We start from the raw sequence: 56335 nt of genomic DNA on the forward strand, positions 1-56335 counted from the left end.
TGCTCGACGGCGGCGCGCTCTTCGCGCAGCTCGTCTTCAGTGGCCTTCATCTTGCCGCGGCTGAACTCGTCGATCTCGAGACCCTGGACGATCTCGTAGTCCCCGTTCTGGCAACGCACCGGGTAGGAGTAGATGATGCCCTCGGCGATGCCGTAGCTGCCGTCGGAGGGAATCGCCATGCTCACTACGCCGTCGGTACCCAGCGCCCAGTCGCGCATGTGATCGATGGCGGAAGAGGCGGCGGAAGCGGCGGAGGAGGCCCCGCGCGCCTTGATGATGGCGGCGCCGCGCTGCTGCACGGTGGGGATGAAGTCGTTCTCGTACCAGTCGCGCTCGACCAGGTCGAAGGCGGGCTTGCCGGCCACCTTGGTGTGAGCCAGGTCGGGGTACTGGGTGGCGCTGTGGTTGCCCCAGATGATCATCTGCTCGACGTCGGTGACGCGCTTGCCGGTCTTCTGCGCCAGCTGGGTCAGGGCGCGGTTGTGATCGAGGCGAGTCATCGCGGTGAACTGGCGCGGGCTGAGGTCCGGCGCGTTGCAGGAGGCGATCAGTGCGTTGGTGTTGGCCGGGTTGCCGACCACTAGCACGCGTACGTTACGGCTGGCGTTGTCGTTAAGCGCCTTGCCCTGTACGGAGAAGATCGCCGCGTTGGCTTCCAGCAGGTCCTTGCGTTCCATGCCCGGGCCGCGCGGGCGGGCACCGACCAGCAGGGCGAAATCTGCGTCCTTGAAGGCAACGTTGGGATCGTCGGTGGCAACGATCTCCTGCACCAGCGGGAAGGCACAGTCGTTCACTTCCATCACCACGCCGTTGAGCGCGTCCATCGCCTGCGGGATCTCGAGCAGCTGCAGGATGACGGGCTGATCCGGGCCCAGCATGTCGCCGGCCGCGATACGGAAGATAAGGGAGTAGCTGATCTGGCCGGCACCGCCGGTGATGGCAATACGTACGGGGTCTTTCATCGTTGCTCCTTCGGTTGAGCCGCCTGAGGGAAACGCTGCACGAAGGTCTGCACGAGCGAATCGCACCGTTGCACGTCATCTCGCTCGCCGATTCGCGCGGCACTTCCTTGGATGAGCCTTGGGGATACATATCCGCCCTGGCCGGAATCCGGACCGCCAAGATGTTATGCCTGCACCGCACAAAACTCAATCCGACCTCTGGTTAGGGGCCTTGCTGGAAAATGGCGCCGCAAGGCAACTGCGACCTTCCGGCACATGCGCTATCATGCCTTGCCGAATAAGCTAATGCCGAATTCAACCAGGGAAGGCTGCATGTTGAAACGCCCCCCCATCTCCGCCCTGCTGGCCGCCCTGGTGCTGGCCGCCCTGTTCCTGTGGCTGCTGTTCGGGGACATCCAGCGCTTCCAGAGCGAGCCGCCCGAGAGCCAGGAAGCTTCGACCGACAGCCTGCCCCGCATCGAGTTTCGGCAGAGCCACGCTTCGTCGCACCAGCCGCAACTGGTGACCCAGGGGCAACTGGAGGCGCTGCGCGAGGTTACCCTGCTTACCCGGCGCGACGGGCGCGTGGCCGAGCTGCCGGTCGAACAGGGCGACAGCGTGGAGGCCGGCGCAACGCTGCTGGTGCTCTCCCGCGACGCCCTCGACGCCCAACTGGAACGCGCCGAGGCGCAGCTCGAGCTGGCACGGGCCGAGCTCTCCGGTGCCGCCGACCTGCGCCGCCGGGACCTGATCTCCCAGCCGGAATACCTGCGCCTGCAGAGCAGCGTCAGCGTGGCGGCGGCGGAGCTCGCCGAGCTGCGCCAGAGCCTCGATGAGACGCATCCCACCGCCCCCTTCGATGGCGTGCTCGATCGTCTCGAGGTGGAACTCGGCGAGGTCCTGCAGGTGGGCGAGAGCTACGGCCGCCTGATCGACGATAGCCGGCTCAAGGCCAGCGCCTGGGTCGCCCAGCGCCGCGCCCTTGAACTGCGGCCGGGCCTGCCGGTGGAGGTACGCCTGCTCGACGGCAGTCGTCTGTCCGGCGAGCTGAGCCATGTCGCCCGGCGAGCCGACGAGGCCACCCGCTCCTTCTACATCGAAGCCGAGCTCGACAACCCCGAACGGCGGCGGCTCGCCGGCGCCAGTGCCACGCTGTCCATCACCCTGCCCGAGCGCAGCGTTCATCGTCTCTCCTCCGCCCTGCTGGAACTCGATGAGCGTGGGCAACTGCAGGTCAAGCACCTCGACGAGGAGGCGCGTGTGGTCGCCACGCCCGTCGAGCTGGTGGAGGCCGACGCCCGAGAGGCGTACGTCGCCGGTCTGCCGGAGGAGATCCGGCTGATAACACTGGGTGGCGGCTATGTCGAACCCGGCGATCGCGTCGTTGCGGTGCCCGAGCCATCGGCAGACAGCGCCCCGGACGAGGAGTCGCTCTGACATGCGCACCCTGATCGAGGCTGCGCTGGACCGCACGCGCACCACCCTGCTGCTGCTGTTCGCGCTGCTGGCGGCGGGCATTGCCGCCTGGCAGGCGGTTCCCAAGGAGGCCAACCCCGACGTCCCGATCCCGATGATCTATGTCTCGATGACGCTGGAAGGGGTGAGTCCCGAGGACGGCGAGCGGCTGCTGATACGCCCCATGGAGCAGGAGCTGCGCACCATCGAGGGGGTGCGCAAGATGACCGCTCAGGCGAGCCAGGGTTACGCCGCGATCACCCTGGAGTTCGACGCCGGCTTCGACGCGCGCCAGGCGCTCGCCGACGTGCGCGAGCGGGTCGACATCGCCAGCGCCGAGCTACCGGACGAGGCCGAGGAGCCACGCGTCATGGAGGTCAACGTCGGCCTCTTCCCGGTATTCACCCTGGGCCTCTCGGGGCCGATCGAGGAGAGCCGACGCCTGGCCATCGCCCGCCGCCTGCAGGATGCGGTCGAGGGCCTGCCGGAAGTGCTCGAGGTGGAGATCGGCGGCGAGCGCGAGGAGCTGATGGAGATCGTCGTCGACCCGCTGGTGCTCGACAGCTACGGCGTCGACTTCGACACCCTGTTCAACCTGGTGACCCGTAACAACCGGCTGGTCGCTGCCGGCAGCCTGGACACCGGTGCCGGGCGCAGCCCGGTGAAGGTACCCGGCATCATCGAGTCCCTCGAAGACGTCATGAACATGCCGGTGAAGGTCGACGGGGACCGAGTGGTGACTTTCGCCGACGTGGGCTGGATCCATCCCACCTTCAAGGATCCCGAGGGATTCGCCCGCATCGACGGCGAGCCGGCCATGGTGCTGGAGATCTCCAAGCGTGCCGGGGCCAACCTGATCGCCACCGTCGAGGGCGTCCGGGGCATCCTGGCTGAGGCCGCTCCGATGCTGCCCGAGGAGCTCTCGATCACCACCATCATGGATCAGTCGGAGACCGTAGAACAGATGCTCTCCGAGCTGCTCAACAACGTGCTCACCGCCGTGGCCCTGGTGCTGATCGTGATCCTGGCCGCCATGGGAGTGCGTTCGGCATTGATGGTGGGGCTCACCATCCCCGGCGCCTTCCTCACCGGCATCCTGCTGATCTGGGGGATCGGCTATACGCTCAATATCGTGGTGCTGTTCGCGCTGATCCTGGTCTCCGGAATGCTGGTGGACGGTGCCATCGTGGTCAGCGAGCTGGCCGACCGCCACCTGCGCGAGGGGCAGCCGCCGCGCCAGGCCTGGATCAATGCCGCGACCCGCATGAGCTGGCCGGTCATCGCCTCCACCGCCACCACCCTGGCGGTGTTCGTGCCGCTGCTGTTCTGGCCCGGGGTGGTGGGCGAATTCATGAAATATCTGCCGGCCACGGTGATCCTGTGCCTGCTCGCCTCGCTGGCCATGGCGCTGGTCTTCCTGCCCACGCTGGGAGGGCTGTTCAGTGCGCGTACCGACACGCCTCAGCGCAGCGAGGAGATGGTCAGCGCCGGCGGCCGGCTCTACCGTGGCGTACTCGCCAAGTTGCTGACCTGGCCCGGCACGACGCTTGCGATCGCGCTATTGCTGATGGCGCTGATCTTCGTCGGTTATGGCCGCTTCAATCATGGGGTGGAATTCTTCCCCGCGGTCGAGCCTGAGAATGCTCAGGTGGTGATCCGTACGCGCGGCAGCCTCTCCACGGAGGAGAAGGATGCCATCGTGCGCCGCGTCGAGTCCCGCCTGGCCGGCATGGGCGAGGTGCAGGCGCTCTACGCCCGCACCTACGGCGTGGCCAACGAGCAGATGGGCAACGACGTGATCGGCACGGTGCAGTTCCAGTTGATCGACTGGCAGGAGCGCCGTCCGGCACGGGAGATCATGGATGAGATGGCCGAGCGTACCGCCGACCTGCCCGGCGTAGTGCTGGAATTTCGCGAACAGGACATGGGGCCCGGCGCCGGCAAGCCCATCGTGCTCGAGATCAGCGCCCAGGATGAAGCCGCCGGCGAGGCCGCGGTCGAGGCCATTCGTCGCCAGATGGTAGAACTCGGCGGGTTCCGGGACATCGAGGACAACCGCAGCCTGCCCGGCATCGAGTGGCGGCTGAACGTCGACCGTGCCGCCGCCGCGCGCATGGGTGCCGACGTCGCCGCTGTGGGCAGTGCCGTGCAATTGGTCACCAACGGCCTTCAGGTAGCTACCTACCGGCCCTCCTTCGCCCGCGACGAGGTCGACATCCGCGTGCGCCTGCCCGAGTCCTGGCGCAGCCTGGACCAGCTCGGTCGGCTGAGCCTCAACACGACGCGCGGCCAGGTGCCCGTCTCTCACTTCGCCAGCCTCGAGCCGGCGCCGAAGGTGGACACCCTGCACCGCATCGACGGCCGGCGTGCCATCACCCTGGAAGCCGACGTCACCGCGGGCTACCAGCCCGACGAGCGCCTGCGGGCACTGCAGGAATCGCTGGGGCCACCGCCGGAGGGGGTTCACATCGAGGTCGCGGGCGAGCAGGAGGACCAGGAGCAGGCCAGCCGCTTCCTGATGTCGGCCTTCCTGGTGGCGATCGGGATGATGCTGCTGATCCTCGTCACCCAGTTCAACAGCCTTTACCAGGCGCTGCTGGTGCTCTCCGCCATCGTGTTCTCTACCGCCGGGGTATTGATGGGGCTGCTGATCAACGGCCAGCCGTTCGGCATCGTCATGGTCGGCATGGGGATCATCGCGCTCGCCGGCATCGTGGTGAACAACAACATCGTGCTGATCGATACCTACAACGAGCTGCGCCGGTCGGGACTCACCCCTTACGACGCGGCGCTGGGTGCGGGCGGCCTGCGTCTGCGACCGGTACTGCTCACTGCCATCACCACCGTGCTGGGCCTGATGCCCATGGTGCTCGAGGTCAACGTCAACCTGTTCGCCCCGAGCCTCGGCCTCGGCGCCCCATCGACCCAATGGTGGACCCAGCTCTCCAGCGCCATTGCCGGCGGGCTGGTCTTCGCCACCGGGCTGACGCTGCTGCTTACGCCCTGCATGCTGGTACTGTGGCAGCGCCGCCCGCAGCGTGAAGCGGCTGAGCCTGCCGCGGCGTGAGCATTGCCGGGCTCGGCGTGAATACACTAATGCAACGACGCCGCAGCGAACCTTGGCTCGCAGCGGCGCCTGAGAAATCGGCAGTTCGCCAGGTGGTTAGTCGGCCTGGGCTTCCCTTTGCGGCGTATGTGCTGCATGCAGGCGAGCGATGAGCTGGTCTTCCAGGGCGAAGCGCTCGGTCAACCCCTTGGCCAGACGGTCGAGCCAGGCGGGCAGGCGCGGCAGGAAGTGCTGGCAGCGCACCGGCGTCGAGTAGTCGGCATCGAACGCCAGCACCAGCTCGGTGGAGAGTTCGAGTCGTTCCAGCAACTTGCTGGCGATCTCCAGGGCCTGGTGATCCTCGAAGGCGTTGGCCTCCTCACGCAGCTGCGGGTAGATCTCGAAGTGGCCGGCGCTGATGTAGTCCATCAGCAGTTCGCTGAAGCGATCGATCTGGGGCTTGCTCACGGCCTCCAGCTCGGTATCGCAGGCCTCCTTGAGCTCCAGAAAACTGACCAGCAGTTCACGGCGCTCATCGAGCCACCGATCGATGAGCTGATGCACGCCGCCCCAGCGCTCCCTGGCCGTCTTGCACTGTTCCAGCATCGCGAGCCTCCCTCCCCTGTGAAGCCTGTTGCATCTCGGCCCACCGAGCGTCGAATGGAAAGCCCCAGACTCGCCGTTGCCACCCTGGCTGTCAATCCTTCGATCAACGAAAAAATCACTTCATGCCATTAATGTTCAAGCTTGAAATTTTAAGCTTGAAGCAATTCTTCACAGCGTCTAGCCTGAAGAAATACAACAACGACACGGTTCCACGCCATGAGAATCGCCTGCCTCGGCGGCGGCCCCGCCGGCCTCTATTTCGCCATCAGCATGAAGCGCCGCGACCCTTCCCACGAGATCGTGGTCATCGAGCGCAACCGCCCCGACGACACCTTCGGCTGGGGCGTGGTGCTCTCAGACGAGACGCTCGACAACCTCGCCGCCAACGATGCCGTCAGCGCCGCGCGCATCCGTGAGCACTTCGCCTACTGGGACGATATTGCCGTGATCCACGACGGCGTGCGCACCGTCTCCACCGGCCACGGTTTCTGCGGAATCGGCCGCCATCGGCTGTTGCTCCTGCTGCAGGAGCGCGCCCGCGAACTGGGCGTCGAGCTGCGCTTCGAGAGCGACGTGCCCGAAGAGCGCATCGACGAGCTGCGCCGTGAATTCGACCTGGTACTGGCTGCCGACGGGCTCAACTCGCGCACCCGTCAGCGCTATGCCGAACACTTCCGTCCCGATATCGAGGTGCGTGCCTGCAAGTTCGTCTGGCTGGGCACCCACCAGACCTTCGACGACGCCTTCACCTTCATTTTCGAGAAGACCGAGCACGGCTGGGTATGGGCCCACGCCTACCAGTTCGACGAGAACACCGCGACCTTCATCGTCGAATGCAGCGAGCCCACCTGGCAGGCCTTCGGCTTCGGCGAGATGAGCAAGGAGGAGTCGATCGCCACCTGCGAGCGCATCTTCGCCAGGCACCTCGGCGGCCACTCGCTGATGAGCAATGCCCACCACATTCGCGGCTCGGCGTGGATCAACTTTCCGCGGGTGCTGTGCGAGCGCTGGAGCTTCGACAATGTGGTGCTGATGGGCGACGCCGCCGCCACTGCACACTTCTCCATCGGCTCGGGCACCAAGCTGGCGCTGGAAAGCGCCATCGCACTGGCCGACTACCTGCACAGCGCACCCGACATGGCCAGCGCCTTCGCCCGCTACGAGGAGGAGCGTCGGTTGGAGGTGCTGCGACTACAGTCGGCAGCGCGCAACTCCACCGAGTGGTTCGAGCAGGTGGAGCGCTATCTTGACCTCGACCCGGTGCAATTCAACTATTCACTGCTGACCCGCTCCCAGCGCATCAGCCACGAGAACCTGCGCCTGCGCGACCCGGCATGGCTCGAGAGCGCCGAGCGCTGGTTCCAGGCCCAGGCCGGCAACGAGGGCAGCGCACGGGCACCAATGTTCGCGCCCTTCCAACTGCGCGAGATGCGACTTGCCAACCGCGTGGTGGTCTCGCCCATGGCCCAGTACAAGGCGGTGGATGGATGCCCCACCGACTGGCACTTCGTGCACTACGCCGAGCGCGCCAAGGGCGGCGCCGGGCTGGTCTATACCGAAATGACCTGCGTCTCGCCCCAGGGGCGTATCACGCCGGGCTGCCCGGGGTTCTATGCACCCGAGCACGAGGCGGCGTGGCAGCGCCTGTGCGACTTCGTCCACGCCGAAACTCCGGCCAAGCTGTGCGCCCAGATCGGCCACTCCGGGCCCAAGGGCTCGACCCAGCTCGGCTGGCAGGAGATGGACGCGCCCCTGGCCGAGGGCAACTGGCCGATCATGGCGGCTTCCGCCGTGCCCTGGTCGGATCGCAATCAGGTGCCGAAGGCCATGGACCGCACCGACATGGATCGCGTACGCGACGAGTTCGTCGCCGCCGCCCGGATGGCCGAGCGTGCCGGCTTCGACATGCTCGAGGTACACGCCGCCCACGGCTACCTGCTGTCGTCGTTCATCACCCCACTGACCAACCGCCGCGACGACGAGTACGGCGGCTCGCTGGCCAACCGTATGCGCTACCCATTGGAGGTGATTCGCGCGGTGCGTCAGGCGTGGCCGGCGCACAAGCCGCTCTCGGTACGCATCTCGGCCAACGACTGGGTCGGCGACGAAGGGGTGACCCCCGATGAGGCGGTGGAGATCGCGCGTCTGCTCCAGGCCGCCGAGGTCGACATCGTCGATGTCTCGGCCGGGCAGACCTCGACCCGCGCACGGCCGGTCTACGGGCGCATGTTCCAGACGCCCTTCTCGGATCGCATCCGCAACGAGACCGGCATGGCCACCATGGCGGTGGGCAACATCTACCAGGCCGACCACGTCAACTCGATCCTGATGGCCGGCCGCGCCGACCTTGTGTGCCTGGCCCGCCCGCACCTGGCCGACCCCTACTGGACGCTGCACGCCGCTGCCGGCATCCAGGACCGCGAGTGCGACTGGCCGGCGCCCTATCGTGCCGGCCGCGACCAGCTGCAGCGCCTGGCCGAGCGCGGCGAAGGGTGGGTATGACCATGAACCAGTTGCATGGGAAGCGCGTGGTGATCACCGGCGGCGGTAGCGGCATCGGCGCCGACATGGCGCTGGCGTTCGCCGAGGTCGGCGCCGAGGTGATCATCACCGGACGGCGCCGCGAGCCGCTGGAAGCCACCGCCGGCCACCACTCGGCCATCGCCTTCGAGATCGCCGACGTGACCCGCGAGGCCGACATGGTGGCCCTGTTCGAAGGCCTGGGCGAAGTCGATATCGTGATCGCCAACGCCGGGGCGGCAGAGAGCGCGCCGCTGGCCAGGACCGGGCTCGACCAGTGGCAGCGCATGCTCGACGTCAACCTGACCGGCACCTTCCTGACCTTGCGCGAGGGGCTCAGGCACCTGCGCGACGGTGGCCGGCTGATCGCCGTGGCCTCCACCGCCGGGCTCAAGGGCTATGCCTACGTGGCACCCTACTGTGCCGCCAAGCATGGCGTGGTGGGGCTGGTGCGCGCCCTGGCCCAGGAAGTGGCGGGGCGCGACATCACCGTCAATGCGCTGTGCCCCGGTTTCACCGAGACCCCGCTGCTGGAAGAAAGCATCGCCACCATCGTCACCAAGACCGGTCAAAGCCCGGAGCAGGCGCGCGCCCACCTGCAATCGACCAACCCCAGCGGCCGGCTCGTTCAGCCTGCCGAGGTCACCACCACCGCGCTGTGGCTGTGCGGCCCGCATAGCGGCGCCATCCACGGCCAGGCGATCTCGATCTCGGGAGGCGAGACATGACGGCCCCGTTGCCAAAACCCGAAACCCTGAGCAAGGAGCGCCTGCGCCTGTGGCTGCGCATGCTGCGGGTCACCCGCCAGGTCGAGGCGGCGCTGCGCGAGAAGCTGCGCCTCGAGTTCGACTCCACCCTGCCGCGCTTCGACGTCATGGCGGCGCTGCTGCGTGAACGCGAGGGTCTGAAGATGAACGAGCTTTCCAGGCGGCTGCGCGTTTCCAACGGCAACGTGACCGGCATCGTCGACCGCCTGGCCGACGACGGCCTGGTCGAGCGCATCGCCATCGAGGGCGATCGCCGTGCCACCCGGGTACGCCTCACCCCTGCCGGGTGCGACGCCTTCACCGTCATGGCCCAGGCCCACGAGAGCTGGGTCAACGAACTGTTGGATGGCGTCGATGCAGAGGATGCCCATCATATCGGCGAGCTGCTGCATCGCTTGCCGGCCGACACGGGAGCACGATAACGATGAAACTGGCCGATCTCGCGCCCAGGCATTTCCTGTGGCGCATGGAGGGCGAGGTAGCGGTGATTCGCCTCGACCGCCCCGAGCGCAAGAATCCGCTCACCTTCGACAGCTACGCCGAGCTTCGCGACACCTTCCGCGACCTGGCCTACGCCGAAGATGTGAAAGCCGTAGTGTTCGCCGCCAACGGCGGCAACTTCTGCTCCGGCGGCGACGTTCACGAGATCATCGCCCCGCTGGTGGGGCGCGACATGAAGGGCCTGCTCGAATTCACCCGCATGACCGGCGACCTGGTCAAGGCGATGATCAACTGCGGCAAGCCGGTGATCAGCGCAGTGGACGGCGTCTGCGTCGGTGCCGGCGCGATCATCGCCATGGCCTCGGACATCCGCTTCGCCACCCCCCGTGCCAGCACCGCCTTCCTCTTCACCCGGGTGGGCCTGGCCGGCTGCGACATGGGCGCCTGCGCCATGCTGCCGCGCATCATCGGCCAGGGCCGTGCCGCCGACCTGCTCTACAGCGGGCGCAGCATGAGCGCGGAAGAGGGTCATCAATGGGGCTTCTATAACCGCCTGGTCGAGGAAGAGGTGCTGGAAGCCGAAGCCATCGCCTACGCCACCCGCCTGGCCCAAGGGCCGACCTTCGCCCACGGCATCACCAAGACCCAGCTCAACCAGGAGTGGTCGATGAGCCTGGAGCAGGCCATCGAGGCCGAGGCCCAGGCCCAGGCGATCTGCATGCAGACACGCGACTTCGAGCGCGCCTACCACGCCTTCGCCGCTAAACAGAAGCCGGTCTTCGAGGGGGATTGATGAGCGACACGAACTTTCTCGACTGGCCCTTTTTCGAGCCGCGTCATCGCGACCTGGCCAAGCGCCTGGAGGCGTGGTGCCGGCGCGAGCTGCCCCGCGATCACAGCGACGTCGATGCCACCTGCGTCCGGCTGGTGCGCGACCTGGGTCAGGCGGGCTTCCTCGAGGGCACCGCGGGCGACGCCATCGACGTGCGCAGCCTGTGCCTGATCCGCGAGACCCTCGCCCGTCACGACGGCCTGGCCGACTTCGCCTTCGCCATGCAGGGCCTGGGTACCGGGGCGATCAGCCTGTTCGGCAACGCCGAGCAGAAGCAGTGGCTGGACAAGACCCGCCGCGGGGAGGCGCTCTCCGCCTTCGCCCTGAGCGAGCCGCGCTCCGGCTCCGACGTGGCCCAGCTCGACACCACCGCCGAGCGGGACGGCGACCATTATCGCATCAACGGCGAGAAGACCTGGATCTCCAACGGCGGCATCGCCGATCTGTATACCGTCTTCGCGCGCACCGGCGAAGGGCCGGGCGCCAAGGGGCTCTCGTGCTTCCTGGTACCGGCCGACACGCCGGGGCTCGCAATCCGCGAACGGCTGGAGACGATCTCGCCGCATCCGCTGGCGCGGCTCGGCTTCGATGACATGCGCCTGCCGGCCAGCGCCATGGTCGGCAGTCCCGGCCAGGGCTTTCGCATTGCCATGTCGGTGCTCGACGTATTCCGCTCCACGGTGGGGGCCGCCGCGCTCGGCTTCGCCCGCCGCGCGCTGGACGAATCCCTCGAGCGCGCCAGCAGCCGCGAGTTGTTCGGCGCCAGCCTGGCCGACCTGCAGATGGTGCAGGGCCACCTGGCGGAGATGGCACTGGACGTGGACGCCGCCGCGCTGCTGGTCTATCGCGCCGCCTGGACCAAGGACATGGGTGCCGAGCGGGTCACCCGCGAGGCGGCCATGGCCAAGCTCTATGCCACCGACCGCGCCCAGCAGGTCATCGACAAGGCGGTGCAGCTCCACGGCGGCGACGGCGTGCGCAAGGGGCACATCGTCGAGAGCCTGTATCGCGAGATCCGCGCGCTGCGCATCTACGAAGGCGCTTCGGACGTGCAGAAGGTAGTGATCGCACGCAGCTGTTTGGCCCAGCAGGAGACCGTCCGGCAAGAATAAAGCGGTTAAGGAAGCGCCAGACCCGTATCCCCCTGTCGACGCCTCGGCGCCGAACAACAACAACGACGTACGGAGAATGGTCATGAACGCAACGTCGGCTCACGCCGATACCTTTGCCCGGGACAACCTGCCTCCCGTGCATGAATGGCCCGAGCTCAGGCTCGACGGCTTCGACTACCCCGAGCGGCTGAACGCCGCGGTGGAACTCTGCGACCGCTGGGTAGAGCGCGGCCACGGCGAACGCGTGGCGCTGATCGGCAACGGGCGACGACGCAGCTATCGCGAACTGGCCGAATGGACCAACCGCCTGGCCCATGCGCTGGTCGATGATCTCGGCGTGCGCCCCGGCCACCGGGTGCTGATCCGCTCGGCCAACAACCCGGCCATGGTGGCCTGCTGGCTGGCCGCGACCAAGGTCGGCGCGGTGGTGGTCAACACCATGCCGATGCTGCGGGCCGGCGAACTGGCCAAGATCGTCGACAAGGCCGAAATCAGTCTCGCCCTGTGCGATACCCGCCTGCTCGACGAACTCGAGGCCTGCGCCGTCGGGAGCGCCTTCCTGAAGCGAGTCGTCGGCTTCGACGGCACGGCCAACCACGACGCAGAACTCGACCGCCTGGCGCTCGACAAGCCCAGCAGCTTCGAGGCCGTGGCCACCGCTGCCGACGATGTCGCCCTGCTCGGCTTCACCTCCGGCACCACCGGCAAGCCCAAGGCGACCATGCATTTCCAACGCGACCTGTTGATCATCGCCGACGGCTACGCCCGCGAGGTGCTGCAGGTGACGCCCGACGACGTCTTCGTCGGCTCGCCGCCGCTGGCCTTCACCTTCGGCCTCGGCGGGCTCGCCATCTTCCCGCTGCGCTTCGGCGCCAGCGCCGTGCTGCTGGAGAAGGCCACACCGCCCAACATGATGGAGATCATCCGCGAGCACGGCGCTACCATCGTGTTCACGGCGCCCACGGCGTATCGCACCATGCTCGCCTCGCTCGAAAGCGGCCAGGAGCTCGACAGCCTGCGCGTGGCGGTGTCCGCCGGCGAGACGCTACCGGCACCGATCTACCAAGACTGGATCGAGAAGACGGGCAAGCCGATCCTCGACGGCATTGGCGCCACCGAGATGCTGCACATCTTCATCACCAACCGCATCGACGACCATCGCCCGGCCTGCACCGGCAAACCGGTGACGGGCTACGAGGCGAAGATCGTCGACGCTGACATGCACGAACTGCCCCGCGGCGAGATCGGCCGGCTGGCGGTACGCGGCCCCACCGGCTGCCGCTACCTGGACGATGCGCGTCAGCAGGGCTACGTGCAGCAGGGCTGGAACATCACCGGCGATGCCTTCTATCAGGACGAGGAGGGCTACTTCCATTTCGCCGCACGCAACGACGACATGATCGTCTCGTCCGGCTACAACATCGCTGGTCCCGAGGTGGAAGCCGCCCTGCTCGCCCACGAGGCGGTAGCGGAGTGCGCCGTGATCGGCGCACCGAATGGAGAACGTGGGCAGATCGTCGAGGCCTTCGTGGTACTGTCTCCCGGTGTCGAACCGGATGCCGAGTGCGTCGCGCGACTGCAGGCCTTCGTCAAGCAGCGCATCGCACCCTACAAGTACCCGCGTTCGATCCGCTTCGTCGAAACGCTGCCGAAGACCGCCACCGGCAAGGTGCAGCGCTTCCGGCTGCGCCAGGAGCACTATCCCGAAAAGTGATGATCAGCCCGAAGAGGCGATGATCAGCCGACAGGACGCTCCATCTGACGGCAGTTTGACGAATCACAAGAGCACAAGCGCTGGACACGGCGCCGAAACCACAACAAACGAGAACGAAGAGGGAAAAGCCATGAAGAAGCTAGCCAGCGTTGGCCTTGGCCTGCTGATGACCGCCGCCACGGCGACGGCCCAGGCCGAAGAGGTCAAGATCGGCATGATCACTACCCTGTCCGGCGGCGGCTCGCACCTGGGCGTGGACGTACGCGATGGCTTCATGCTGGCCATCGAGCGCTCCGGCCGCGACGACATCGAGGTGCTGGTGCAGGACGACGCCAACCGACCCGATCTGGCGCGCAGCCTGTCCAACGAGTTCATGCAGCGCGACGAGGTCGACATCCTCACCGGTATCATTTTCTCCAACCTGGCCATGGCGGTGGTTCCCGCAGCGGTACGCCAGGGCACCTTCTACATTTCACCCAATGCCGGCCCTTCGGATCTCGCCGGACGCATGTGCCACGAGAACTACTTCAATGCCGCCTGGCAGAACAACAACCTGCACGAGGCCATGGGCGCCTACATGAAGACAGAGGGCTTCGAGCGCCCGCTCCTGCTCGCGCCCAACTATCCCGCCGGCACCGATGCCCTGGCTGGCTTCAAGCATCGCTACGAAGGCGAGGTGGTCGACGAGATCTATACCCAGATGGGCCAGACCGACTACGCCGCCGAGATCGCCCAGATCCGCGCCAGCGATGCCGACAGCCTGTTCTTCTTCCTGCCGGGCGGCATGGGCATTTCTTTCATGAAGCAGTGGGAGAACTCGGGGGTCGATATTCCGCTCTTCGGGGCCGCCTTCTCCTTCGACGAGATCATCATCAAGGCCGTGGGCAGCGCCGCCGTCGGCACCATGAACACCTCGCAGTGGGCATACGATCTCGACAACGAGGCCAACCATGCCTTCGTCGAGGCCTTCCGCGAGGCCTACGGCCGCACCCCGACCCTCTATGCCTCCCAGGGCTTTGACACCGCCAACCTGATCCTCAGCGCCTTGGACAAGGCACATCCGGACGACCAGGACGCCTTCCGCGAGGCGCTGCGCGAGGCCGACTTCGATTCGGTGCGCGGCGAGTTCCGCTTCGGCCCCAACCACCATCCGATCCAGGACATCTACGTGCGCGAGGTGGTCGAGGGTGACGACGGCCAGCCTACCAACCGGCTGGTCGGCATCGCCGTCGAGGACATCCAGGACATCTATCACACCCAGTGTGAGATGTAAGTCCCGGCCGCCGGGCCGGTCGGCCCGGCGGCACTCCTGCAACGCTCAACAGTGACCATGCCATGACCCTATTCATCGAACAGCTCTTCAATGGCCTACAGCTCGGTACCATGCTGTTCCTGATGGCCAGCGGCCTGACGCTAGTGTTCGGCGTGATGGGGCTGATCAACCTGGCCCACGGTTCCTTCTACATGGTCGGCGCCTATGCCACGGCGCTGGTCAGTGCCGCCACCGGCTCGTTTTTCGTCGGCCTGGCGGCCGGCATCACCGTGGCCGCCGTGGTGGGTGCCCTGGTCGAGCTGATCGTGGTGCGCCGGCTCTACCACCGACCCCACCTCGACCAGGTGCTGGCCACCTTCGCCTTGATCCTGATCTTCTCGGAGGGCACCCGCTGGCTGTTCGGCTCCTCGCCGCTGTGGCTCAATCCGCCGGAAGTGCTGTCAGGCTCGGTCAACCTGCCGGGCGGCTTGCGCTATCCCATCTATCGCCTGGTGATCATTGCCGTGGGGATCGCGGTGGCCGTGGGCATGTATTTCCTGATTTCGCGCACGCGGCTCGGCATGCGCATTCGCGCCGGCGAGAGCGACCGCGAGATGATCGGCGCCCTGGGCGTGAACATCGCCCGGCTCTATACCCTGGTATTCGCCATGGGTGCGGCCCTGGCCGGCCTTGCCGGCGCCATGGTCGGCGCCCTGCAGTCGGTGCAGGTGGGCATGGGCGAGCCGGTGCTGATACTCGCCTTCGTGGTAATCGTGATCGGCGGCATCGGCTCGATCAAGGGTGCGCTCTACGGCGCCATCCTGGTCGGGGTCGTCGATACCCTGGGGCGCGTTTTCCTGCCGTCTTTCTTCGGCCAGTTCATGAGTCCTTCGGAGGCCGCCGGCGTCGGCTCCGCGATCGCCGCGATGCTGATCTACATCCTGATGGCCGTGATACTTGCCTTCAAACCCAAGGGACTGTTTGCCGCCCATGACTAAGTCCGACACTCGAATCCTCGCTCCGCAGCCGGGGCTGCCAGCACCCACGGCGAGTTGGCACGACCGCAAGGGGCTGGTGCAGATCGGCCTGCTGGCGCTGCTGCTGCTGGCGCCACTCGCAGCCCATTTCCTGGGCCACGTCTATTACGTCAACCTGGCCTCGCGCGTTACCCTGGTCGCCATGGCCGCCGTGGGCCTCAACCTGGCCATCGGCTACGGCGGCATGGTGAGCTTCGGCCACGCCGCCTACTTCGGCCTGGGCGGCTACGTGGCCGGTATCAGCGCCTATCATGCATTCGATCTCACCCCGGTGATCGGCTGGCCGGTGGCCATCCCCGGCAGCGACAGCATGCTGGCGATCTGGCTTGTCGCGATCGTTGTCTGCGGCCTGCTGGCGCTGGCCATCGGCGCCGTCTCGCTGCGCACCACCGGGGTCTACTTCATCATGATCACGCTGGCCTTCGCCCAGATGATTTACTACTTCGCCAACTCCTGGCCCACTTACGGCGGCGAGGACGGCCTGCCGATCTACCTGCGCAACACGCTGCCCATCGTCGATACCAACGACGCCCTGACCTTCTTCCTGATCTGCTTCGGCGGACTTACGCTCTCGCTTGCGCTCACCTCGCGCATCATGAAGTCGCGCTTCGGCGCCGCCCTGACCATGGCCCGGCTCAACGACACCCGTCTGGCCACCGCCGGCATCGCCCCCTACCCTATCCGTCTGGTGGCCTTCGTCATCTCGGCGATGATCACCGGGCTGGCCGGTGCGCTGTATGCCGACCTCAACGGCTTCGTCAGCCCTACCATGCTCAGCTGGCACATGTCGGGCGAACTGATGGTGATCGTGATTCTCGGCGGCGTGGGCCGGCTCTACGGCCCGCTGGCCGGAGCCATTCTGTATGTGATGATGGAGACCCTGCTGGGCGGGCTCACCGAGTACTGGAAGCTGTTTCTCGGCCTGGTGCTGCTGCTGGTGGTGCTGTTCGCCAAGTACGGCGTGATGGGCTGGCTGGCCGGGAGGGAGCGCCATGAGTGATGCCGTGCTGACACTTGCGCACCTCAACAAGCGCTTCGGCGCACTGCAGGCCACCAGCGATGTTTCGCTCGACCTGCGAGAGGGCGAGATCCATGCCTTGATCGGCCCCAACGGCGCCGGCAAGTCGACCCTGATCGGCCAGATTGCCGGCGGTCTCAAGCCTGATTCCGGCAGCATTGCGCTCGCTGGCCGCGAGATCTCCACGCTCAGCGTGGCCCAGCGCGCACGGCTGGGGCTGGGACGCAGCTTCCAGGTCTCGTCGCTTGCCGAGCCGCTGTCGGTGAAGCGCAACGTGATGATCGCGGTACAAGCGCTGCAGGGACACAGCTTCCGCTTCTGGAAGCCGGTGCAGCGCGACGAGAGCCTGCTCGCTCCGGCCATGCAGGCGCTGGAGCGCATGGCGCTCGCACATCGCGCCGACACGCCGGTGTCGGAACTCTCCCACGGCGAGCGGCGCCAGGTCGAGGTGGCCTGCGCGCTGGCGCTCAAGCCGCGGGTGCTGCTGCTAGACGAGCCCATGGCCGGACTCGGTCCGGAGGGTTCGGCACGCCTGACCGAACTGCTCGAGGCGCTCAAGCACGAGGTGCCGATCCTGTTGATCGAGCACGACATGAACGCCGTGTTCCGCCTCGCCGACCGCATTTCGGTACTGGTGGCCGGCGCCGTGATCGCCCACGGCGACGGCGCCGAGATCCGCGGCAATCCGCAAGTCCGCGAAGCCTACCTGGGGGATTGAGATGCTCAACGTCACCGCCATCGAGACCTTCTACGGACCTTCCCAGGCACTGTTCGGCGTCGACCTCAGCGTCCAGGCCGGCGAGATGGTGGCCCTGATGGGGCGCAACGGAATGGGCAAGACCACCACCATCCGCTCGATCTTCGGCCTCAGCCCGCCACGCAGCGGCAGTATCACCTTCGAGTCGCAGGATCTGCGCCGATTGCCCTCTTACCGCATCGCCCAGACCGGCCTCGGCCTCGTGCCCGAGGGGCGGCGCTGCTTCCCCAACCTTTCGGTGCGCGAGAACCTGCTGGTCACGGCGCGACCCGGTCGCTGGGATCTGGCACGCGTGGAGGGGCTCTTCCCCCGGCTGGCCGAGCGGCGCCACCAGATGGCCAACACCCTCTCCGGCGGTGAACAGCAGATGCTCGCCATCGGTCGCGCGCTGATGACCAACCCCCGCCTGCTGGTGCTCGACGAAGCCACCGAAGGGCTGGCCCCGGTCATACGCCAGGAGATCTGGGCAGCCATACGTGCCCTCAAGAGCGAAGGCCAGTCCACGCTGATCGTCGACAAGTCGCTATCCGAGCTGCTGCCGGTGGCCGACCGCTGCACCATTCTGGAAAAGGGGCGCACGGTATGGACGGGCGAGCCAGATGCGCTCGACGAGACCCTTCGCGACCGCTATCTGGGCGTTTAACGAGGAGGCCGCCATGCCGTTCACGACACAGCGCAAGGTGCGCTTCCAGCACTGCGATCCCGCCGGCATCGTCTTCTATCCGCGCTACTACGAGATGCTCAACTCGGTGGTCGAGGACTATTTCGCCGAGGTCGTCGGCCACGACTTCAACCGCCTGCACGTGACGTCTCGCACCGGCGTGCCGACGGCCCGGATCGAGACCGACTTCCACGCCCCCAGCCGGTTGGGCGAGACGCTCGACTTCGAATTGACCATCCGCGACGTCGGCCGCACCAGCCTGGCCATTCGCACCGCGGTCCATTGCGGCGGCGAGCCACGCCTGACCTGCGACGCCACGCTGGTGTTCGTCGACCTCGACAGCGGCCGCCCGCTGCCCTGGCCCGAGGCCATGCGCTGCCATTTCGCCATTGAGAGCTAACAAGGATACCAAGATGAATGACGCCACCTCGCACGAGCTGCTTCACCCCGCGCACTGGAAAGCCGCGGTGGGTTACGCCAATGGCGTGCTCGCCTCCGGCCAGACGATCTTCGTCGGCGGCCAGATCGGCTGGAACGGCGATCAGGTGTTCGAGAGCGACGATTTCGTCGCCCAGGTGCACCAGGCCCTGGCCAACATCGTCGCGGTACTGAAAGAGGCCGGCGCCGGCCCCGAGCATGTGGTACGGCTGACCTGGTACGTCACCGACAAGCAGGAGTACCTGGCCCGGCTCAAGGAGGTGGGCGCCGCCTACCGCGAGGTGATGGGCAAGCACTTCCCGGCCATGACCATGGTGCAGGTGGCCGACCTGATAGAGGACCGGGCCAAGGTGGAGATCGAGGCAACCGCCGTCATCCCCGACGCTTGATCAGCCACCGTGGAAGGCTGAAATACGCTGGACGAAGCGTCCGCCCGGCGCATAGTGATCGAGAATCGAGAAGTGATCGTCGCCGGGCAAGAGCTCGGCGCTGACGGCCGCGCCCTGGGCCTCGAGGTGCTCGGCGTGGGCATGCATCTGGCGCGCGAACTCGGTGGACTCCTCTCCGCCCGCAACGAGATGCACCGGCGTCGGCACTCGGCACGGCAGGAACAGCGGGCTGTAGGCGTCGACGTCGCGCCCGCTGAGCTGCAGCTTGGGCTGCAGCCACGACCAGGGGAAAGGGCGCAGGTCGTAAAGCCCGCTGATGCACAACGCGCCCCCGATGAGGTCGTCTGGCAGACCGTACTCCCCCTCCCAATCCGCGGCCAGCAGCATGGCGGCAAGATGTCCGCCGGCGGAGTGGCCGGAGACGCTCAGGCGCGATGCATCGACGCCCAGCGATGAAGCGTTGTGCCTCACCCAGGCGACCGCGGCCCGAGCTTGCCTCACCAGTTCGCCGAAGGCCACCGTGGGGCACAGCGCATAATTGACCACCGCCACGCTGATGCCCGCCGCTACCAGCCCCTCGGCGACGAAACCGAACTCGCGGTGGCCCAGCGAGCGCCAGTAGCCACCGTGGAAGAAGAGATGCAGCGGTGCATCCTCGGCCTCGGCATGGTAGACATCCATGCGCTCGGCCAGCGTCGGCCCGAAGGCGACGTCCAGCGACACCCGGCAGCGCTCACGCACCGCCTCGCTGCGCGACCGCCAGCCATCCAGCAGCGCGGACAGGTCGCGCCCGCGCGAGGGATCGTACTCGCGGTCGATCGCTTCCTGGGTGGAGAAATCGCGATACAGCATGCCTGCCTTCCTCTTTGTCAGCACTTCAGGGCCACAGGCCGCGGACGGAGCGATACAGGATCCCCAGAGGGGCCAATGCGAGCATGATGAAGCCGATCAGGGTCCAGCCCGGCAGCGAGATACCCAGCAGCAAAAAGTCGATCTCGGCGCACTCGCCGGAGCCGGAGAGCACCATGGCGACCACGTCCTGCATGGGCAGGACATCCACCATGTAACCGAGCCCCGGGCCACAGCTCGGCACCTGGTCCGGCGGCAGCGACTGCAGCCACACATGACGCGCGGCAACACCGATCCCCCCCAGTACCGCCGCGAGCAATAGCCCGCCGTAGATGACCGGTCCCAGACGTCCCTGAGGATTGTGAATGGCCGCTACGATGAACACCGCCGCAGCGGACAGCACGGCGATACGCTGGAAGATGCACAGCGGGCAGGGCTCGAGCCCGCCGATATGTTCCAGGCCCAGGGCGACCAGCATCATGAGAACGCAGAAGGCCAGCCCGGCCAGACTCCACTGGCGAACCGAGAGACGACGAAGTGCTGCGAACATCAGGCATTCCCCTGACTGGCCATGGCCACGCGGGGCTCGCTGGCACTGGTGAAATAGTCGCCGAGGAACTCCTCGAAGCGCTGGGTATCGGCCACCTCGATGTCCCGCTGCTGCTGGTGCGAGGTGCCGACCATCTGCTCGAAGGTCGCCGCCCGTGCCGACTCGACACCTTCCTGGCGTAGCCGGTCGGCGTGCTCCTCGGCAAGGGACAAGATGGCCTCGATGAACTCCTCGCCGGTCGTTTCGAGCCGCGCCAGCAGACGGCCGGACGGCGTCAGCGACGGATCGCCGAGCCAGGGCTCGAAGGCCGCGACGGCCCGCGCATGGGGGCTGCCCTCCTCCAGGGCATCGAGCACTTCGGCGGCCCGGCCCATCTCGGCAAGGATCTCACCGCCCCAGTCGGCCACGGAGCGGCGATGGCCGTCCTGAAGCAGCCGGAGCTCGGGGTCGCGGCCGCGCTCGACGACCAGGCGCCGATTGTCGTCCAGCCGGTCACACTCCTCGTCGGGAATCCAGGGGCTCTCGGAGAGCAGGCACCACATCATGAAGGTATCGATGAAGCGTAGTCGCTGCTCGTCGATGCCCAGCGGCAGGAAGGGATCGAGATCGAGGCAGCGCACCTCGATGTATTCGACGCCACGCGCCTCCAGCGCCTGGCTCGGCGTCTCATTGTGACGGGTGACGCGCTTGGGCCGGATGTCGCTGTAGTACTCGTTCTCGATCTGCAGGATATTGGCGTTGAGCTGCTGCCAGTCGGTACCGTCACGCACGCCCAGCGCCTCGTAGGCGGGCCAGGGCGTGGAGATCGCGTGCCGCAGGGTGCCCACGTAGTTGGAGAGCGAGTTGAAGCAGATCTTGAGCTGTGCCTGCACCTTGTTCTGGTAGCCGAGGTCGGACATGCGCAGGCTGGTGGCGTAGGGCGATACCAGGGTATCGCGCCCGTGCGCCTGTAGCTTGTCGGGAATGTTGCCCTCGGGCAGGAAGCTGCGATCGAGCGCCGGCGAGGCACCAAACAGGTAGAGCAGCAGCCAGCTGTGGCGGCGGAAATTGCGAATCAGGCCGAAATAGCGGCTCGAGCGATAGTCATCGAGCGACATGTCGACGGCGCCGTCGCGCTGGCGCAGCACCTCCCACAGCTCGTCGGGCAGCGAAAGATTGTAGTGGATGCCGGCGATGGCCTGCATGATCCGCCCGTAGCGTACGTCCAGCCCCTTGCGGTAGACGTGCTTCATGGTCCCGACGTTGGAGCTGCCGTAGTCGGCGATGATCACGCTGTCGTTGCCGTCAAGCCTGGCCGGCATGCTGGCCGGCCAGATCAGCTCCTCGCCGAGATGGCGATAGCTGAAGCGGTGCAGGTCGGCGAGAAAGTCGAGGGCATCGCCAGGGCGACAGTAGACCGGCGTAATGTACTCCAGCAGTGCCTCGGAGTAATCGGTGGTGATATGCGGGTGGGTCAGCTTGGAGCCCAGCGCATGGGGATGCGGCGTGGCGGCGATACGCCCCGCACGATCGACGCGCAGCCCCTCCTTCTCCAGGCCGCGGCGCAGGCGCCCGAAGCGCCCCCGGGCAGCCAGCCCGGCAAGATGCGAAACGGTGGCAGAGTATGAATCAGACAAGGCGTGGACCCCGTGTCTTGGAGGCCAATCTCGGGCCTCCGGTCTAAACGTGCCGGCCGCCCGTGGCGGTCGGAGGTAGCCGACGAGACCGCCGGCTACCTCATGCGAATGATGTCGAGAGTATGGCGAGTGCTATGCCCGGATCAAGATTTGCCCTTCCTGGCCTTGAGCAGAGCCGCTCCCAGGGCGCCCATCTGGTTGGACTGGGCCTGCTCGCGCGGCGCGCCCTTGCGCTGCGCCTTGCCCTGTCCGCCGCGCCGTTCATCCTGGCCGGCGCGCGACGATCTGCCGCCCTCTGCCTCGCCGGGCTGGTTGGTCAGGCGCATGGAAAGCCCAATACGGGCACGCTCGAGATCGACGCTCATCACCTTGACCTTGACGATGTCGCCGGCCTTGACCACCGAGCGCGGGTCCTCGACGAACTTGTCGGAGAGCGCCGAGATGTGCACCAGACCATCCTGGTGCACGCCGATGTCGACGAAAGCGCCGAAGTGAGTGACGTTGGTCACGCTGCCCTCGAGGATCATGCCCGGCTCCAGGTCCTTGAGCGTCTCCACCCCCTCGCGGAACTCGGCGGCCTTGAACTCGGGACGCGGGTCGCGTCCCGGCTTGTCGAGCTCCTTCAAGATGTCGCTGATGGTGGGCACGCCGAAGCGCTCGTCGGCGAATTCGGCCGGCTTGACCGCCTTGAGCGTGGCGCTGTCGCCGATCAGGCTGGCCACCGGGCGTCCGCTGCGGCTGGCGATGCGCTCCACCACCGGGTAGGCCTCGGGATGCACGGCGCTGGCATCCAGCGGGTTGTCGCCGTTCATGATGCGCAGGAAGCCCGCGCACTGCTCGAAGGTCTTGGGGCCGAGACGGCTGACGTCAAGCAACTGCTGGCGGCTGGCGAAGGCACCCTCGGCGTTGCGCCGCGCCACGATGGCCTCGGCCAACGCCGGGTTGAGCCCGGCCACCCGCGACAGCAGCGCGCTCGACGCCGTATTGAGATCGACACCCACGGCGTTGACGCAGTCCTCGATCACCGCCTCCAGGCTCTTCGTTAGTTGCAGCTGCGAGACGTCGTGCTGGTACTGGCCCACGCCGATGGACTTGGGTTCGATCTTGACCAGCTCGGCCAGCGGGTCCTGCAGGCGCCGGGCGATGGAGACTGCCCCGCGGATGGTGACATCGAGGTCGGGCAGCTCCCTCGAGGCATACTCCGAGGCGGAGTAGACCGAGGCGCCTGCCTCGCTGACCATCACCTTCGACAATGCCCTTTTTCCGGCAAACAACTTGACCAGCTCACCGGCCAGCTTGTCGGTCTCGCGGCTCGCCGTACCGTTGCCCACGGCGATCAGCGTCACGTCGTGCCTGTCCACCAGCTTGGCCAGCTCGGCGAGCGAGGCATCCCAGGCATTGCGGGGGGCATGGGGATAGATGGTGGCGTGCTCGAGGAACTGGCCGGTGGCATCCACCACCGCCACCTTGCAGCCGGTACGCAGGCCCGGGTCGATGGCCAGCGTCGCCTTCTGCCCCGCCGGGGCCGCCAGCAGCAGGTCCTTGAGATTGGCGGCAAAGACCTCGATGGCCTCCAGCTCGGCGCGCTCGCGCAGCCGCCCCATCAGCTCGGTCTCGAGGTGGGTATAGAGCTTGACCCGCCAGGTCCAGCGCACCACGTCGGCCAGCCACTTGTCGGCGGCGCGGCCCTCGTCGCGAATGCCAAAATGCTTGGCGATGGCCACCTGGGCCGGATGGATCGGCGCTTCGTCCTCGCCGGGCAGCCGGATGGCCAGCGTCAGCACGCCCTCGTTGCGCCCGCGGAACATCGCCAGCGCCCGATGCGAGGGCGCCTTGGCCAGCGGTTCGTCGTGTTCGAAATAGTCGGAGAACTTGGCACCCTCACGCTCCTTGCCCGGAAGCAGACGGGCGCTGAGTTCGCCCTCCTTCCACAACCGCTCGCGCAGCGAGCCAACCAGCTCGGGGTCCTCGGCGAAGCGCTCCATCAGGATCTGGCGTGCGCCATCCAGCGCCGCCTTGGCATCCTCGACGGCAGGAACGTCACCCTCGGCGGGGCGAAGATACTTGGCCGCCTCCGACTCGGGATCGAGGGTGGGATCGGCCAGCAGTGCGTCAGCCAGCGGCTCGAGCCCGGCCTCACGGGCGATCTGGGCCTTGGTGCGACGCTTCTTCTTGTAGGGCAGGTATAGATCTTCCAGGCGCTGCTTGGTGTCGGCCGCCTGGACCTGCCCCGCAAGTTCCGGCGTCAGCTTGCCCTGCTCGTCGATGGCGGCGAGCACGGCGGCACGGCGCTCCTCCAACTCGCGCAGGTAGCGCAGGCGCTCGTCGAGGTTGCGCAGCTGGCTATCGTCGAGGCCACCGGTGACTTCCTTGCGGTAGCGGGAGATGAAGGGCACGGTGGCGCCGCCGTCGAGCAGTTCCACGGTGGCTGACACCTGCTGCGGGCGAACGGCGAGTTCCTCGGCGAGGCGCGAAATGATCCGGGTCGTGGCGTCCATGACTTCCTTGGTATTGCGACAACGAAAGATCGCGCCAAGGTATCACAAACGCCACCGTGTCGCCGCCGCGATCAACGCCGCCAACCGCTGACGTCCCACAGGTGACGGCGCGCCTCGCGGGCCACGTCGCGGCGGGTCAGTCCGATATCGCGCAGCTGGTGATCGCTGAGCTCCAGCAGTTGGTTGCGTTCGCGGCGCAGCTGCATCAGATAGCTCAGGCGGCGCAGCCATTGCCACGGGGACGAGAAGAAGCGCTGGGCGCTCTCAACGCGATCAGGCGCAGTGCAGGATGAAGCATCGTAGCAGGTGTCGGGGGCCCTCATGGCTGGTTTCCTCCGGATCATGGCGAGTGATGGAGAAAGTCTCGATGCATCGCTACAATCAATCCAACGAATACTCCTGATGCCATGCATCACCAATCATGATGGAAACCGGTCATGCTCCACACCATCGATCACGAGCTGCTGCGCACCTTCGTCGCCATCGTCGACCATGGCGGCTTCACCCGGGCGGCCCAGGCCGTCAACCGCACCCAGTCGGCGGTCAGCATGCAGATCAAGCGACTCGAGGAAGACGTGATCCAGCGCCCCCTGTTCGAGCGCCAGGGCCGTCAGATGCATCTGACCAGCGAAGGCACCACGCTGCTCGGTTATGCCCGCCGCATCCTCGACCTGCAGGGCGAGGCGCTCAACATGCTGCGCGAGCCGGAGATGGTCGGCCGGGTTCGCATCGGCGTCCCCGACGACTTCGTCATGCGCTTCCTGCCCGGGATCCTCAAGTCCTTCTCCCAGACCTGGCCACTGGTCGACGTCGAGGTGCAGTGCGCACCCTCCTCGGAGCTGCTCGGCCGCCAGCAGGGCAGCCTCGACCTGAGTATCGTGACCCGCGAGGTAGGCCAGGAGATCGGCACCATTCTGCGCCGCGACGAAACCGTGTGGGTGGTGGCGGAGAGCCATGCCGTGCATCGCCAGACGCCGCTGCCGCTGGCGCTGTTCGAGGAGCCCTGCTTCTGCCGGCGGCATGCCTGCAACGCCCTGACCCGTGCCGGACGCCAGTATCGCATCGCCTACTCCAGCCCCAGTCTGGCCACCCTGCAGGCGGTGGTGGGCGCTGGCCTGGCGGTCTCGGCGCTGATGAAGAGCCTGGTCACGCCGGGCATGCGCGTGCTCGGCGAAACGGATGGCTTTCCCCCACTGCCTGACGGTTCGATCGTGCTGCTGCGCTCGCCCGACAACGCATCACCGGCGGTGGCCGGCCTGGCGCAGCACATCATCGAGGGTTTCAAAGCCTGATCGTTGCTGAAAATTCATTCCCTTGCCGCTTACGCTCCGCTGCTTAAGTTTCGGCTCGAAATGCCGATAACGTCTATGAAGTCCCACTCTCCAGAGCGCGTCCTCCGCGTTACTCAATATAAAGCTCGATAGCAACGAGCACTCCAACCGCTCCACTCCGGCAAGGGAGTCACACTCGATGCGCAAGAACCTCATGAACAAGATACGCGTCAAATATGCCGTCGCCTTCATCGGCGTCGCCATGTCACTGCTGGTCGTAGTCGTCGCCGACCTGCTGCTGGTGCACTCCGTCAGGGATCGCATGACCGAATTCAGCGGCACCTTCAACGCCGCGATATCCGCCGTGCTCAACGCAGACCGCGACCTCTACCAGGCGCGTGTCGCCGAACTCGAGTACCTCCGGACGGCGGCTGGCTCGGAACAGGCCCAGGCCCTTAAGGACGACTACGAGGAGAACGCACAGCAGGCCTACGATCGCATGCACGAATTCACCCGACTGCTCGATGCCTACCCCGAGATCGTCCAACCCCTGGACGGCTTCGAAGCGCTGTTCTCCGCCTGGTCGGCACAATCCGGCGAGGGGCTGAACCTGCACGCTGCCGGCGATACCGCCGCTGCGCGCGTGCAGGTCGAGGGCGCCTCGCTGACTGCCTTCAATCAGTTGAGGGAGGTTTACAATACGGCGGGCGAGCTGGCGGATGCCAAGGTCGTCGAGCTCGAAGCCCTGACGCTTGCCCGAATCCGCATGCAACAGTTCGCTGTGTTCGGCTTTTCCTTCCTGGTGTTTCTCGCCGCCGTCGCCATTGCCCTGGTCGGGCCAATGCTGATGTCGCGCGCCATTCGCCAGATTACGGGCCGTATCAAGGAAATCACAGATGGTGACGGCGACCTGACGGCGCGCATCGAAAGCCGGCGCAAGGACGAACTGGGCGAACTGGCCGAGCAGTTCAACGCTTTCATACTGCGCATGGACGCCACCCTGCAGACCGTGCGCAGCAGCACCCTGAGCGTGCACAACGCCTCCAACGAGATAGCCAAGAGCAGCCAGGACCTCTCCTCGCGTACCGAGCAAACCGCCGCCAACCTGCAGGAGACCTCGGCCTCCATGGAGGAGATCACGGCCACGGTGAGCAATACCTCCGACGCCACCCAGCAGGCCAACCAACTGGTGCAGGAGACGGTGGAAGTCGCCCGTCGCGGTCAGGAAGCCATGGCTCAGGTCGAGAGCACCATGGATGACATCAGCCGCTCCGCAGTACAGATCAATGAGTTCATCGGCCTGATCGACGGCATTACGTTCCAGACCAACATTCTCGCCCTCAATGCGTCGGTGGAAGCCGCTCGCGCCGGCGAACATGGACGTGGGTTTGCCGTGGTGGCTCAGGAAGTGCGTACCCTGGCCAGCCGCTCGAGCGATGCGTCTCGCGGCATTCGCGAGCTGATCGACACCTCCGTTTCACGCACCCAGTCGGGGGCCAGCCTGGTCAAGAGCACCGGCAAGACCATGCAGGAGATCGTTGCCAGCATCGAGCGCATCACCGGCGTGATCAGCGAGATCAGCGCCGGCGCCAAGGAACAGAGCCAGGGCATCGCCCAGGTGAACACCGCGGTCTCCGAACTCGACAACATGACGCAGCACAATGCGTCGCTCGTCGAGCAGACCAGCGCTGCGGCGGATGAGATGCGCGAACAGGTCGAACGACTGAATGACTTGATCGCCAGCTTCCGCCTGAGCGATGCCAGCGATACGGAGCGGAACTTGTTGCCCGCCCCGAAGCGTAAACCCGCCACGGTTCGCGGCCATCAGGAAATGCTGCCGGCCGAAGCATCGTTCTAGCCGGGCAGCAGCGGCCTTGGCTAGGTGGGCACGAAGGTCAGGGCCAGGCCGTTGTTGCACCAGCGTAGTCCAGTGGGCTCGGGGCCGTCGCTGAAGACATGGCCCTGATGTCCGCCGCAGCGGGCGCAGTGATACTCGGTACGCGGCCAGACCAGCTTGAAATCCAGCTCGCTCAACAGATGCCCCTCGACGTGCTCGAAGAAGCTCGGCCAGCCGGTGCCGGAGTCGTACTTCATGGCACTCTCGAACAGCAGCAGGTCGCAGCCGGCGCAGCGGTACTCGCCTTCGCCCCACTCCTTGTCCAAGGGGCTGGAGAACGGCGGCTCGGTACCATGATCGCGCAGGATCTCGAACTGTTCGGGCGTGAGGCGCTCGCGCCACTCGTCGCGCGACAGCTCCAGACGCTCCAGTCCCGGCGCGGCTTCGAGACTCAGCCGCGGAAATCCCCAGCCGACGCCGGGCACCAGCCCGGCGGCGCCGGCCGACCCTAGCAGACCCAGGAAAAGACGGCGTTTCATTTCTCCCCCCCAGCGCCGCAGCACGGCGCTCCCGTATTCAGATGTGGATGCAGGCCCTCTCCCGTTCAGACCCGCCCTTTGCTGCCGGGTTCGCTATTGGCCCGTCCCCGTTTCTCGTCTAGAGTCGAGCTTTCCCTCCTCTGGCGCCGTGGTCTCACGCTTGCATCGATTCGCGACACGCTGGCACTCCCTGACGGCATGCCTCGGCCTGCTGGCCCTGACCCTTGCCCTCGGTGGACCATTGCTGAGCCAGATCCAACGCCTGATGGAGGCGGCTCCTGCCGAATCGGGCACTTCGCTGCATGGCGCTCATGCCGGCCATCATCACTCGCATCCAAGCACCACATCCGGCACGGAACATACCGGGACCTCACAGCACGCACTCCACGCACACCATGAGGAATCCCACGGTCGCCAGGTCGCGCTGGAGGCCTGCGACTACTGCACGCTCTTCCTGCACATGCCGGGGCTGCCGGTAGGCGACATCCTCGCCCTTCCCCGGGTCCCGCCCTCGTCCCGCTCCCTCACCGCCACCACCCACCGGTTCGCCGATGAGGAACGTTATCGCCACTATGAGGGTCGAGCCCCACCGCTTCGCTCCTGCGGTTGACGCTCGTCTCTCACGAGGCTGTCCATCATGGAGAGCACTCGTGATGCTCGTCCCCTGAACAGGAGCATTACCTCATGTCTCGATCACCGGCGACCTCGCGTCGCAGCGGCAGGCTGCTGCTTGCCCTGATTGCCCGCCTGCACGCCTATATCGGCCTTCTCGTCGCCCCCTTCATGCTGGTGGCGGCACTCTCCGGCATTGCCTACGTCATGACCCCCTCGCTGGAGGCTTGGCTCTATCGCGATGCCTTGAATGGCGTACAGGGCGGAACAGCCCACCCCCTGGCGCTGCAGTTGGAAGCGGCGCAGCACGCGCTGGACGATACCGCCCTGCCGGCTGTCATCCGGCCGGCGCCGCATCCAGGCGCGACCACCCGGGTCATGTTCGCCGCCCCCGAGCTCGGCCCCTCGCAGCATCGTGCCCTTTTCGTCGATCCTGTCAGCCTCGAGATCAAGGGCGACATGACGGTATACGGCACCAGCGGTGTACTGCCGCTGCGCACTACCATCGATCTGTTCCACCGTCAGCTGCTGATGGGTGATATCGGCCGATACTACAGCGAGCTCGCCGCCTCCTGGCTGTGGATCGCCGCCTTGGGTGGGCTGGCCCTGTGGCTGCAGCGCCGGCGCGCACTGCGCACCCAGCAAGGACCGGCCGCCCTGCGCCGTCGTCATGCCACCCTGGGCGTGCTGGCCGCCCTGGGCCTGGTGTTCTTCTCCATCACCGGCCTGACCTGGTCGAAGTGGGCCGGCGGCAACATCGCCGAGCTGCGCCACGCCTGGGGCTGGGGTACGCCTAGCGTGACCACGCAGCTCCCCGAGGCGCTGCCCCAGGCGCACGACGCTCATGGCGAGCACGGCGAGCACGGCCATGCGCAGGTGCCGGAGGCGGGTCGCATGAGCCCGGCGGACTTCGATCTGGCCCTGAGCGCTGCCCGCGCGGCCGGCATCGACGCAGCGCTGCTGCAGATCGAGCCGCCACGCAGCGCTGACAGAGCTTGGCGAGTGGTGGAGATCGATCGCAGTTGGCCGACCCAGGTGGATCAGGTCGCCCTGCACCCACAGACCATGGCCGTCGTCGACCGCACCGATTTCACCACCTTCCCGCTGGCCGCCAAGCTCACCCGCTGGGGTATCGACCTGCACATGGGCGTACTGTTCGGCCTGCCCAACCAGTTGGCCCTGGCGACAGTCGCCATCTGCCTGGCAGTGCTGGTGTGCTGGGGCTATGCGATGTGGTGGCGACGTAAGCAGGCGACTCGGAGCGAAGCCCACGAAACGCTGAGCGAGATCTTCGCGGCCCTGCCGTGGAGAGCACGGCTGGGAGTGGTGGCGATTGCCATAGCGCTGGGCCTGGCGTTGCCGGTACTGGGCACGAGTTTGCTGTTGGTCGTCGTGGTGGATGTGCTGCGTTGGCGGATGGCACGCCGAGACCCGGCACTTTCCTCGTCCCGATAACGCAACGGGGGAGAGGCCTGAGCCCCTCCCCCGTCGTGGCGACGCGTGTCGCGCTTCAGGTCAGGCTGGGCCCGGCCTTGACGATGGTTTCGCTGACACCTTCGAACTTCTTGAAGTTGTCGACGAACTTGGCCGCCAGGTCGCTACGCTTGCGGTCGTAGGCGGCCTGGTCTTCCCAGGTCTCGCGCGGATCGAGCAGGCTGGAGTCGACGCCGGGCACCGCCACCGGCACGTCCAGGTTGAGCCCTTCGATGCGCTTGGTCTCGATATCGCGGAGCACGCCGGACTGGATGGCGCTGATGATGGCGCGAGTCGTGGGAATGGAGAAGCGCGAACCGCCCTCACCGTAGGAACCGCCGGTCCAGCCGGTATTGACCAGATAGACCTGGGCGCCCTTGGCTTCGACGCGCTTGATCAGCAGGTCGGCGTAAACGCGGGCCGGACGCGGGAAGAACGGTGCACCGAAGCAGGTGGAGAACGTCGCCGCGAGGCCTTCGGAAGAGCCCATCTCGGTGGAGCCCACCTTGGCGGTGTAGCCGGAAAGGAAGTGGTAGGCGGCCGCTTCCTTGGACAGCACCGACACCGGCGGCAGCACGCCAGACATGTCACAGGTCAGGAAGATGATCGCGTTGGGCTCGCCGGCGCGGTTCTCCGGCACCCGCTTGTCGATGTGCTCCAGCGGATAGGCGGCGCGCGAGTTCTGGGTCAGACTGTCGTCGGTGTAGTCAGGCTCGCGACGGTCGTCGAGCACCACGTTCTCTAGCACGGTGCCGAACTTGATGGCGTTCCAGATCACCGGCTCGTTCTTGTCCGAGAGGTCGATGCACTTGGCGTAGCAGCCGCCCTCGATGTTGAACACGGTGCCGGGGCCCCAGCCGTGCTCGTCGTCGCCGATCAAGTAGCGTGCCGGATCGGCGGAGAGCGTAGTCTTGCCGGTACCGGACAGGCCGAAGAACAGCGCCGTCTCGCCATCCTCACCGACGTTGGCCGAGCAGTGCATGGGCAGCACGTCGGAGGCCGGCAGCAGGAAGTTTTGCACCGAGAACATCGCCTTCTTCATCTCGCCAGCATAGCGCATGCCAGCGATCAGCACCTTCTTCTGAGCGAAGTTGATGATCACGGCGCCATCGGAGTTGGTGCCGTCGCGGTTCGGCTCGCATTCGAAGTGGGGCGCATTGAGGATGGTCCACTCCTCCTTGGCCGAGGGGTTGTAACCCTCGGGGCGCACGAACATGGTACGACCGAACAGGTTGTGCCAAGCCGTCTCGGTAGTGACCCGTACCGGCAGGTAGTGAGTCGGATCGCTGCCCACGTGGAGCTCGGAAACGAAACGCTCGCCGCTGTTCAGGTAGTCCTCGACACGTGCCCACAGGGCATCGAACCTGCCGGAATCGAAGGGGCGGTTGACGCTACCCCAGTCGATCTCAGCGGTGGTAGAGGGTTCGTCGACGATGAAGCGATCCGCGGGCGAGCGACCGGTACGCTCACCGGTGTTCACCACCAGAGCGCCATTGGCGGCCAGGTGGCCTTCTCCGCGTGCCACGGCACGCTCGATGAGCTCGGCGCTGCTGAGATTGACGTGTGCTTGAGGAGCGGCTTGGGATGTGGTCATGTCGTTTCCTGGGCCTTGCGGCCGGTTCTCTCTCGTGTGCCAGGCGTCCGTACGCCGTTGCATTGCGTTTCCGATCGTCCGTGTGCGGATACTTGCCGTCTTGTCATGCGGCGATCGGCCCTTAGGCGGGCGCCATTATGGCAAAAAGGGGGCCGTCAGGAAACGGGAACTTTGACCGAAGTTCATGTAGTTTTACTACTACATCGAGACATATCGCCGCAGGTTGGACGCATCATGCTTGTGCATCGCAGCATTGCGCCGCGCCGGGCGAGACGTGCATCGCCCCGCCCCGATCGACGACGTTCAGTGCAGAACCGGCGGCGGCCCGTCCTGGGTACGCAGCAGCGCCTCGATCTCGTTGTCCGAAAAACGGTAATGGGTATGACAGAAATGGCACTGGGTCTCGATCTCGCCCCGTTCGGCCAGCACGTCGCGCAGCTCATCGGCGCCCAACGTCAGCAGGGCATTGCCGATACGCTCCCGCGAGCAGGTGCAGCCGAAGCGTAACCGCTTGGGCTCGAAGACCCGTACCGTCTCCTCGTGATAGAGCCGGTGCAGCAGTTCTCGCTGCTCGAGCCCGAGCAGTTCCTCGGTGCGCAGCGTGCGGGCCAGCTGCACCGTGCGCTCCCAGGCATCCTCGTCCTGGTTCTGCGACTCGTCCGGCAAGCGCTGCAGCAGCAGCCCGCCGGCACGTTCATCGTCGGCACGCAGCCACAACTGGGTAGGCAGCTGTTCGGACTGCGAGAAGTAGGCTTCGAGGCAGCCGGCCAGGCTGTCATGGTCGAGCGCCACGATGCCCTGGTAGCGATTGCCCTCGCGCGGGTCCAGGGTGATCACGATATGGCCATCACCGACGAGTTCGCGAAAGCCCGCCTCGCCGGCCGGCAGCGTGGCATCCTCCGCCACTCGGGCGATGGCGCGCAGCTCGCCGCCGGGGTTGGACTCGGCCATCAGCAGCGACAATGCGCCCTCGCCGCGCACTTCGATGCTGAGGATACCGTCGAGCTTGACCGTATCGGTGAGCAGCGCCACCGCCGCCAGCAGCTCGCCCAACAGGCGATTGACGGCCGGCGGGTAGCCATGGCGATCGAGCACCTCGCCATAGGCACGTTCGAGGGTGACGATCTCGCCACGTACATTGGTGCGTTCGAACAGGAAACGCTGGATCTGGTCGGTCATGATCGATTCCGAAAGAGGTCGTTCTTAATGGGTCGGCAGGCGGGGATACTCACTCGTCCTGCTGGCGCTGGAAGCGCTGGATCTCGCGACGCTGCTTCTTGTCGGGGCGCTTGAGCGGGTGCTGCATGGCCTGATTGGTCAGCCGTCGGCCTTCCGCCTCGCGCGCGCGACGTTCGACGCTCTCGGCGGTCTCGCGATAGAGTTCGCGGGCCTCGGGCGCACCACGGCGCTGGTCGGAAAGCGCCACGACCTCCACCTCCCACACGTCCCAGCCCTGGGGCACGCGAACCAGCGCCCCCACCTCGACGTTCTTGCTGGTCTTGGCGCGGCCGCCGTTGTAGTGCACCTTGCCGCCTTCGATGGCCTTCTTGGCCAAGGCCCGGGTCTTGAAGAAGCGGGCCGCCCATAGCCATTTGTCGAGTCGTACGCTATCCAATCTTGCCTCCCTCCTCGCCGGGCACTGCCCGGTCGCTGCGTATCATTTCGCCACGTACCTTGTCGTCACGTAACTTGTCGCCAGGTACTTCGGAGGGTAGCTCCTCGGGCAGGATCGTGGCGAAGCGGTCGAGGGCGATGAACTCTTCCAGTTCCTTCTCGGGACGCGTGCTGTCGGGCTGCTTGATGCCCAGGAGGTGGCGTATGCCGAACTCCCGCGCACTCTCCAGCACCTCGGGGTTGTCGTCGATGAAGAGTGTCCGCGACGGATCGAAGGGCTCGACTTCCTGCAGCGCGAACCAGAACTCCTGGGCTTCCTTGGGCACGCCCAGGTCGGCCGAGGAGACGATGGCATCCAGATAGGCCTCGAGGCCGGTGAGCGGCAGCTTGAGCTCGAGGCTTTCACGGTCGGCGTTGGTCGCCAGAATTACCCTGGGATGAGCCCTCTGCAACCATTTGAGAAAGTCGAGTGCATCGCTGCGCAGGCCGATCAGATGCTGGATCTCGCGCTTGAGGGCGACGATATCCACCCCCAGCTCGCGGCTCCAGTAGGCCAGGCTGTACCAGTTCAGCGTACCCCGCTCACGCAGGATGCGCGCGCGGATCTGCTCCTGGGTAGCCTCGTCGAGGCGGTGCAGCTCCACGTAGCGCCGTGGCAGGTGTTCCAGCCAGAAGTGACTGTCGAAGTGCAGGTCGAGCAGTGTGCCGTCCATGTCGAGCAGAACGGTATCGATGGCGCGCCAGTCGATCATGTCGACTCCCGGTGGGTCTGTGCAGGGGAAGGCGTGGTATTGTACCCAATGCGGAGAGACGACGCATTCCCGGCAGCCCGCATGACACGGAGCCTTCATGTCCGAGAGACGCCCCCTGCAAAAACCCCAGGTGCTATCGCGCCAATCCGTGGCCAGAAGCCGCCTGTTCCACATCGAGGCGCTGGACCTGCGTTTCGCCAATGGCGCCGAGCGCACCTTCGAGCGTCTCACCGGCAGCGACCAGGGCGCGGTGATGATCATCGCCATGCCCGATCCCGATCACGTGCTGCTGATCCGCGAGTACGCCGCAGGTTTCGAGGATTACGTGCTGACCCTGCCCAAGGGGCTGGTGGATCCCGGCGAGGATATCGTCACCGCGGCCAATCGCGAACTGATGGAGGAGTGCGGTTTCGGCGCCCGGCGCATCGAGCCACTGGTGGAGCTCTCGCTGGCACCCAACTACATGCGCCACCGCATGCAGGTACTGCTCGCCACCGACCTCTATCCAAAGCGTCTGCCCGGCGACGAACCGGAACCTCTGGTAGTCGAGCAACACGCCCTGGAGGAACTGCCCGCCCTGTTGATGCGTGACGACTTCCACGAGGCGCGTGCCATCGCCGCCCTGTTCATCGCCCGCGACACCCTGCGTGAGCGCCGCGACAAGGAGACCCCACTGAGCTGGTGAAGCAAGCCCCGGGGCTCAGCCGTGGCGGTGAAGCTGGCGCAGGCTGCCGCCGTTATTCTCCTTGAGGCGAATCCAGCGGTTCTGGCGGTAGCTGTCGAGCCCCACCTCCAGCAGGGTCATGACCTCGATCCCCTCCTCCACGCTGACCGGCACCGGCGCACCGCTTGCCAGCGCCTCGACGATACCGACGTAGTAGGCCAGGTAATCGCCGGGGAGCCCCTGGTGCTCCCGGGTGACCAGGGACCCGTCGCTACCTTCGGCCAGCGTCAGCTGGCCCGGGCTCTGATCGACGCCCCACTCGCGCGTGGGGGTGCGCCCCTCCTTGAGCCAGTTCTCCTGGGGGTCGCGGCCATACTTGACGAAGCTGCCCCGGGTGCCGTGCAAGGCCTGCTGCGGTGTCGGCTCGGCCACCAGCGAGCTGGCGCGCAAGATAACCCTGAGGGCATCGTACTCCAGCAAGGCATGAAACTCGTCGTCCACCTCGGCACCATCCCGCGCCGCCATCAGATCGAGCAGGATCGCCCGCGGCATGCCGAACAGCGTTCTGGCCTGATCGAGCAGATGCGCCCCCAGGTCGTACCAGATCCCGCTGCCGGGCTTGTGCTGTTCGCGCCAGCGACCGGCCACTACCGGTCGGAAGCGATCGAAGCGCAGCTCCAGCGACACCGGTCGCCCCACACTTTCCTCCGCGACCAGTGCTTGCAGGGTACGGAAATCGCTATCCCAGCGGCGGTTGTGAAAGACGCTGACCCGGCGCTCGGCCTTGTCGGCCTCGGCCTTGAGCAGACGCGCTTCCGACAGCGACACGGTAAAGGGCTTGTCGACCACCAGGTGCTTGCCGGCGGCCAGGGCTGCCTTGGCCAGTGGGTAGTGAGTCTCGTTGGGGCTGGCGATGACCACCAGATCGATGTCCGGACGGGCGAACAGCGCCGCTGGCTTGGGCAACACGTCGACTTCGGGCAGCACGTCGTGCACTCGCTCGGGCGAACTGCTGACCACGGCCAGCAGCTCCAGTCCAGGTGTCGCCTGGATCAGCGGGGCATGGAAGATACGGCCGGCCGTGCCGAAGCCGATCAGGCCGACACCGAAGGTCTGCTTGCGCATGTCGTCGTTCCTTACTGCTGCTTGATGAAGCCCGCAACGACGAACCGGGCCAGGGCCCGGTTCGACACTCGTCTCAGTCGAGCTTGGACAGATCCCTCACCGCTCCCTTGTCGGCGGACGTCGCCAGCAGCGCATAGGCCTTGAGCGCGGCCGAGACCTTGCGCACGCGCTGAATGCTGGGCTTCCAGGCCTGACTGCCGCGCGCCTCCTCGGCTTCACGACGTGCGGCCAGTTCGCTGTCGGACAGCTTGACGTCGATCGTGCGGTTGGGAATGTCGATGCGAATGATGTCGCCCGTGCGCACCAGGCCGATGGCACCGCCTGCCGCGGCCTCCGGCGAGACATGACCGATGGAGAGGCCGGAGGTGCCGCCGGAGAAGCGCCCGTCGGTGAGCAGTGCACACGCCTTGCCCAGCCCCTTCGACTTGAGATAGGAGGTCGGGTAGAGCATCTCCTGCATGCCGGGTCCGCCCTTCGGCCCCTCGTAGCGAATGACGACGACATCCCCTTCCTTCACCTCGCCGGCGAGGATGTGTTCCACCGCCTGGTCCTGGGACTCGACGACATGCGCCGGCCCCTCGAACACCAGGATCGAGTCGTCGACGCCAGCAGTCTTGACCACGCAGCCGTCGACGGCGATGTTGCCGCGCAGTACCGCCAGCCCGCCCTCCTTCGAGAAGGCATGCGCGAGGTCACGGATGCAGCCGGTAGCGCGGTCGCCATCGAGGCTCGGCCAGCGCGCGCTCTGCGAGAAGGCTACCTGGGTCGGCACGCCGCCGGGGCCGGCCTTGTAGAACTCCACCACCTCGGGGCTCGGGTTGCGCATGATGTCCCACTCGTCCAGGGCCTCCTTGAGGGTGTCGCCGTAGACGGTGGGTACGCGGGTATCGAGCACGCCGGCACGGTCGAGCTCGCCGAGGATCGCCATGATGCCGCCGGCGCGATGCACGTCCTCGATGTGGTACTTCTGGGTATTGGGCGCCACCTTGCACAGCTGCGGCACTTCCCGCGAGAGGCGGTCGATGTCGACCATGGTGAAGTCGAGTTCGGCCTCCTGGGCGGCGGCCAGCAGGTGCAGGATGGTATTGGTGGAACCGCCCATGGCGATGTCCAGCGTCATGGCATTCTTGAACGCTGCCTTGGAGCCGATGGCGCGCGGCAGCAGGTGCGTCTCATTGCCCTCGTAGTAGCGCTTGGCCAGCTCGACGATGCGGTGCCCGGCGGTTTCGAACAGCCGGCGACGATCGGCATGGGTAGCCACCACGGTGCCGTTGCCCGGCAGCGCCAGGCCCAGCGCTTCGGTCAGGCAGTTCATCGAGTTGGCGGTGAACATGCCGGAGCAGCTGCCGCAGGTGGGACAGGCGCTGCGCTCGACCTCGGCCAGGGTGGCGTCATCGACCGAATCGTCGGCGGCCATGACCATGGCATCGACCAGATCGAGCCCGTGGTCGATCAGCTTGGTCTTGCCGGCCTCCATCGGGCCGCCGGAGACGAAGATCACCGGAATGTTGAGGCGCATGGCGGCCATCAGCATTCCCGGGGTGATCTTGTCGCAGTTGGAGATGCACACTAGGGCGTCGGCGCAATGGGCATTGACCATGTACTCGACGCTGTCGGCGATGATGTCGCGACTCGGCAGCGAGTAGAGCATGCCGTCGTGGCCCATGGCGATGCCGTCGTCGACGGCGATGGTGTTGAACTCCTTGGCCACGCCGCCGGCCTTCTCGATCTCCCGTGCCACCAACTGCCCCATGTCCTTGAGATGCACGTGCCCGGGCACGAACTGGGTGAAGGAGTTGGCCACCGCGATGATCGGCTTGTGGAAGTCCTCGTCCTTCATGCCGGTGGCACGCCACAGGGCGCGGGCGCCGGCCATGTTGCGGCCGGCCGTGGTGGTACGGGAGCGATAGTCGGGCATGGTGTCCTCTTCGTGCGCATTCGCGCTATACGGTTAGCGCCGTCTCTGCCACCGAAGGGCGACGGTCTAGGTCTGGGATCAGTCCGATTCTGTCATGCACGGGCCGCAGCGGCTAGACCACCAGCGTATGGTCATCGGGTAACGGCTGAGTGCCGTACAGCACCCACACATCCAGCGCCGGCCCCAGATCCTCGATCAGGCGCAGCTCGTCAGGATGATCTTCCAGAGCCTGCCGGGCGCAGATACCCGCCTCGTAGCGCCCGTCCAGCAAGCCCTCGGCCACCGCCACGGTGGTCGGCGCATCGACCTCCTCACTGAAACCCGAGAGATCGGTGTAGTAACGGGTCGCCGGCTGGCGGATCACCTGACGCGGCTCGGCGATCTCGCGCCGCGCCAGCAGCGCTAGCGGATGACTGCCAGCCACGAAGACATCCACCGGAAAAGCGCGATGCATGTACCGGCCCACGCAATCGGCATGACTGAAATGTGCCGTGCACTGCAACACACGGTCGACTTTCCCCGCCACCAGCGCCGCGAAGGCCGTCGGAAAGTCGTCGAGCAGCGTCACCTGTGCGTCGGCTTGTCCGCGAGTCGTGAGATAGCGACGCAGGACCAGCTCATGGTTGCTCCCTTCCGGGCCTAGCGTGGCGACGATCATCTCGAGCTCCTCAGACGTTGTTATCACAAAGCTAAAATCACCAGCGTGCCGGCCACCACCAGGAGTGCACGTAGCCACGCCGTGCGCCGAGCGATCACGCCGTAGGAGATGGCAACGAGACCCAGCGCGATCTTCACCGCGTCGAAGATTGCCCACAGCGGATCGAAGGCCAGGCGGATCACGTCGGGATTGGCGACCATGGCCAACGGAATGATATAGAGCCCGAGGCCCAGCGCCATGGCCTTGATCGCCACTTTCAGCCAGTTCTCCCCAACCATGCCGGCGGCAATGAACACGCCGCCGCACACCGGCGGCGTGATGGTCGAGAGCAATGCGTACCAGAACACGAACAGGTGCGCCAGGAGCGGCTCGAGCCCCAGTTCGGTGAGCGCCGGCCCGGCCACCGAGACGCAGATCACGTAGGCGGCCGTGGTCGGCACCTCCATGCCCAGCACAAGGCAGGCAAGCGCGGTGAGCAGCAGAGCCGGCCACAGCATTTCGTTCGACAGCGAGAGAATGCCGGAGGTGATCTTGACGCCGAGTCCGGTCAACGACAGCACGCCGATTACCAGCGAAGCGCAGATGATGATGGCACCGATCACCGCCACCTGGCGTCCGGCGGTGACCACCGCCTCCGCCAGGCGCGAGGCGAAGCCTCGCAGGGAGAACGTGAGGGTCGCGTCGCAGAACAGCAGCAGCAGGCCGGCGAAAATGGCGATGCTCGCCGCGTACTGCGGCGTATAGCCCCCCAGGAATATGCGCTCGAGCAGCAGCACGAATGGCACGGCGAAGAACAGCGAGGTGATGAGCACCTCCTTGCCACCGGGCTGATCGCCCGCCGCCATGGGACGCAGGTCATGGCGGGTGGCGAAGGCATTGATCCCCATCCACACCGTGGCGAAGTAGAGGATGGCCGGGAGCAAGGCCGCCGCCATGATCTGGGTGTAGGGTGTGCCGGTGAGTTCGACCATGACGAATGCCCCGGCCCCCATCAGCGGCGGCATGATCTGACCACCCGAGGACGCCACCGCCTCGACGCCGCCCGCCAGGGTGCGCGGATAGCCCAGGCGGACCATGGAGGGAATCGTGATGGCACCGGTAGAGGCCACGTTGGCCGAGGCGGAACCGGAGATCGACCCCATCAGCGCCGAGGAGATCACCGCCACCTTGGCCGCACCGCCGGTCAGGCGCCCGGCGAAGGCGCTGGCCAGGTTCATGAAACCGCGCCCCGCCTCGCCGGCGTTGAGCACCGCACCGAAGATGACGAAGATCGCCACTACCCCGACGCTGACCCCGGTCAGCTTGCCCCACAGGCCGCCCTCAGTGAGGGTCAGCGTCCCCACGTAGCTCTGCAGCGGCAGCCCCGGGTGACCGAACTGGCCCGGCACCCATTCGCCGAACAAGCCATAGAACAGCGCCACCAAGGTCACCAGCGGCAGCGGCCAGCCGATCGCCCGACGCGCCGCCTCCAACGCCAGCCCGATCAGGAATACGCCGACGAGCATCTGGAAGTGCGTGTCGATGAAGCCATACTGGCTCGCCAGCGCCTCCTCGTTGAAGGCGATGTAACCGCAGGCGGCAATGCCCAGCAGGGTCAACAGCCAGCCGCTCCAACGCTCCCAGGGCGTTCGCGCGGCATGGATCAGTATCCAGGGTAGCGCCAGGGCCATGTGCAGTGGCCGGCTCACCAATGCCGGGGCCAGGCCGTAGAAGATCAAACCCAGATGGAAGGCGACCGTTAGCGTGCCCAGGATCACCCAGACGGGATGCGTGCGCGGCGAGCCGTCGACGGCCGAACCGACCGCCGGGGAGGAGAACGTCGATGACATAAGAAAGCCTTCAACGGGGCCGGCGGCATGACTGTCCAGGCCGGCCCGGCAGGGTTAGCGCAAGTCGTCGGGAACTTCGATGTCGACTTCGTCGTAATAGCGCAAGGCCCCTGGGTGCAGGGTACCGGCAATGTTGCCGATCATGTCGTGGGTGATACCGCCCCACCAGGGAGACTCCTCGGCCATGGTCTCGCGCCGCTCCCAGAAGGTCTTGGTCAGGGTATAGGCGGTCTCCTCGTCCATGCCGGTGGTGGTATAGGCGATGACCGGCAGCGAGGTGGTCTGCACGTCCTCATCGACGCCGCTGTAGGTACCAGCCGGGATGGTCTGGCGTGCGGCACCGGTCTGCGCGATCTGCTCATCGGTAAGGCTGACCAGGCTGATCGGCATGCTGGCGGCGGTCTCGATCACGTTGGGCGTGGGAAACGAGCTTGCCGTGACGAAGGCTTCGATCTGGCCATTCTTCAGTGCATCAGGACCGCTGCCGATCTCGGCATTGGCGACGCTCACCTTGTCCATCAGATCGAACATCTCAAGGTAGCGCTCCGCCTCGCGGGCGCCGAAGGTACCGCGGCCGATCAGGATCTCCTTGCCCTCGAGATCTTCGAGCTCGATCACGCCCTCGTCACCGGCCACCACGAAATGCATGGTGATGGCGGGAATCGGGAACAAACCGCGAATCTCATCGAAGCGTGGGCTCTGGCGCTCGGCGAAGGGCCCCTCACCGGCCATGGCCTGTTCGACCAGCCCCGGCGGCGTGGTGAAGACGTAGTTGCCCTGGCGCGCCATCACCTCCATGACGTTCTGTACCGAGCCCTGGCTCTCCTCCAGCGTCAGCACGACGTCGCCGTCGGTTCCCTGCCGAATCGCCTCGGACAGCTCGACGCCCATCTGGTAATAGGCGGTACCCGCCGAGGCGGATTTGTAGGTCACACGGGTCTCGGCCTGAGCGGAAAGTGAGCCGACCCCCACCAGAACGGCGGTGGCCGAGGCCAACAGGGTACGGGCAAAGGCATGCTTGCGGTTTGACATGTGTCTCTCCGTTATCGTCGTCCAGCATCGCGGTGCGATGGCATTGTTGTGATTTGTTATGGTTATGAATTCGTTATAAAGAAATGTCGAGCATCCGTCTATAATGCCGATTTTTTGGCTCGAAGAATACCTAGGATGAGCACATGCGAATCATGGCCGTAGTGGGCGGCGCAGGAGGAATCGGCAGCGCCATCGGCGAGGTACTACTCACGGCAGGAGAGTTCGTCTTCCTGCTCGACCGCGCAGAGGCACGCGAACAGGCAGAGGGATTGCTGGCGCGCTGGCCGGAGCGCTGCATCTTCATTGATTGCGACCTGACCAGCCCCAACAGCATCGCGGCGGCCTTCGCCCGCATCGAGGCGCATGGCGCCGGACTTGACGCCTGCATCAATGCTGCCGGCGTGATCCGTAGAGGCCGCTTCGTCGATGTCTCGGCGGCGGAGCTTGACGAGATGCTGGCGGTCAACGTCAGCGGCGCCTACCAGGCACTGCAGGCCGCCGCCCGCTTGATGATGGCCGGCGACGGCGGCCACATCGTCACCGTCACCTCGGCCCATGGCCTGCGCACCACCGCCGAGCGCTCGGCGTATGCTATGTGCAAGGGCGCCATGCTGGCCCTGAGCCGGGCGCTGGCGGTAGAACTCGGCCCCCACGGCATCCTGGTCAATGCCGTGGCACCCGGGCCGGTCAGCGCCGGTATGCAGGATGCCGAGTCACAGTCGCGCCGGCGCTGGCAGGCAGCGACGCCACTCGGCCGGGTCGCGGAAGCCGACGAGGTGGCCTGGGCAGTGGCCTTCCTCGCCGCTGCCGAGAATACCTTCATCAGCGGCGATACCCTGGTGGTGGACGGCGGCGCCAATGTTGCCATGTAACGCCGCGCATTTCGCCATGGGCATCAAATACCGAACGCCACCTTCGCCACGTCGCGGTAACGCTTGGCGAAGTGCACCGTCATGCCCTCCTTGAGGAAATCGGGCAGTTCGTCGTAGTCGCGGCGGTTGGCCTCGGGCAGGACGACCTCGAAGATCTTGCTGCGCCGGGCGGCGATGATCTTCTCGCGAATGCCGCCCACCGGCAGCACCTGCCCGGTCAGCGTCAATTCGCCGGTCATCGCCAGTGGCCTGTCGATGCCCTGGTGACGCGCCAGTGACAGAAGTGCCGTGGCCATAGTCACCCCCGCCGAGGGGCCATCCTTGGGCGTGGCGCCCTCGGGCACGTGCAGGTGGACGAAGGCGGAATCGAAGAAGTCGGTATCGATCCCGTACTCGGCGAGATGACCCAGAGTATAGCTGTAGGCGATGTTGGCCGACTCCTGCATCACTTCGCCGAGCTTGCCGGTGAGCTTGAAGCCGCGGGTCAGCGAATGCACCTTGCCCGCCTCGATCGGCAGCGTGGCACCGCCCATGGAGGTCCAGGCCAGGCCGGTGACCACCCCCTCGCCTTTGAGTACCTGCTCCTGGCGGAACAGCGGCGCTCCGAGATATTCCTCGAGATTCTTGACCGAGATGCGCACCGATGCCTGGTCGCCTTCGAGCAGCTTGACCGCGGCCTTGCGCACGATGCTATGGAGCTGTTTCTCGAGCTGGCGTACGCCCGCCTCGCGGGCATAACCCTCGATCACCTGGCGCAGCGCCGCGTCGGTGAGGTTGATGCGCTTCTTGGGGATCTTGTCGCGCTCGAGCAGCTTGGGCCACAGGTGGTGCTTGGCGATGGCCACCTTCTCCTCGGCGATATAGCCCGACAGGCGGATCTGCTCCATGCGGTCGAGCAGCGGACCGGGGATGGTGTCCAGCGCGTTGGCGGTACACACGAACAACACCTTGGAGAGATCCAGGCGCACGTCGAGATAGTGATCGAGGAAGTCGACATTCTGCTCGGGATCGAGCACCTCGAGCAGGGCCGAGGCCGGATCGCCCTGGAACGACTTGCCCAGCTTGTCGATCTCGTCGAGCATGATCACCGGGTTCTCGACCTCGACCTCCTTGAGCGCCTGGACCAGCTTGCCCGGCATGGCGCCGATGTAGGTGCGGCGGTGACCCTTGATCTCGGCCTCGTCGCGCATACCGCCCACCGAAAAGCGGTAGAACTCCCGCCCCAGCGCCTCGGCGATGGAGCGGCCGACCGAGGTCTTGCCCACCCCGGGCGGACCGACCAGCAGCAGGATCGAGCCGCCCACGTCGCCCTTGAAGGTACCCTCGGCGAGGAACTCGATGATGCGCTCCTTGACGTCCTTGAGGCCGTCGTGGTCGCGGTCGAGCACCGTCCGGGCGTGGACCAGATCGAGCTGATCCTGACTGCGCACGCCCCATGGCATGGAGGTCAGCCAGTCCAGGTAGTTGCGCGTGGTGCCGTACTCGGGCGAGCCGGTCTCCAGCACCGAGAGCTTGTCGAGTTCCTCCTCGAGGCGGGTCAGCACCTTGGGCGGCACGGTCAGCCCCTCCAGCCGGTCGCGGAAGGTATCGACGTCGTTCTCGCGATCATCCTTGGAGATGCCGAGCTCGCGCTGGATCACCTTGAGCTGCTCGCGCAGGAAGAACTCGCGCTGGCGCTCCTGCATCTGGGCGTTGACCTGCTCGCTGATCTCGGTCTGCAGCTGGGCGACGTCGATCTCCTTGCGCAGCAGCGGCAGTACCTTTTCCATACGCGCCTGAACCGGCAGCGTTTCGAGCACGGCCTGCAGCTCACGCCCTTTGGCCGAGGTGATGGCCGCGGCGAAATCGGTCAACGGACCCGGCTCGTGGGGACTGAAACGGTTGAGGTAATGCTTGAGTTCCTCACCATAGAGCGGGTTGATCGGCAACAGCTCCTTGATACCGTTGATGATCGCCATGGCGTAGGCGCGGGTCTCGTCCTCGTCGGCCTTGACCGGTTCGCGGGGATAGCTGACCTCGACCAGGAAAGGGGGCTCCTTCGACAGCCAACGCTGGATGCGAAAGCGACGCAGGCCCTGGGCAATGAACTGCAGCTGCCCCTCCTCGCCGTGCATCTTGTGCACCTTGACCGCCGTGCCGATCTCGGGGAAATGGTCGTGGCCGAGCTCGTCCACTGCCCTGTCGCCGACGAAGGCCACGCCAAGCGTCTGGTGGGGCGTGTTCCCCACCCGGCGCATGGTCTCCTCCCAGCGCTCACGGTTGATGACCAGCGGCTGCACCTGCGCAGGAAAGAAGGGCCGGTTGTGGATCGGCAGCAGATAGATGCGTTCGGGCAGATAGTCACTGGCCGGAATGACCGCGTTGGCGACTTCGTCCACTTCACCATCGGAGCCCAGTGCCTCGTCAGACCCCGCCCTCGCCTGCCAGCCGTGTTCGTCCTGATCGTGCTCGCTCATGAAAACCTCGTCCTGAAGCCAATAAAGCCAATGCTCACTGCCCAGAGGAATGTGGGCAGCAACGGCCAACTTCAAGGTGAACAGAGCTCAATGAGCAAAAGTCGATGAAGCACTAGCGCCAGAGCGGCGGTAGCGGACGCCCGTTGACACGCACCTGACCCCGTCCGATATCGACCTCGAGGGTGCGCGTATCCAGCGGCAAGCCGAGCCACAGCGCGACCACGGTAGGCAGCTCATGCCAGGTGAAGTCGCCGTCGAGCCGCCGCCGCCAACGCTCCTTGACTGCGGGTTCCTCGAAGTCGACCAGACTCAGGGCATCCAGACGACGACCATCGAAGAACAGCGCACCATCCACCCGTGCCGCCAGGCCCAGCATCGGGCTGTCCAGCTCGAGGCGCTGCAGGTCAAGGCGCGGCGAGTCCTTGAGCATCGCCAGCAAATAAGGTTCTAGCGCCGCCAGCAGAGCGTCAGGGTCATCCCCGTGAACACCGCTCGCAGCCAGCTCGCGCAGCCGCGCCATGGTATGGCGAATCGCGTCGGCATTGAGACGCGAAAGCTCGGCCTCAACCTGCCCGGTCAACAGCACTTGCTCGGCTGCATGAATCTCGCCGAGATCGATATCGAGCTGCATGCGAAGTTCCTGCTCATCCAGCGAGATACGATTCGCCAAGCGGAATGCGGTAGCATCGAGCTCGAGTTGTGGCTGGTGCCAGGAGAGCGATTCGATTTGCAGCCGATCCTCCTGAGTAAAGGCGCGCGCATCCTGGGTATAGGCATAATGGCTGTTGAGCGTGGCGGGGCCGACCTCCAGACGAACGGCACCGTCACTGAGCGTCCATGCGCTCAGCTGGGCACGCAATCGCCAGTTGCCCTGCTCGCCGCTGAACCGCAGGCGCCCCCCGTCGAAGGCGAGTTCACGCTGCTGCTGAGTGATACGCAGCGGCGAGAGCTGAATCCTGCCCTCGAGCACGCCGTTCAATGTGTGGTAACTGGCCTCCCACTGCGGTGGTGAAGAGGCCAGTGAATCGCCGAACAGGTTTACCCCGTCGGGACCATGGCGCAGCATTGCCTCGCCGTTGAGGAGGGTGCTGAGTACGCCATGTTGAGCTTGGTAGGTCAGCTCCAGCTGCCACGCTTGTCCCAAAAGCGGCGCCAGGCGAATACGCCCGGTCGAGGTCCACCACCCCTGCTCAACGTCCAGGCGCTGGATATCGATTTCGCCGCGTGCCTCCAAATCGGCGAGCGTACGCGCCATCTCTCGCTCGAACAGCCAGCTTGAGACGGCCTGGCCCACTAGCCAGACAAGCAACAGCACGACCAGCAACGGGACGATGAGCCGTTCCTTGCGCATAGCTTTCGCCTCCCTGTCGATTTCCTTGTGCCAGCCCGCTTACTCTAGGTAACTTAATGCAACCAGAGCCAGAGGTGCATCGTGCTCCAGGCATAGATGGCGGCCAGCACATCATCGATCATGATGCCGAACCCGCCCGCTACGCGCCGGTCGGCCCAGCGAATCGGCCAAGGCTTGAAGACATCGAAGATGCGGAACAGCACGAAGCCCCAGAGTGCCGCTTCCCATGAGAACGGTACGGCGGCCATGGCGATCCAGTAACCGACGAATTCATCCCAGACGATGCCGGAGTGGTCGTGGACCCCGAGATCGCGTGATGTCTTGTCGCACAGCCACACGCCCGCCATAAAGGAGACGGCCACCAGCGTGACATACCAGGTCAGCGGCAGCTCCGACAGCAACCAGTAGAAGGGAATTGCTGCCAATGTGCCAAAGGTACCCGGCGCCCAAGGCACTCCGCCGCTGCCCAGGCCAAAGGCGAAGAAATGCACCGGGCGCCGCCAGACACTCGGAGGGCAACGATTCATGACTCGCCTCCGCGGAAGTGCTGCCAGCCATGCGCGCCATCGAGATCGACGCCTGTCACTCCAGTCTCGGCACGCACCGTTCCGATCGCGGTCAGCATCAGGCCCTGCCCCGCCAGACGTCGCCGGGCCTCTCCCAGGAGATGCCCCGGCAGGCTCACCAGCAGTTCGTAATCGTCGCCTCCGCACAGCGCGGCGCGGTAGGCCGCCGCTTCGCCGAGAACCTCTCTCAGACCCGTTGCCAAGGGCAGCGCCTCGCGCTCGAGCCGCGCCCCCACGCCTGACGCGGCGAGGATATGCTCGAGGTCGGCAAGCAGACCGTCGGAAACGTCGATGGCAGCATGGGCCAGGCCGCGCAATGCCTGACCGGCCGCGAGCCGCGGGACCGGCTTGAGGTAGCGGGCCAGCAACGGATGGTCAAGGTCGCGCTCGCCGCGCTGCCAGAGTGCCAGCCCGCCGGCCCCACCGCCGAGAACCCCCGTCACGGCCAGCACATCGTCGGCGCGGGCTCCACCGCGTGACAGCGCCTCACCGACCGGCACCTCGCCCATCACGGTCACCCCAATGGCGAGTTCGCCGCGGGTCACATCCCCTCCCACCAGGGCCGTACCGCTCGTCTGGCACAGCGAGTGAAAACCGCTGGCGAAGTCCGCCAGCCAGGCTTCCTCGTCGCTTTCGAGCGCCAGCGCCATCAGGCACCAGCGTGGTTCCGCCCCCATTGCTGCGAGGTCACTCAGGCTCACCGCCAACGCGCGGTAGCCGATCACTGCGGCCGGCGCATCACCAGGGAAATGCACATCAGCCACCGAGGTGTCGACACTGACGGCCAGTTGCATGCCCGGGCGCGGGGCAAGCAGCGCACAGTCGTCACCCACGCCCAGCGGCACGCCGGCCTCCGGGCCGGGTGCAGCAGGCGTGAAATGGCGGGCGATCAGGTCGAATTCGCTGGCCACCGGAGGCACCTTCAGCCGCGACGCGCCCTGACCTCGGCGCTACGCAACCGGGCGGCCAGCTTGTCGAGAATGCCGTTGACGTACTTGTGCCCGTCGGTGGCGCCAAAGGACTTGGCGAGCTCGACGCCTTCGTTGATCACGACTCGGTAGGGTACGTCCAGCCGGCGGCTGAGCTCGTAGGCTCCCAGGCGCAGGATGGCCAGTTCGATGGGGTCGAGGTCTTCCAGGCGGCGGTCGAGCAGGGGCGCAACGGAGGCATCCAGGTCAGCGCGGAAACGCACCACGTTGTGCAACAGTTCGTGGAACAGGGCAAGGTCGGCGATCTGCATCACCTTGGCCCAGTTCTCGTGATCCTCGAGGTCGTCGTCGGGCAGTTGGCTGCGGAATTCGGCCTCGATGGCAGTCGCCGACTTGCCGGTCATGTGCCATTGGTAGAGCCCCTGCACCGCCAGTTCGCGGGCCGCGCGCCGTGCCTGCTGGCCTGCCGACGGGGCACGCTGCGGACGCGATTCACTCATGAAGCTTCTCCGCTCTGGTTGTCACCGAAACCACGCAGCAACGACACCATTTCCATGGCGGCCATGGCCGCCTCGGCGCCCTTGTTACCGGCCTTGGTACCGGAACGCTCGATGGCCTGCTCGATGGTGTTGACCGTCAACACGCCGTTGGCGATGGGCGTCTCGAACTCGAGCTGCAGGTTGCCCAGCGCCGCATTGCAACCGCCCGCCACGTACTCGAAGTGCGGGGTGCCGCCACGAATCACCGCACCCAGTGCGATCACCGCGTCGGGGCGTGCCACTTGCAGGGCGCGCTTCACTGCCAGCGGCAGCTCCCACGCTCCCGGCACGTGAACGATATCGATGTTCTCGGCATCCACGCCGTGGCGCACCAGGCTATCCACCGCGCCTTCGACCAGGCTGTCGACCACGTGATGATTGAAGCGCCCCACCACGATCACGTAGCGGCCGTCGACGTCGACGAAGTTGCCTTCCAGTTGAGACAGGGTATGCATCGGTAGTACCTGCTGAAAAATGGTCCCGCTGAGAACGACAGGGATCCTGCTGAAGTCGAGCAGGCCGGCAGCGCATGCCGGCCTCTTGTACATGGGAAGCGTGTCGGCTCACCCTTCGGTGGCCGCTCCCTCCTCGCCCGGCGCGATCAGCTCGACCACTTCGAGGTCGAAGCCCGACAGCGCCGAGAACTTCCACGGCGAGCTGAGCAGCCGCATGCGCCCCACGCCGAGGTGTCGCAGAATCTGCGAACCGGTACCGATGGTCAGGTAGTTGCCGGCACCGTCGGAATCGCTGGTGCGCGGCAGACGGCGGCGCTCCAGAAACACCTCCAGCTGGTCGCGGAAGTCCTGGTGTGGACGGCCATCGTCGAGCAGTACGAAGACGCCGTGCTCGACCCGGGCAATCTCTTCCAGTGCGCTGTGGGTCGTCCAGTTGCGGCTCTCGCTCTTCTGCAGACCCAGCAGGTCACGCATGGTGTCGGCCAGGTGCACGCGCACCGTGGTCAGGACGCCGGGACTCGGCTCCCCCTTTACCAGCGCGACATGGTGAGCATTCTGGATCCGGTCGTGGAAGACGTGCAGGGTCAGCTTGCCGACCGCCGTATCGACAAGCGTGGACTCCACCGGTTCGACCGTCCGCTCGTTGTGAATGCGATAGTGGATCAGGTCGGCGATGGTGCCCATCTTGATACCGTGCTCGGCAGCGAAACGCTCGAGCTCGGGGCGCCGGGCCATGCTGCCGTCGTCGTTCATGATCTCGCAGATCACGCCGCTGGGATCGAAGCCGGCCAGAGCCGCCAGGTCGCAGGCCGCTTCGGTATGCCCTGCGCGCCGCAACACGCCACCCGGCTCCGCCATCAGCGGGAAGATATGCCCCGGCTGAACGATATCCTCGGCACGCGCGTTACGCGCCGCGGCCACCTGCACGGTACGTGCACGGTCGGCGGCCGAGATACCGGTGGTCACGCCTTCGGCAGCCTCGATGGAGAGCGTGAACTTGGTGCCGAAGCCGGAACCGTTGTCGCGAACCATCAGCGGCAGCTTGAGGCGCTCGCAGCGCTCGCGAGTCATCGGCATGCAGATCAGGCCACGCGCGTGGCGCGCCATGAAGTTGATATGCTCGGCCTCGACCTTCTCGGCGGCCATGATGATATCGCCTTCGTTCTCGCGATCCTCATCATCCATGAGGATCACCATCTTGCCCTGCCGAATGTCTTCGATCAGGTCTTCGATGGGAGCCAGGCCCCCAGGGGAAGATTGCACGCTGGAATCTCCGAATGTCGATCGACTTGCTGGACGATAGTGCACCGCAACAGAACGTTGCCGACCATATCGCACCACTTGAATGGGCGTCAGAGTACATTGGCGCGGCTTCGGGCGCCAGTAGCGAGTACCCTCCCTCTTACCCCTGCCGGCGCTCCGGCCTCGCCGTGATCCGCCAGTCACGCCCCACGGCGCGAATGTCGAGAATCTCCAGCGGCCGTTGTTGAGCCATGCGCGTCAGCCCCGGCAGGGCGAACAGCGGACGGGCCTCGCCACCAAGCAGCGTCGGCGCCACGAACAGCTGCATCTCGTCGACCAGACCGACTTCCAGCATCGCCCCGGCCAGCGTGGCGCCGGTCTCGAGCAAGACCTCGTTGACCAGCTCCTGCTCGGCCAGATAACGCATCAGCGAAGGCAGGTCGACGCGGCCATCGTTGCCGCTGCGCAGCACCACCACCTCGGCACCGGCCGCTTCCAGACGCGCGCGGCGCTGAGGTTCGTGTGCCGACACGGTTGCCACCAACGTGCGACCCGGCTCACGCAGGCAGGCCGCCGCCTCGGGCAGGCGCAGCTGGGTGTCGACCACGACCCGTAGTGGCTGACGCGCAGCGATGGCCTCGGCATCGTCGAGGTTCAGCTGCGAAGCACGCACCGTCAGGCGCGAGTTGTCGAAGATGATCGAATCGACACCGGTCATGATCGCACTGGCAGCGGCTCTCAAGCGCTGCACCTCGGCCCGTGCATGAGGGCCGGTGATCCACTGCGACTCCCCGGATTGCATGGCAGTGCGGCCATCCAGGCTCATGGCCATTTTCATGCGGACGAACGGACGCTGGCGCGACATGCGCGAGACGAAGCCGACGTTGAGACGTTGCGCCTCCTCTTCGAGCACCCCGACCTCGACCTCTATTCCCGCGTCACGCAGCATGGCGATACCGCGACCGGCCACTTCGGGATTGGGATCCTGCATGGCGACGACGACCCGCTTGACGCCCGCCTCGATGAGTGCCACCGCACAGGGACCGGTGCGTCCGTGATGGGAGCAGGGCTCAAGGGTCACGAAGGCAGTGGCACGACGGGCCGACTCCCCGGCCATGCGCAGCGCATGGATTTCGGCATGCGGCTCTCCAGCACGCAAGTGCCAGCCCTCTCCGACCAGGCGACGGTTCTTGACCAGCACGCAGCCGACGCGCGGGTTGGGGTGGGTGGTATAGAGACCGCGGCGGGCAAGCTGCAGCGCATGGGCCATCCAGGCGGCATCGGTCGGCTGGGCCATAACTCTCCTGGCTAGTCGTCGGCGGTGCCCGGCGGAAAGCCGGGTTCCTGGGCGAGACGGTCGATCTCGGCACGAAACTCGTCAATATCCTGAAAGCGGCGATAGACCGAGGCGAAGCGTATATATGCCACCTGATCCAGGCGCTTGAGGGCCTGCATGACGACATCGCCGATGTCGCGTGCCTGTATCTCGCGCTCGCCACTGGCCCGTAGATGGTGACGAATCCGCTCCACGGCGGCCTCGATGGCCTCGGCACTGACCGGCCGTTTCTCCAAGGCACGCAGCATGCCGGCGCGCAGCTTGTGTTCGTCGAAGGTTTCCCGGGAACCGTCGGACTTCACCACCCTGGGCATCACCAGCTCGGCGGTTTCGTAAGTGGTGAAACGCTCGCCGCAATCGGTGCACTGGCGGCGGCGGCGCACCTGATCGCCTTCCGCCACCAGGCGGGAGTCGGTCACGCGTGTGTCATGGGCGCCACAGAAGGGGCAATGCATGATGTCGATCCGAAGGTGTAGCGGGGCGACGCGAGGCCGCACCCGGGTCACGAATTAGCGTGTTGACCCGGCATTGTACCCGCTCACCCGTCAACCGCCCAGCACCGCCCCAGACAGGCCGACCTGCGCTGCGCCCTCAGTGGTCGTGATTCATGATCCGCTTGACCGGCGCCTCGATCCGCTGGGCTTCGCCCGTTTCGAACCGAAGCTCGATCTCGACGGGCTCGCCCTCTTGCAGTGGCGCGGTCAATCCGATCAGCATCATGTGCAACCCACCCGGCGCCAGCGCTGCGCTGCCCCCGGCCGGGACGACGATCTGCGGCACCTGGCGCATCTGCATCACGCCGTCCACGTTCTGGTGATCATGCAGCTCCGCCACTTCCGCGGCCGGGGATTCCGCCGCTACCAGGACCACCTCCCGCTCGCCTGGGTTGCGCAGCGTCATGAAGGCAGCGGAGGTCGACGAACCGGGCGGTACCGCACGCACGTGCGCGTTCTCGACGACCAGCGGGTCGGCAACGGCGACGAACGAGATCAGCGAGAGGCTGACTGCAGTCAATAGCGAACGGGGCGACATCATCTCGTGGCTCCTTGTTCTGGTGTGGCAGCATGCGCCAGGGAAAGAAAAAGCAGCATACTATAGGGTTTCCGGCCAAGGTCGCCGGATGCGTCAACGCGACACAGCCGAGCCTTAACCGGCAGATAATGAAGTGCTGGCACACTGGCAACCCAGACCGAACTTGCACGCTCTAATCGCCAGCGCTGACAAAGGAGCCGACATGGCATTTCGACTTACGCTAGGTACCGCGCTGGCATTGACTGCCATCGCTCCATGGGCAACCGCCGACGACTGGCCGGCTCCCGTGCGTGCCCTCGTCGAGCAGGGGCTCGAGATTCACGGTGAATTCCAGGCTCCCGGCGACCTGAGGGGTTACGCGGCTAGTCATCAAGGCCGTGAAATGACCCTGTTCGTGACCGCCGACGGCGAGCATGCCATCGTCGGCACCCTGGTCGACGCCGAAGGCAACGACCTTTCCGAAGCCCCGCTGGACGAACTGATCCGCGCCCCCCAGGAGGGCGAGCTCTGGCAACGCCTCGAAGAGAGCCACTGGATCGCCGACGGCAGCGCAGACGCTCCCCGGGTGCTTTACACCTTCACCGACCCCAATTGCCCCTACTGCCATCGCTTCTGGGAGGCGGCGAGGCCCTGGGTGGAGGCCGGCGAGGTCCAGCTGCGACACGTCATGGTGGGCATATTGGCCCCTGACAGCCCGGCAAAGGCGGCAGCGCTGCTGGGCGCCGACAATCCGGAGACAGCCTTGCACGCCCATAGCAGCGGTGACGGTATCGCCCCGTCAGCCCAGCCCCGCCACATCGAGGATCAGGTCTACCGCAACAACCAGCTTTTCGACGAGTTGGGCTTCTACGCCACCCCGACCACGCTCTTCCTGCACGACGGACGCCTGGAGCGTGTGGATGGCATGCCCGACGAGGCGCGCCTGATCGAGATGATGGGCGGCGAAGCTCCCTGAGCCGGCTTGGGTCGAGCCCCGCTCGGCGCGAACCGAGCGGGGCTTCCAACGGCTTCCCTCAATCCTCCAGATACTCGAAACGCGGCATTCCGACGTTCCAGGGCCGAATCTCTCCTTTCTCCCCCGTGTTGCCATGGTTTCCCAGCAGGGCGCCATCATGCTCACGCTCGGTGCCGTACTGTGTGTGCTTGTGGAAGGTGTCTGCGAAGCGCTCACGCGTCTCCCTGACGTCACCGGTGTAGCGAGGATCCTGAGGCCGTTCCTGACTGGTGATGTACAAGGCGACGTCCCAGGCCTCCTGATCGGACAGGCTCATCGGTTGACCCAGCGGCATGTTGTGCTTGACGAAACCGGCCATGGTAAAGGTGCGCGAAATGCCTGCACCCCAGTTGTTGGAACCGTCGCCCCAGGGAGCCGGGAAGACGTACTCACCTGCCTGGTAGAGCCCTGAACCGTCCTCGCTGTGGCAGACCGCGCACTGCTCCTGGTAGATCTGCTCGCCGCGAGCATAGTCCGGCGCCTGCTCAGGCTCGTCGAGACGCGGGAAGCCCCGCCCGTATATCGGCTGCCCCGGGTACATGGGCACGCCGGTAGCCAGCCACTGGTGGTAAGCCGAAAGTGCCACCATGTCATCGCTGCCATAGATGGGTGGCGTGCCGTTCATCGAGTAGGCGAAGCAGCCGGCGATGCGCTCTTCCAGGTTGTTGACGTGCTGGTTCTTGCCGCGGAAATCGGGCAGTGTCACGGCAGCCGGCCATACCGGCCCGCTGAAAGGCTGGCGCCCCTCGCCCAGGTGACAGCTCGAGCAGTTCATGTCATTGAAGACGTTCACGCCGCGCAATTGCTGCGTATTGGTGAAAAGGTCGTAACCCCGCCGGATCACCTGTTTCAGCTCGGGATGCAGGTCTGCCTCCTCGAGGTCTTCCATGGTCGGCGGTACGTGCACCAGCTCGCCCTCCTTGGGAGCGGGATAACCCATTTCAACGAGGGTCTCGTACTCCGCCCAGACGCCAGCGCTCACGCCCCCCGCCAGAATGACGCCGGTCAGGGCCAGGCCAATCGATCTATTGTTCATGCTCTGTCCCCTTATTGTGCTGTCACTTTCTGGCTTGCGAGCCATGCCGCCACGGCGCGAATATCTTCATCACTCATGCGCTTGGCGATGGCGCCCATCAGGTTCTGCGGATCGTTGCCTCGTTCATTCGCTTGCCAGGCGTGAAGCTGAGCCTCGATGTAGCCAGCGTGCTGGCTGGCGATGCCGGGAAACGTGCTTCCTGCCCCCTCGTTGCCGGGACCATGGCAGCTCTTGCATGAGACGATATAGGCGTTCCAGTCGCCCCGCAGCGCCAGTTGCTCACCTCGCGCAAGCAAAGCCTCGTCAGCCTCTCCACCGCCCTCCGCCTCGGTAACGGGCAGTTGGCTGTAGTACGCTGCCACGTCGGCGATCTGCTGATCGTCGAGCATGTTGGCGAAGGGTTGCATGGTGGCGTTTTGCCGCCGACCCGCCTTGAAATCCTGGAGCTGTTTCGCGATGTAGCCGGCATTCTGGCCAGCCAGCCGCGGCCAGGACTCTGCTCCGTCGATGTGCTTTCCGCTACCATTCGCCTGATGGCAGGCCACACAGACGGCGGCGGCAGTCTCGCCGCGTTGCGGATCCCCCTCCTGAGCCACAGCCGGACCGGCCATGAGGCCAAGCATCAAGCCGAGGCGGACTGCGCTATTCACGGTCGTCATCTCGCATCACTCTCGTCGTTGTTATGGGTCCCTTGCGGGGCGTCTGGTCCGGGGTCGCCGGACTCTCCTGTTGCCGCACGAGCGGCAGTATCAGTCGAGCTTCGAAACTTTCCGTCGTGGGGCAGGTGAAGCTCACGCTGCCACCGAAGCGAGCTGTAATGGCCGCCACGATGGACAACCCCAGGCCACTGCCCTGCTGGGTACCGCTTCGCCAGAAGCGGCGTGTGACCTGGGTCAGCGAGCCGGGGTCGACGCCTGCCGCCTGATTACGTACCCGCACCTCGACGCCATGAGGTGAACCGGTGCCAGGCGGCACGGGGGCGACGCTCACGGTGACGGGCATATCGCAAGAGCCATGCCGCAAGGCATTCTCGAGGAGATTGCGCAGCGCCGTAATCGCCAGCTCACGCGGCATGGCCAGCTGCCAAGGCGGCCAGGTAAGGGGCAATTCGATGCTCGCTTCCCCGGTCGGGTCGACGTCCCTGCGAGCCAGGGCCACCACCTCTTCGAGCCAGCTCGGCACGCCATCGTCAAAGACCAGCCGGCCCTCGACCCGAGACAGCGTCAGTAGCTGATCGATGGTCCGGGAAAGGCGAACGATTCCCTGCTCGGCATGTTCCAGGGCCTTGCGGGAGGCTGGCCCCTCCAGGCGACGCGCCACCTGGAGGTGCGTCTTGGCCGCAGTCAGCGGCGTGCGAAGCTCATGCGCAGCATCGCTGGTAAAGCGTTGCTCACGGACAAAGGCGGCCCGAACTCGCGCCAGCAATCCATTGAGTGCTTCGATCAGCGGACGAATCTCGGTCGGCATACCTGAGCTGGAGACCGGTTCCATGGCATCGGGATGGCGCTGCGACAGGGCACCGCGAAGGTGCTCGAGGGGGGCCAGGCCGCGGATGACGCCGACCCATATCGCTACCAGACTTCCCAGCAATGCCACGACGAAGGGCACCACGGCTACCTTGATCACGTTGTCCAGCAGCAGGTTTCGTTCATCCATTCGATCCGCCGTGGTGATGATCAGGCCGTCTCGCTCATAGGTGAATACCCGCCAGGTGACACCGTCCGACTCGCGGTAGCTGTGCCCCTGCCCGCCAATGGCCAGAATGTTCTCCATGTCGGCATGGGTACGCGCCATGATCTCGCCACTGGGCGAATGTACCTGGCAGGCGAGACCTTCGATCGGCGGGATCGTCAATGCTTGACGATCTGCTGCCATCCAGACTTCCTGCGGAAGCTGAGCCGCCAGCGCCGCTACCATGCGCGCCGACTGGGCGAGTCGCTGATCGAGCGTGGCCACGAACTGGTCATGCAGATCGCGCAACAGCCAGGCGGCGGCCAACCCCCAAAGCAACACCAGGGTCAGCCCCAGGGTAAGCAACAACCTTGCCCGCAGGCTCATGGCACCGCGTTCCGCTCGACTCCCTGGCCGACACGCTCGGGCTTGCCCAGAC

Annotated in this window: 53 protein-coding genes (2 of these 53 running past the window's edge); 22 read left to right on the forward strand and 31 right to left on the reverse strand. The window is 65.9% G+C overall.

Annotation, left to right across the window (positions count from 1 at the left end):
- Positions 1 to 962, reverse strand: partial view of a malate dehydrogenase gene (locus KPL81_RS00785; RefSeq protein WP_219790289.1) — the 5' portion only. Its footprint begins 13 nt before the window's first position; 962 of the gene's 975 nt are visible here — the first part of the coding sequence; the start codon lies at positions 960 to 962; the stop codon falls past the left edge of the window.
- Between the two features lie 312 nt (positions 963 to 1274).
- Between KPL81_RS00785 and KPL81_RS00790 the strand changes: the two genes are divergently transcribed.
- A complete protein-coding gene (locus KPL81_RS00790; RefSeq protein WP_219790290.1) occupies positions 1275 to 2378 on the forward strand; it encodes an efflux RND transporter periplasmic adaptor subunit in 1104 nt (367 codons plus the stop codon).
- Between the two features lies 1 nt (position 2379).
- Positions 2380 to 5463 carry an efflux RND transporter permease subunit gene (locus KPL81_RS00795; protein ID WP_219790291.1) on the forward strand — a complete coding sequence of 1028 codons (3084 nt, stop codon included), beginning with the start codon at positions 2380 to 2382 and terminating at the stop codon, positions 5461 to 5463.
- Positions 5464 to 5559: 96 nt separating this feature from the next.
- On the opposite strand, the gene rsd is transcribed toward KPL81_RS00795, so the two are convergent.
- The gene (rsd, locus tag KPL81_RS00800; RefSeq protein ID WP_219790292.1) at positions 5560 to 6048 is read right to left on the reverse strand and encodes a sigma D regulator; all 489 of its coding nucleotides are present in this window, start codon (positions 6046 to 6048) and stop codon (positions 5560 to 5562) included.
- 216 nt (positions 6049 to 6264) lie between these two features.
- Here rsd and KPL81_RS00805 point away from each other — a divergent pair, with 216 nt between their 5' ends.
- From KPL81_RS00805 to KPL81_RS00865, 13 genes are all read left to right on the forward strand, one after another.
- Complete coding sequence (locus tag KPL81_RS00805) at positions 6265 to 8550, forward strand: bifunctional salicylyl-CoA 5-hydroxylase/oxidoreductase (protein ID WP_219790293.1); 2286 nt, start codon at positions 6265 to 6267, stop codon at positions 8548 to 8550.
- A 2-nt stretch (positions 8551 to 8552) separates the two neighbouring features.
- Positions 8553 to 9296, forward strand: a complete 744-nt coding sequence (locus KPL81_RS00810; RefSeq protein WP_219790294.1) for an SDR family NAD(P)-dependent oxidoreductase — start codon at positions 8553 to 8555, stop codon at positions 9294 to 9296.
- A complete protein-coding gene (locus KPL81_RS00815) occupies positions 9293 to 9757 on the forward strand; it encodes a MarR family winged helix-turn-helix transcriptional regulator (protein ID WP_219790295.1) in 465 nt (154 codons plus the stop codon). Before KPL81_RS00810 ends, KPL81_RS00815 begins: the two co-directional genes overlap by 4 nt.
- Before the next feature lie 2 nt (positions 9758 to 9759).
- Complete coding sequence (locus KPL81_RS00820; RefSeq protein WP_219790296.1) at positions 9760 to 10569, forward strand: enoyl-CoA hydratase family protein; 810 nt, start codon at positions 9760 to 9762, stop codon at positions 10567 to 10569.
- Complete coding sequence (locus KPL81_RS00825) at positions 10569 to 11720, forward strand: acyl-CoA dehydrogenase family protein (protein ID WP_219790297.1); 1152 nt, start codon at positions 10569 to 10571, stop codon at positions 11718 to 11720. Before KPL81_RS00820 ends, KPL81_RS00825 begins: the two co-directional genes overlap by 1 nt.
- Positions 11721 to 11802: 82 nt before the next feature.
- Positions 11803 to 13434, forward strand: a complete 1632-nt coding sequence (locus KPL81_RS00830; RefSeq protein ID WP_219790298.1) for a benzoate-CoA ligase family protein — start codon at positions 11803 to 11805, stop codon at positions 13432 to 13434.
- Positions 13435 to 13564: 130 nt separating this feature from the next.
- Complete coding sequence (locus tag KPL81_RS00835) at positions 13565 to 14707, forward strand: ABC transporter substrate-binding protein (protein WP_219790299.1); 1143 nt, start codon at positions 13565 to 13567, stop codon at positions 14705 to 14707.
- Positions 14708 to 14769: 62 nt separating this feature from the next.
- A complete protein-coding gene (locus KPL81_RS00840; RefSeq protein WP_219790300.1) occupies positions 14770 to 15684 on the forward strand; it encodes a branched-chain amino acid ABC transporter permease in 915 nt (304 codons plus the stop codon).
- Complete coding sequence (locus tag KPL81_RS00845) at positions 15677 to 16723, forward strand: branched-chain amino acid ABC transporter permease (protein ID WP_219790301.1); 1047 nt, start codon at positions 15677 to 15679, stop codon at positions 16721 to 16723. The genes KPL81_RS00840 and KPL81_RS00845 overlap by 8 nt, the downstream gene beginning before the upstream one ends.
- The gene (locus KPL81_RS00850; RefSeq protein WP_209473529.1) at positions 16716 to 17459 is read left to right on the forward strand and encodes an ABC transporter ATP-binding protein; all 744 of its coding nucleotides are present in this window, start codon (positions 16716 to 16718) and stop codon (positions 17457 to 17459) included. Before KPL81_RS00845 ends, KPL81_RS00850 begins: the two co-directional genes overlap by 8 nt.
- 1 nt (position 17460) lies before the next feature.
- Positions 17461 to 18141 carry an ABC transporter ATP-binding protein gene (locus KPL81_RS00855; RefSeq protein WP_219790302.1) on the forward strand — a complete coding sequence of 227 codons (681 nt, stop codon included), beginning with the start codon at positions 17461 to 17463 and terminating at the stop codon, positions 18139 to 18141.
- A gap of 13 nt (positions 18142 to 18154) precedes the next feature.
- Positions 18155 to 18559, forward strand: coding sequence for an acyl-CoA thioesterase (locus KPL81_RS00860; RefSeq protein ID WP_219790303.1), 405 nt, complete (start codon positions 18155 to 18157; stop codon positions 18557 to 18559).
- A gap of 13 nt (positions 18560 to 18572) precedes the next feature.
- Positions 18573 to 18986 (forward strand): RidA family protein, encoded by a 414-nt coding sequence (locus KPL81_RS00865; RefSeq protein ID WP_219790304.1) that lies wholly within the window; start codon positions 18573 to 18575, stop codon positions 18984 to 18986.
- On the opposite strand, the gene KPL81_RS00870 is transcribed toward KPL81_RS00865, so the two are convergent.
- The 5 genes from KPL81_RS00870 to KPL81_RS00890 form a co-directional block, all read right to left on the reverse strand.
- Entirely contained in the window at positions 18987 to 19838 is an 852-nt protein-coding gene (locus KPL81_RS00870) for an alpha/beta hydrolase (RefSeq protein ID WP_219790305.1), read from the reverse strand.
- A gap of 25 nt (positions 19839 to 19863) precedes the next feature.
- Entirely contained in the window at positions 19864 to 20385 is a 522-nt protein-coding gene (locus KPL81_RS00875) for a disulfide bond formation protein B (RefSeq protein WP_219790306.1), read from the reverse strand.
- Positions 20385 to 22001 carry a glutamate--cysteine ligase gene (gshA, locus tag KPL81_RS00880; RefSeq protein WP_219790307.1) on the reverse strand — a complete coding sequence of 539 codons (1617 nt, stop codon included), beginning with the start codon at positions 21999 to 22001 and terminating at the stop codon, positions 20385 to 20387. The genes KPL81_RS00875 and gshA overlap by 1 nt, the downstream gene beginning before the upstream one ends.
- A gap of 143 nt (positions 22002 to 22144) precedes the next feature.
- A complete protein-coding gene (locus KPL81_RS00885; RefSeq protein ID WP_219790308.1) occupies positions 22145 to 24499 on the reverse strand; it encodes a Tex family protein in 2355 nt (784 codons plus the stop codon).
- 71 nt (positions 24500 to 24570) lie between these two features.
- Complete coding sequence (locus KPL81_RS00890; protein ID WP_219790309.1) at positions 24571 to 24822, reverse strand: DUF1127 domain-containing protein; 252 nt, start codon at positions 24820 to 24822, stop codon at positions 24571 to 24573.
- A gap of 114 nt (positions 24823 to 24936) precedes the next feature.
- Here KPL81_RS00890 and KPL81_RS00895 point away from each other — a divergent pair, with 114 nt between their 5' ends.
- Both KPL81_RS00895 and KPL81_RS00900 read left to right on the forward strand, forming a co-directional pair.
- Entirely contained in the window at positions 24937 to 25791 is an 855-nt protein-coding gene (locus tag KPL81_RS00895; protein WP_219790310.1) for a LysR substrate-binding domain-containing protein, read from the forward strand.
- A gap of 178 nt (positions 25792 to 25969) precedes the next feature.
- A complete protein-coding gene (locus KPL81_RS00900; protein WP_219790311.1) occupies positions 25970 to 27628 on the forward strand; it encodes a methyl-accepting chemotaxis protein in 1659 nt (552 codons plus the stop codon).
- A gap of 20 nt (positions 27629 to 27648) precedes the next feature.
- On the opposite strand, the gene msrB is transcribed toward KPL81_RS00900, so the two are convergent.
- The gene (msrB, locus tag KPL81_RS00905) at positions 27649 to 28146 is read right to left on the reverse strand and encodes a peptide-methionine (R)-S-oxide reductase MsrB (protein ID WP_219790312.1); all 498 of its coding nucleotides are present in this window, start codon (positions 28144 to 28146) and stop codon (positions 27649 to 27651) included.
- 160 nt (positions 28147 to 28306) lie between these two features.
- On the opposite strand from msrB, the gene KPL81_RS00910 reads away from it, so the two are divergent.
- Together KPL81_RS00910 and KPL81_RS00915 are read left to right on the forward strand one after the other, a co-directional pair.
- Complete coding sequence (locus KPL81_RS00910) at positions 28307 to 28756, forward strand: DUF2946 family protein (RefSeq protein WP_219790313.1); 450 nt, start codon at positions 28307 to 28309, stop codon at positions 28754 to 28756.
- Between the two features lie 74 nt (positions 28757 to 28830).
- Positions 28831 to 30213 carry a PepSY-associated TM helix domain-containing protein gene (locus tag KPL81_RS00915; RefSeq protein ID WP_219790314.1) on the forward strand — a complete coding sequence of 461 codons (1383 nt, stop codon included), beginning with the start codon at positions 28831 to 28833 and terminating at the stop codon, positions 30211 to 30213.
- A gap of 55 nt (positions 30214 to 30268) precedes the next feature.
- On the opposite strand, the gene KPL81_RS00920 is transcribed toward KPL81_RS00915, so the two are convergent.
- The 4 genes from KPL81_RS00920 to yrfG all read right to left on the reverse strand — a co-directional run bounded on the left by KPL81_RS00920 (position 30269) and on the right by yrfG (position 34191).
- Positions 30269 to 31825 carry a phosphoenolpyruvate carboxykinase gene (locus tag KPL81_RS00920; protein WP_219790315.1) on the reverse strand — a complete coding sequence of 519 codons (1557 nt, stop codon included), beginning with the start codon at positions 31823 to 31825 and terminating at the stop codon, positions 30269 to 30271.
- Positions 31826 to 32128: 303 nt separating this feature from the next.
- On the reverse strand, positions 32129 to 33004 hold the full coding sequence (gene hslO, locus KPL81_RS00925) for an Hsp33 family molecular chaperone HslO (RefSeq protein ID WP_219790316.1): 876 nt from the start codon (positions 33002 to 33004) through the stop codon (positions 32129 to 32131).
- 49 nt (positions 33005 to 33053) lie between these two features.
- Complete coding sequence (gene hslR, locus KPL81_RS00930; protein WP_197448095.1) at positions 33054 to 33440, reverse strand: ribosome-associated heat shock protein Hsp15; 387 nt, start codon at positions 33438 to 33440, stop codon at positions 33054 to 33056.
- A complete protein-coding gene (gene yrfG, locus KPL81_RS00935) occupies positions 33433 to 34191 on the reverse strand; it encodes a GMP/IMP nucleotidase (RefSeq protein WP_197448096.1) in 759 nt (252 codons plus the stop codon). The genes hslR and yrfG overlap by 8 nt, the downstream gene beginning before the upstream one ends.
- A 97-nt stretch (positions 34192 to 34288) precedes the next feature.
- Here yrfG and nudE point away from each other — a divergent pair, with 97 nt between their 5' ends.
- Positions 34289 to 34876, forward strand: coding sequence for an ADP compounds hydrolase NudE (gene nudE, locus KPL81_RS00940; RefSeq protein WP_219790317.1), 588 nt, complete (start codon positions 34289 to 34291; stop codon positions 34874 to 34876).
- 15 nt (positions 34877 to 34891) lie between these two features.
- Here nudE and KPL81_RS00945 read toward each other — a convergent pair whose 3' ends face one another.
- The 5 genes from KPL81_RS00945 to KPL81_RS00965 form a co-directional block, all read right to left on the reverse strand.
- Positions 34892 to 35980, reverse strand: a complete 1089-nt coding sequence (locus KPL81_RS00945; RefSeq protein ID WP_219790318.1) for an oxidoreductase — start codon at positions 35978 to 35980, stop codon at positions 34892 to 34894.
- Between the two features lie 73 nt (positions 35981 to 36053).
- The gene (gene ilvD / locus KPL81_RS00950) at positions 36054 to 37898 is read right to left on the reverse strand and encodes a dihydroxy-acid dehydratase (RefSeq protein ID WP_209473545.1); all 1845 of its coding nucleotides are present in this window, start codon (positions 37896 to 37898) and stop codon (positions 36054 to 36056) included.
- A 112-nt stretch (positions 37899 to 38010) separates the two neighbouring features.
- On the reverse strand, positions 38011 to 38556 hold the full coding sequence (locus KPL81_RS00955) for a hypothetical protein (RefSeq protein WP_219790319.1): 546 nt from the start codon (positions 38554 to 38556) through the stop codon (positions 38011 to 38013).
- 23 nt (positions 38557 to 38579) lie between these two features.
- Positions 38580 to 40385: a TRAP transporter permease gene (locus tag KPL81_RS00960; protein WP_219790320.1), complete on the reverse strand. Its 1806-nt coding sequence runs from the start codon at positions 40383 to 40385 to the stop codon at positions 38580 to 38582.
- Between the two features lie 54 nt (positions 40386 to 40439).
- Entirely contained in the window at positions 40440 to 41417 is a 978-nt protein-coding gene (locus tag KPL81_RS00965) for a TAXI family TRAP transporter solute-binding subunit (RefSeq protein ID WP_219790321.1), read from the reverse strand.
- Between the two features lie 143 nt (positions 41418 to 41560).
- On the opposite strand from KPL81_RS00965, the gene KPL81_RS00970 reads away from it, so the two are divergent.
- Positions 41561 to 42289 carry an SDR family NAD(P)-dependent oxidoreductase gene (locus tag KPL81_RS00970; RefSeq protein ID WP_219790322.1) on the forward strand — a complete coding sequence of 243 codons (729 nt, stop codon included), beginning with the start codon at positions 41561 to 41563 and terminating at the stop codon, positions 42287 to 42289.
- 23 nt (positions 42290 to 42312) lie between these two features.
- Here KPL81_RS00970 and lon read toward each other — a convergent pair whose 3' ends face one another.
- The 10 genes from lon to KPL81_RS01020 all read right to left on the reverse strand — a co-directional run bounded on the left by lon (position 42313) and on the right by KPL81_RS01020 (position 52198).
- Positions 42313 to 44745 carry an endopeptidase La gene (gene lon / locus KPL81_RS00975; RefSeq protein ID WP_219790323.1) on the reverse strand — a complete coding sequence of 811 codons (2433 nt, stop codon included), beginning with the start codon at positions 44743 to 44745 and terminating at the stop codon, positions 42313 to 42315.
- 112 nt (positions 44746 to 44857) lie between these two features.
- Positions 44858 to 46096, reverse strand: coding sequence for a DUF945 family protein (locus tag KPL81_RS00980; protein ID WP_219790324.1), 1239 nt, complete (start codon positions 46094 to 46096; stop codon positions 44858 to 44860).
- Between the two features lie 53 nt (positions 46097 to 46149).
- Complete coding sequence (locus KPL81_RS00985) at positions 46150 to 46623, reverse strand: phosphatidylglycerophosphatase A family protein (RefSeq protein ID WP_219790325.1); 474 nt, start codon at positions 46621 to 46623, stop codon at positions 46150 to 46152.
- The gene (thiL, locus tag KPL81_RS00990) at positions 46620 to 47573 is read right to left on the reverse strand and encodes a thiamine-phosphate kinase (protein ID WP_219790326.1); all 954 of its coding nucleotides are present in this window, start codon (positions 47571 to 47573) and stop codon (positions 46620 to 46622) included. Before thiL ends, KPL81_RS00985 begins: the two co-directional genes overlap by 4 nt.
- An 11-nt stretch (positions 47574 to 47584) precedes the next feature.
- Positions 47585 to 48091, reverse strand: coding sequence for a transcription antitermination factor NusB (gene nusB / locus KPL81_RS00995; protein WP_219790327.1), 507 nt, complete (start codon positions 48089 to 48091; stop codon positions 47585 to 47587).
- Complete coding sequence (gene ribH, locus KPL81_RS01000) at positions 48088 to 48585, reverse strand: 6,7-dimethyl-8-ribityllumazine synthase (RefSeq protein WP_219790328.1); 498 nt, start codon at positions 48583 to 48585, stop codon at positions 48088 to 48090. The genes nusB and ribH overlap by 4 nt, the downstream gene beginning before the upstream one ends.
- Before the next feature lie 108 nt (positions 48586 to 48693).
- The gene (gene ribBA, locus KPL81_RS01005; protein ID WP_219790329.1) at positions 48694 to 49848 is read right to left on the reverse strand and encodes a bifunctional 3,4-dihydroxy-2-butanone-4-phosphate synthase/GTP cyclohydrolase II; all 1155 of its coding nucleotides are present in this window, start codon (positions 49846 to 49848) and stop codon (positions 48694 to 48696) included.
- A 139-nt stretch (positions 49849 to 49987) separates the two neighbouring features.
- Positions 49988 to 51124 (reverse strand): bifunctional diaminohydroxyphosphoribosylaminopyrimidine deaminase/5-amino-6-(5-phosphoribosylamino)uracil reductase RibD, encoded by a 1137-nt coding sequence (gene ribD, locus KPL81_RS01010; RefSeq protein ID WP_219790330.1) that lies wholly within the window; start codon positions 51122 to 51124, stop codon positions 49988 to 49990.
- Between the two features lie 11 nt (positions 51125 to 51135).
- Positions 51136 to 51618 carry a transcriptional regulator NrdR gene (gene nrdR, locus KPL81_RS01015; protein WP_209473558.1) on the reverse strand — a complete coding sequence of 161 codons (483 nt, stop codon included), beginning with the start codon at positions 51616 to 51618 and terminating at the stop codon, positions 51136 to 51138.
- 136 nt (positions 51619 to 51754) lie between these two features.
- Positions 51755 to 52198, reverse strand: coding sequence for a copper chaperone PCu(A)C (locus tag KPL81_RS01020; RefSeq protein WP_219790331.1), 444 nt, complete (start codon positions 52196 to 52198; stop codon positions 51755 to 51757).
- 199 nt (positions 52199 to 52397) lie between these two features.
- On the opposite strand from KPL81_RS01020, the gene dsbG reads away from it, so the two are divergent.
- Positions 52398 to 53150, forward strand: coding sequence for a thiol:disulfide interchange protein DsbG (gene dsbG / locus KPL81_RS01025; protein WP_219790332.1), 753 nt, complete (start codon positions 52398 to 52400; stop codon positions 53148 to 53150).
- 58 nt (positions 53151 to 53208) lie between these two features.
- On the opposite strand, the gene KPL81_RS01030 is transcribed toward dsbG, so the two are convergent.
- The 4 genes in view from KPL81_RS01030 to KPL81_RS01045 are tightly spaced (at most 11 nt apart) and all read right to left on the reverse strand, a layout consistent with a single transcriptional unit that may run on beyond the window.
- Positions 53209 to 54225 carry a c-type cytochrome gene (locus tag KPL81_RS01030; protein WP_219790333.1) on the reverse strand — a complete coding sequence of 339 codons (1017 nt, stop codon included), beginning with the start codon at positions 54223 to 54225 and terminating at the stop codon, positions 53209 to 53211.
- An 11-nt stretch (positions 54226 to 54236) separates the two neighbouring features.
- Complete coding sequence (locus KPL81_RS01035) at positions 54237 to 54884, reverse strand: c-type cytochrome (protein ID WP_219790334.1); 648 nt, start codon at positions 54882 to 54884, stop codon at positions 54237 to 54239.
- A complete protein-coding gene (locus KPL81_RS01040; RefSeq protein ID WP_219790335.1) occupies positions 54868 to 56283 on the reverse strand; it encodes an ATP-binding protein in 1416 nt (471 codons plus the stop codon). The genes KPL81_RS01035 and KPL81_RS01040 overlap by 17 nt, the downstream gene beginning before the upstream one ends.
- Positions 56280 to 56335: the 3' portion of a response regulator gene (locus KPL81_RS01045; protein ID WP_219790336.1), read on the reverse strand. Its footprint extends 643 nt past the window's final position; 56 of the gene's 699 nt are visible here — the last part of the coding sequence; its start codon lies beyond the right edge, outside the window; its stop codon occupies positions 56280 to 56282. The genes KPL81_RS01040 and KPL81_RS01045 overlap by 4 nt, the downstream gene beginning before the upstream one ends.

Source organism: Billgrantia antri, from assembly GCF_019430905.1.
Lineage (GTDB): Bacteria > Pseudomonadota > Gammaproteobacteria > Pseudomonadales > Halomonadaceae > Halomonas > Halomonas antri.

What these genes read in the sequence shown, in the direction of transcription:
- KPL81_RS00855 (WP_219790302.1), top strand. Translation starts at nt 17,461, where the DNA reads ATGCTCAACGTCACCGCCATCGAGACCTTCTACGGACCTTCCCAGGCA.
- lon (WP_219790323.1), bottom strand. Translation starts at nt 44,745, where the DNA reads ATGAGCGAGCACGATCAGGACGAACACGGCTGGCAGGCGAGGGCGGGG.
- KPL81_RS00970 (WP_219790322.1), top strand. Translation starts at nt 41,561, where the DNA reads ATGCGAATCATGGCCGTAGTGGGCGGCGCAGGAGGAATCGGCAGCGCC.
- KPL81_RS00980 (WP_219790324.1), bottom strand. Translation starts at nt 46,096, where the DNA reads ATGCGCAAGGAACGGCTCATCGTCCCGTTGCTGGTCGTGCTGTTGCTT.
- KPL81_RS01030 (WP_219790333.1), bottom strand. Translation starts at nt 54,225, where the DNA reads ATGAACAATAGATCGATTGGCCTGGCCCTGACCGGCGTCATTCTGGCG.
- KPL81_RS00915 (WP_219790314.1), top strand. Translation starts at nt 28,831, where the DNA reads ATGTCTCGATCACCGGCGACCTCGCGTCGCAGCGGCAGGCTGCTGCTT.
- KPL81_RS00835 (WP_219790299.1), top strand. Translation starts at nt 13,565, where the DNA reads ATGAAGAAGCTAGCCAGCGTTGGCCTTGGCCTGCTGATGACCGCCGCC.
- KPL81_RS00825 (WP_219790297.1), top strand. Translation starts at nt 10,569, where the DNA reads ATGAGCGACACGAACTTTCTCGACTGGCCCTTTTTCGAGCCGCGTCAT.
- KPL81_RS00830 (WP_219790298.1), top strand. Translation starts at nt 11,803, where the DNA reads ATGAACGCAACGTCGGCTCACGCCGATACCTTTGCCCGGGACAACCTG.
- nudE (WP_219790317.1), top strand. Translation starts at nt 34,289, where the DNA reads ATGTCCGAGAGACGCCCCCTGCAAAAACCCCAGGTGCTATCGCGCCAA.
- KPL81_RS00860 (WP_219790303.1), top strand. Translation starts at nt 18,155, where the DNA reads ATGCCGTTCACGACACAGCGCAAGGTGCGCTTCCAGCACTGCGATCCC.
- KPL81_RS00890 (WP_219790309.1), bottom strand. Translation starts at nt 24,822, where the DNA reads ATGAGGGCCCCCGACACCTGCTACGATGCTTCATCCTGCACTGCGCCT.
- KPL81_RS00815 (WP_219790295.1), top strand. Translation starts at nt 9,293, where the DNA reads ATGACGGCCCCGTTGCCAAAACCCGAAACCCTGAGCAAGGAGCGCCTG.
- KPL81_RS00985 (WP_219790325.1), bottom strand. Translation starts at nt 46,623, where the DNA reads ATGAATCGTTGCCCTCCGAGTGTCTGGCGGCGCCCGGTGCATTTCTTC.
- KPL81_RS00850 (WP_209473529.1), top strand. Translation starts at nt 16,716, where the DNA reads ATGAGTGATGCCGTGCTGACACTTGCGCACCTCAACAAGCGCTTCGGC.
- nrdR (WP_209473558.1), bottom strand. Translation starts at nt 51,618, where the DNA reads ATGCATTGCCCCTTCTGTGGCGCCCATGACACACGCGTGACCGACTCC.
- yrfG (WP_197448096.1), bottom strand. Translation starts at nt 34,191, where the DNA reads ATGATCGACTGGCGCGCCATCGATACCGTTCTGCTCGACATGGACGGC.
- KPL81_RS00865 (WP_219790304.1), top strand. Translation starts at nt 18,573, where the DNA reads ATGAATGACGCCACCTCGCACGAGCTGCTTCACCCCGCGCACTGGAAA.
- KPL81_RS00810 (WP_219790294.1), top strand. Translation starts at nt 8,553, where the DNA reads ATGAACCAGTTGCATGGGAAGCGCGTGGTGATCACCGGCGGCGGTAGC.
- hslO (WP_219790316.1), bottom strand. Translation starts at nt 33,004, where the DNA reads ATGACCGACCAGATCCAGCGTTTCCTGTTCGAACGCACCAATGTACGT.
- KPL81_RS00885 (WP_219790308.1), bottom strand. Translation starts at nt 24,499, where the DNA reads ATGGACGCCACGACCCGGATCATTTCGCGCCTCGCCGAGGAACTCGCC.
- ribD (WP_219790330.1), bottom strand. Translation starts at nt 51,124, where the DNA reads ATGGCCCAGCCGACCGATGCCGCCTGGATGGCCCATGCGCTGCAGCTT.
- KPL81_RS00900 (WP_219790311.1), top strand. Translation starts at nt 25,970, where the DNA reads ATGCGCAAGAACCTCATGAACAAGATACGCGTCAAATATGCCGTCGCC.
- KPL81_RS01035 (WP_219790334.1), bottom strand. Translation starts at nt 54,884, where the DNA reads ATGACGACCGTGAATAGCGCAGTCCGCCTCGGCTTGATGCTTGGCCTC.
- KPL81_RS00805 (WP_219790293.1), top strand. Translation starts at nt 6,265, where the DNA reads ATGAGAATCGCCTGCCTCGGCGGCGGCCCCGCCGGCCTCTATTTCGCC.
- KPL81_RS00795 (WP_219790291.1), top strand. Translation starts at nt 2,380, where the DNA reads ATGCGCACCCTGATCGAGGCTGCGCTGGACCGCACGCGCACCACCCTG.
- KPL81_RS00840 (WP_219790300.1), top strand. Translation starts at nt 14,770, where the DNA reads ATGACCCTATTCATCGAACAGCTCTTCAATGGCCTACAGCTCGGTACC.
- KPL81_RS00895 (WP_219790310.1), top strand. Translation starts at nt 24,937, where the DNA reads ATGCTCCACACCATCGATCACGAGCTGCTGCGCACCTTCGTCGCCATC.
- KPL81_RS00965 (WP_219790321.1), bottom strand. Translation starts at nt 41,417, where the DNA reads ATGTCAAACCGCAAGCATGCCTTTGCCCGTACCCTGTTGGCCTCGGCC.
- KPL81_RS00960 (WP_219790320.1), bottom strand. Translation starts at nt 40,385, where the DNA reads ATGTCATCGACGTTCTCCTCCCCGGCGGTCGGTTCGGCCGTCGACGGC.
- KPL81_RS00875 (WP_219790306.1), bottom strand. Translation starts at nt 20,385, where the DNA reads ATGTTCGCAGCACTTCGTCGTCTCTCGGTTCGCCAGTGGAGTCTGGCC.
- KPL81_RS01020 (WP_219790331.1), bottom strand. Translation starts at nt 52,198, where the DNA reads ATGATGTCGCCCCGTTCGCTATTGACTGCAGTCAGCCTCTCGCTGATC.
- KPL81_RS00845 (WP_219790301.1), top strand. Translation starts at nt 15,677, where the DNA reads ATGACTAAGTCCGACACTCGAATCCTCGCTCCGCAGCCGGGGCTGCCA.
- msrB (WP_219790312.1), bottom strand. Translation starts at nt 28,146, where the DNA reads ATGAAACGCCGTCTTTTCCTGGGTCTGCTAGGGTCGGCCGGCGCCGCC.
- KPL81_RS00870 (WP_219790305.1), bottom strand. Translation starts at nt 19,838, where the DNA reads ATGCTGTATCGCGATTTCTCCACCCAGGAAGCGATCGACCGCGAGTAC.
- KPL81_RS00920 (WP_219790315.1), bottom strand. Translation starts at nt 31,825, where the DNA reads ATGACCACATCCCAAGCCGCTCCTCAAGCACACGTCAATCTCAGCAGC.
- nusB (WP_219790327.1), bottom strand. Translation starts at nt 48,091, where the DNA reads ATGAGTGAATCGCGTCCGCAGCGTGCCCCGTCGGCAGGCCAGCAGGCA.
- dsbG (WP_219790332.1), top strand. Translation starts at nt 52,398, where the DNA reads ATGGCATTTCGACTTACGCTAGGTACCGCGCTGGCATTGACTGCCATC.
- rsd (WP_219790292.1), bottom strand. Translation starts at nt 6,048, where the DNA reads ATGCTGGAACAGTGCAAGACGGCCAGGGAGCGCTGGGGCGGCGTGCAT.
- KPL81_RS00790 (WP_219790290.1), top strand. Translation starts at nt 1,275, where the DNA reads ATGTTGAAACGCCCCCCCATCTCCGCCCTGCTGGCCGCCCTGGTGCTG.
- KPL81_RS00820 (WP_219790296.1), top strand. Translation starts at nt 9,760, where the DNA reads ATGAAACTGGCCGATCTCGCGCCCAGGCATTTCCTGTGGCGCATGGAG.
- KPL81_RS01040 (WP_219790335.1), bottom strand. Translation starts at nt 56,283, where the DNA reads ATGAGCCTGCGGGCAAGGTTGTTGCTTACCCTGGGGCTGACCCTGGTG.
- ribH (WP_219790328.1), bottom strand. Translation starts at nt 48,585, where the DNA reads ATGCATACCCTGTCTCAACTGGAAGGCAACTTCGTCGACGTCGACGGC.
- KPL81_RS00945 (WP_219790318.1), bottom strand. Translation starts at nt 35,980, where the DNA reads ATGCGCAAGCAGACCTTCGGTGTCGGCCTGATCGGCTTCGGCACGGCC.
- ilvD (WP_209473545.1), bottom strand. Translation starts at nt 37,898, where the DNA reads ATGCCCGACTATCGCTCCCGTACCACCACGGCCGGCCGCAACATGGCC.
- KPL81_RS00955 (WP_219790319.1), bottom strand. Translation starts at nt 38,556, where the DNA reads ATGATCGTCGCCACGCTAGGCCCGGAAGGGAGCAACCATGAGCTGGTC.